Source organism: Nocardia sp. NPDC055321 (genome assembly GCF_053645575.1).
On sequence record NZ_JBSHMS010000010.1, the window covers coordinates 1 to 57,671 of the forward strand.

At 69.5% G+C, this 57,671-nt stretch carries 47 protein-coding genes and 1 tRNA gene (1 of these 48 running past the window's edge); 21 read left to right on the forward strand and 27 right to left on the reverse strand.

Features of this window, described 5'->3' with window-relative positions:
* The first annotated feature begins 251 nt into the window (after window positions 1-251).
* Window positions 252-1,721, forward strand: a complete 1,470-nt coding sequence (locus ACWIGI_RS17395; protein WP_454203416.1) for an AIM24 family protein — start codon at window positions 252-254, stop codon at window positions 1,719-1,721.
* Window positions 1,722-1,762: 41 nt separating this feature from the next.
* On the opposite strand, the gene ACWIGI_RS17400 is transcribed toward ACWIGI_RS17395, so the two are convergent.
* The gene (locus ACWIGI_RS17400; protein WP_454203417.1) at window positions 1,763-2,575 is read right to left on the reverse strand and encodes an SDR family oxidoreductase; all 813 of its coding nucleotides are present in this window, start codon (window positions 2,573-2,575) and stop codon (window positions 1,763-1,765) included.
* Window positions 2,576-3,161: 586 nt separating this feature from the next.
* On the opposite strand from ACWIGI_RS17400, the gene ACWIGI_RS17405 reads away from it, so the two are divergent.
* The 6 genes from ACWIGI_RS17405 (at window position 3,162) to ACWIGI_RS17430 (ending at window position 10,158) form a co-directional block, all read left to right on the forward strand.
* The gene (locus ACWIGI_RS17405) at window positions 3,162-4,808 is read left to right on the forward strand and encodes an acyl-CoA synthetase (RefSeq protein WP_454203418.1); all 1,647 of its coding nucleotides are present in this window, start codon (window positions 3,162-3,164) and stop codon (window positions 4,806-4,808) included.
* A 186-nt stretch (window positions 4,809-4,994) separates the two neighbouring features.
* Window positions 4,995-6,653: an acyl-CoA synthetase gene (locus ACWIGI_RS17410; RefSeq protein ID WP_454203419.1), complete on the forward strand. Its 1,659-nt coding sequence runs from the start codon at window positions 4,995-4,997 to the stop codon at window positions 6,651-6,653.
* Between the two features lie 64 nt (window positions 6,654-6,717).
* A complete protein-coding gene (locus ACWIGI_RS17415; RefSeq protein WP_454203420.1) occupies window positions 6,718-7,296 on the forward strand; it encodes a hypothetical protein in 579 nt (192 codons plus the stop codon).
* 136 nt (window positions 7,297-7,432) lie between these two features.
* Window positions 7,433-8,923: a PepSY-associated TM helix domain-containing protein gene (locus tag ACWIGI_RS17420; RefSeq protein ID WP_454203421.1), complete on the forward strand. Its 1,491-nt coding sequence runs from the start codon at window positions 7,433-7,435 to the stop codon at window positions 8,921-8,923.
* A 180-nt stretch (window positions 8,924-9,103) separates the two neighbouring features.
* On the forward strand, window positions 9,104-9,808 hold the full coding sequence (locus tag ACWIGI_RS17425) for a hypothetical protein (RefSeq protein ID WP_454203422.1): 705 nt from the start codon (window positions 9,104-9,106) through the stop codon (window positions 9,806-9,808).
* Between the two features lie 131 nt (window positions 9,809-9,939).
* Window positions 9,940-10,158: a type II toxin-antitoxin system VapB family antitoxin gene (locus tag ACWIGI_RS17430; RefSeq protein WP_454203423.1), complete on the forward strand. Its 219-nt coding sequence runs from the start codon at window positions 9,940-9,942 to the stop codon at window positions 10,156-10,158.
* Between the two features lie 278 nt (window positions 10,159-10,436).
* Here the strand turns inward: ACWIGI_RS17430 and ACWIGI_RS17435 are convergent, their stop codons facing one another.
* The 4 genes from ACWIGI_RS17435 to galK all read right to left on the reverse strand — a co-directional run bounded on the left by ACWIGI_RS17435 (window position 10,437) and on the right by galK (window position 14,585).
* Window positions 10,437-10,871, reverse strand: a complete 435-nt coding sequence (locus tag ACWIGI_RS17435) for a hypothetical protein (RefSeq protein ID WP_454203424.1) — start codon at window positions 10,869-10,871, stop codon at window positions 10,437-10,439.
* A 247-nt stretch (window positions 10,872-11,118) separates the two neighbouring features.
* On the reverse strand, window positions 11,119-11,364 hold the full coding sequence (locus tag ACWIGI_RS17440; protein WP_454203425.1) for a hypothetical protein: 246 nt from the start codon (window positions 11,362-11,364) through the stop codon (window positions 11,119-11,121).
* Window positions 11,365-11,377: 13 nt separating this feature from the next.
* A complete protein-coding gene (locus ACWIGI_RS17445) occupies window positions 11,378-13,123 on the reverse strand; it encodes a sodium:solute symporter family protein (RefSeq protein WP_454203426.1) in 1,746 nt (581 codons plus the stop codon).
* A 349-nt stretch (window positions 13,124-13,472) separates the two neighbouring features.
* On the reverse strand, window positions 13,473-14,585 hold the full coding sequence (gene galK / locus ACWIGI_RS17450; protein WP_454203427.1) for a galactokinase: 1,113 nt from the start codon (window positions 14,583-14,585) through the stop codon (window positions 13,473-13,475).
* A gap of 400 nt (window positions 14,586-14,985) precedes the next feature.
* On the opposite strand from galK, the gene ACWIGI_RS17455 reads away from it, so the two are divergent.
* Complete coding sequence (locus ACWIGI_RS17455; RefSeq protein ID WP_454203428.1) at window positions 14,986-16,506, forward strand: diguanylate cyclase domain-containing protein; 1,521 nt, start codon at window positions 14,986-14,988, stop codon at window positions 16,504-16,506.
* Window positions 16,507-16,546: 40 nt separating this feature from the next.
* Window positions 16,547-17,065 carry an excalibur calcium-binding domain-containing protein gene (locus ACWIGI_RS17460; protein ID WP_454203429.1) on the forward strand — a complete coding sequence of 173 codons (519 nt, stop codon included), beginning with the start codon at window positions 16,547-16,549 and terminating at the stop codon, window positions 17,063-17,065.
* A 120-nt stretch (window positions 17,066-17,185) separates the two neighbouring features.
* Here ACWIGI_RS17460 and ACWIGI_RS17465 read toward each other — a convergent pair whose 3' ends face one another.
* Window positions 17,186-17,944 carry a DUF6319 family protein gene (locus tag ACWIGI_RS17465; protein ID WP_454203430.1) on the reverse strand — a complete coding sequence of 253 codons (759 nt, stop codon included), beginning with the start codon at window positions 17,942-17,944 and terminating at the stop codon, window positions 17,186-17,188.
* A gap of 291 nt (window positions 17,945-18,235) precedes the next feature.
* Window positions 18,236-18,505: a hypothetical protein gene (locus ACWIGI_RS17470; RefSeq protein ID WP_454203431.1), complete on the reverse strand. Its 270-nt coding sequence runs from the start codon at window positions 18,503-18,505 to the stop codon at window positions 18,236-18,238.
* A gap of 491 nt (window positions 18,506-18,996) precedes the next feature.
* Here ACWIGI_RS17470 and ACWIGI_RS17475 point away from each other — a divergent pair, with 491 nt between their 5' ends.
* Complete coding sequence (locus tag ACWIGI_RS17475; protein ID WP_454203655.1) at window positions 18,997-20,397, forward strand: amidase; 1,401 nt, start codon at window positions 18,997-18,999, stop codon at window positions 20,395-20,397.
* A gap of 3 nt (window positions 20,398-20,400) precedes the next feature.
* On the opposite strand, the gene ACWIGI_RS17480 is transcribed toward ACWIGI_RS17475, so the two are convergent.
* From ACWIGI_RS17480 to ACWIGI_RS17490, 3 genes are all read right to left on the reverse strand, one after another.
* Complete coding sequence (locus ACWIGI_RS17480) at window positions 20,401-21,288, reverse strand: SGNH/GDSL hydrolase family protein (protein WP_454203432.1); 888 nt, start codon at window positions 21,286-21,288, stop codon at window positions 20,401-20,403.
* A gap of 144 nt (window positions 21,289-21,432) precedes the next feature.
* Complete coding sequence (locus ACWIGI_RS17485) at window positions 21,433-23,865, reverse strand: MFS transporter (protein WP_454203433.1); 2,433 nt, start codon at window positions 23,863-23,865, stop codon at window positions 21,433-21,435.
* Between the two features lie 166 nt (window positions 23,866-24,031).
* A complete protein-coding gene (locus ACWIGI_RS17490; RefSeq protein WP_454203434.1) occupies window positions 24,032-24,691 on the reverse strand; it encodes a PhoU domain-containing protein in 660 nt (219 codons plus the stop codon).
* 173 nt (window positions 24,692-24,864) lie between these two features.
* On the opposite strand from ACWIGI_RS17490, the gene ACWIGI_RS17495 reads away from it, so the two are divergent.
* Window positions 24,865-26,070 carry an AI-2E family transporter gene (locus ACWIGI_RS17495; RefSeq protein ID WP_454203435.1) on the forward strand — a complete coding sequence of 402 codons (1,206 nt, stop codon included), beginning with the start codon at window positions 24,865-24,867 and terminating at the stop codon, window positions 26,068-26,070.
* On the opposite strand, the gene ACWIGI_RS17500 is transcribed toward ACWIGI_RS17495, so the two are convergent.
* Window positions 26,071-26,430, reverse strand: a complete 360-nt coding sequence (locus ACWIGI_RS17500; RefSeq protein ID WP_454203436.1) for an immunity 51 family protein — start codon at window positions 26,428-26,430, stop codon at window positions 26,071-26,073. It lies immediately after the preceding gene.
* 95 nt (window positions 26,431-26,525) lie between these two features.
* On the opposite strand from ACWIGI_RS17500, the gene ACWIGI_RS17505 reads away from it, so the two are divergent.
* Together ACWIGI_RS17505 and ACWIGI_RS17510 are read left to right on the forward strand one after the other, a co-directional pair.
* On the forward strand, window positions 26,526-27,896 hold the full coding sequence (locus tag ACWIGI_RS17505) for a DUF2252 domain-containing protein (RefSeq protein WP_454203437.1): 1,371 nt from the start codon (window positions 26,526-26,528) through the stop codon (window positions 27,894-27,896).
* A 127-nt stretch (window positions 27,897-28,023) separates the two neighbouring features.
* Window positions 28,024-30,288 (forward strand): bifunctional serine/threonine-protein kinase/ABC transporter substrate-binding protein, encoded by a 2,265-nt coding sequence (locus ACWIGI_RS17510; RefSeq protein ID WP_454203438.1) that lies wholly within the window; start codon window positions 28,024-28,026, stop codon window positions 30,286-30,288.
* Between the two features lie 30 nt (window positions 30,289-30,318).
* Here ACWIGI_RS17510 and ACWIGI_RS17515 read toward each other — a convergent pair whose 3' ends face one another.
* The 6 genes from ACWIGI_RS17515 to ACWIGI_RS17540 form a co-directional block, all read right to left on the reverse strand.
* Window positions 30,319-31,083 (reverse strand): PP2C family protein-serine/threonine phosphatase, encoded by a 765-nt coding sequence (locus ACWIGI_RS17515; protein ID WP_454203439.1) that lies wholly within the window; start codon window positions 31,081-31,083, stop codon window positions 30,319-30,321.
* A gap of 138 nt (window positions 31,084-31,221) precedes the next feature.
* The gene (locus ACWIGI_RS17520) at window positions 31,222-32,001 is read right to left on the reverse strand and encodes a trans-aconitate 2-methyltransferase (RefSeq protein WP_454203440.1); all 780 of its coding nucleotides are present in this window, start codon (window positions 31,999-32,001) and stop codon (window positions 31,222-31,224) included.
* A 247-nt stretch (window positions 32,002-32,248) separates the two neighbouring features.
* A complete protein-coding gene (locus ACWIGI_RS17525) occupies window positions 32,249-32,533 on the reverse strand; it encodes a hypothetical protein (protein ID WP_454203441.1) in 285 nt (94 codons plus the stop codon).
* A gap of 359 nt (window positions 32,534-32,892) precedes the next feature.
* Window positions 32,893-32,966, reverse strand: a tRNA-Met gene (locus ACWIGI_RS17530).
* A 101-nt stretch (window positions 32,967-33,067) separates the two neighbouring features.
* Window positions 33,068-34,057 carry an ion transporter gene (locus tag ACWIGI_RS17535; RefSeq protein WP_454203442.1) on the reverse strand — a complete coding sequence of 330 codons (990 nt, stop codon included), beginning with the start codon at window positions 34,055-34,057 and terminating at the stop codon, window positions 33,068-33,070.
* 149 nt (window positions 34,058-34,206) lie between these two features.
* Window positions 34,207-34,761 (reverse strand): TetR family transcriptional regulator, encoded by a 555-nt coding sequence (locus ACWIGI_RS17540; RefSeq protein ID WP_454203443.1) that lies wholly within the window; start codon window positions 34,759-34,761, stop codon window positions 34,207-34,209.
* A 79-nt stretch (window positions 34,762-34,840) separates the two neighbouring features.
* Here ACWIGI_RS17540 and ACWIGI_RS17545 point away from each other — a divergent pair, with 79 nt between their 5' ends.
* Together ACWIGI_RS17545 and ACWIGI_RS17550 are read left to right on the forward strand one after the other, a co-directional pair.
* The gene (locus tag ACWIGI_RS17545) at window positions 34,841-35,308 is read left to right on the forward strand and encodes a DUF4334 domain-containing protein (RefSeq protein ID WP_454203444.1); all 468 of its coding nucleotides are present in this window, start codon (window positions 34,841-34,843) and stop codon (window positions 35,306-35,308) included.
* Between the two features lie 2 nt (window positions 35,309-35,310).
* Entirely contained in the window at window positions 35,311-36,405 is a 1,095-nt protein-coding gene (locus ACWIGI_RS17550) for an NAD(P)-dependent alcohol dehydrogenase (protein ID WP_454203445.1), read from the forward strand.
* Window position 36,406: 1 nt separating this feature from the next.
* On the opposite strand, the gene ACWIGI_RS17555 is transcribed toward ACWIGI_RS17550, so the two are convergent.
* Entirely contained in the window at window positions 36,407-37,198 is a 792-nt protein-coding gene (locus ACWIGI_RS17555) for an SAM-dependent methyltransferase (protein ID WP_454203446.1), read from the reverse strand.
* 185 nt (window positions 37,199-37,383) lie between these two features.
* On the opposite strand from ACWIGI_RS17555, the gene ACWIGI_RS17560 reads away from it, so the two are divergent.
* A complete protein-coding gene (locus ACWIGI_RS17560; RefSeq protein ID WP_454203447.1) occupies window positions 37,384-37,788 on the forward strand; it encodes a hypothetical protein in 405 nt (134 codons plus the stop codon).
* Between the two features lie 58 nt (window positions 37,789-37,846).
* Window positions 37,847-38,281: a type II toxin-antitoxin system Rv0910 family toxin gene (locus ACWIGI_RS17565; protein ID WP_379001917.1), complete on the forward strand. Its 435-nt coding sequence runs from the start codon at window positions 37,847-37,849 to the stop codon at window positions 38,279-38,281.
* 57 nt (window positions 38,282-38,338) lie between these two features.
* Here ACWIGI_RS17565 and ACWIGI_RS17570 read toward each other — a convergent pair whose 3' ends face one another.
* The 6 genes from ACWIGI_RS17570 to ACWIGI_RS17595 all read right to left on the reverse strand — a co-directional run bounded on the left by ACWIGI_RS17570 (window position 38,339) and on the right by ACWIGI_RS17595 (window position 45,568).
* Complete coding sequence (locus ACWIGI_RS17570) at window positions 38,339-38,800, reverse strand: LapA family protein (protein ID WP_454203448.1); 462 nt, start codon at window positions 38,798-38,800, stop codon at window positions 38,339-38,341.
* A 244-nt stretch (window positions 38,801-39,044) separates the two neighbouring features.
* Window positions 39,045-41,498, reverse strand: coding sequence for a hypothetical protein (locus ACWIGI_RS17575; protein ID WP_454203449.1), 2,454 nt, complete (start codon window positions 41,496-41,498; stop codon window positions 39,045-39,047).
* 28 nt (window positions 41,499-41,526) lie between these two features.
* The gene (locus ACWIGI_RS17580) at window positions 41,527-42,912 is read right to left on the reverse strand and encodes an SWIM zinc finger family protein (RefSeq protein WP_454203450.1); all 1,386 of its coding nucleotides are present in this window, start codon (window positions 42,910-42,912) and stop codon (window positions 41,527-41,529) included.
* Window positions 42,913-42,955: 43 nt separating this feature from the next.
* Complete coding sequence (locus ACWIGI_RS17585; protein WP_454203451.1) at window positions 42,956-43,849, reverse strand: metal ABC transporter permease; 894 nt, start codon at window positions 43,847-43,849, stop codon at window positions 42,956-42,958.
* 1 nt (window position 43,850) lies between these two features.
* Window positions 43,851-44,630: a metal ABC transporter ATP-binding protein gene (locus tag ACWIGI_RS17590; RefSeq protein WP_454203452.1), complete on the reverse strand. Its 780-nt coding sequence runs from the start codon at window positions 44,628-44,630 to the stop codon at window positions 43,851-43,853.
* Window positions 44,627-45,568 (reverse strand): metal ABC transporter substrate-binding protein, encoded by a 942-nt coding sequence (locus ACWIGI_RS17595; RefSeq protein ID WP_454203453.1) that lies wholly within the window; start codon window positions 45,566-45,568, stop codon window positions 44,627-44,629. The genes ACWIGI_RS17590 and ACWIGI_RS17595 overlap by 4 nt, the downstream gene beginning before the upstream one ends.
* A 491-nt stretch (window positions 45,569-46,059) precedes the next feature.
* On the opposite strand from ACWIGI_RS17595, the gene ACWIGI_RS17600 reads away from it, so the two are divergent.
* The 4 genes from ACWIGI_RS17600 (at window position 46,060) to ACWIGI_RS17615 (ending at window position 55,060) form a co-directional block, all read left to right on the forward strand.
* A complete protein-coding gene (locus ACWIGI_RS17600; RefSeq protein ID WP_454203454.1) occupies window positions 46,060-51,477 on the forward strand; it encodes a glutamate synthase-related protein in 5,418 nt (1,805 codons plus the stop codon).
* 11 nt (window positions 51,478-51,488) lie between these two features.
* Window positions 51,489-53,225 (forward strand): diflavin oxidoreductase, encoded by a 1,737-nt coding sequence (locus ACWIGI_RS17605; protein WP_454203455.1) that lies wholly within the window; start codon window positions 51,489-51,491, stop codon window positions 53,223-53,225.
* Complete coding sequence (locus tag ACWIGI_RS17610; RefSeq protein WP_454203456.1) at window positions 53,215-54,054, forward strand: hypothetical protein; 840 nt, start codon at window positions 53,215-53,217, stop codon at window positions 54,052-54,054. The genes ACWIGI_RS17605 and ACWIGI_RS17610 overlap by 11 nt, the downstream gene beginning before the upstream one ends.
* A 172-nt stretch (window positions 54,055-54,226) precedes the next feature.
* Complete coding sequence (locus tag ACWIGI_RS17615) at window positions 54,227-55,060, forward strand: class I SAM-dependent methyltransferase (protein ID WP_454203457.1); 834 nt, start codon at window positions 54,227-54,229, stop codon at window positions 55,058-55,060.
* A gap of 102 nt (window positions 55,061-55,162) precedes the next feature.
* Here ACWIGI_RS17615 and ACWIGI_RS17620 read toward each other — a convergent pair whose 3' ends face one another.
* From ACWIGI_RS17620 to ACWIGI_RS17630, 3 genes are all read right to left on the reverse strand, one after another.
* Window positions 55,163-56,320, reverse strand: coding sequence for a lipase family protein (locus tag ACWIGI_RS17620; protein WP_454203656.1), 1,158 nt, complete (start codon window positions 56,318-56,320; stop codon window positions 55,163-55,165).
* A gap of 201 nt (window positions 56,321-56,521) precedes the next feature.
* On the reverse strand, window positions 56,522-57,385 hold the full coding sequence (gene eutC / locus ACWIGI_RS17625; protein ID WP_454203458.1) for an ethanolamine ammonia-lyase subunit EutC: 864 nt from the start codon (window positions 57,383-57,385) through the stop codon (window positions 56,522-56,524).
* A protein-coding gene (locus ACWIGI_RS17630; protein ID WP_454203459.1) for an ethanolamine ammonia-lyase subunit EutB crosses the window boundary here: on the reverse strand, window positions 57,382-57,671 show its 3' end. 1,123 nt of this gene lie beyond the right edge of the window; the window shows 290 of its 1,413 coding nt (coding positions 1,124-1,413); its start codon lies off the right edge, out of view — the gene reads right to left on this strand; its stop codon occupies window positions 57,382-57,384. The genes eutC and ACWIGI_RS17630 overlap by 4 nt, the downstream gene beginning before the upstream one ends.

The window sequence follows — 57,671 nt, forward strand, 5'->3', positions numbered from 1 at the left end:
GCCCGTCCCCCCCCGGGGGGGGGGCCCACGCGGCCGTCGCCCGGGTCGCCGTCCGGCCGCTTACGGACGGGCGACCTGCCGTGCCGGGCACGGCAATCCGGCATGACCGGCGAGACCGTCCGCCGACTCGGTCGGCGGGCATTTCGGCACGCCCTCGGAGTGGATACTTTGCGGGCCGCCGGAGGGCGGGGCACACTCGGGACTGTGACACCGAATTCGTTGGGGCGGGTTTCTGAACTGGGCGGTTGGTCATGAGTGTGCTGGCGCGCGGTGAGAACCGGCCCGCGCCCGGGGAGCGCATGACGATCACCGTCACCAGCGCCGCCGGGGTGGATGTCTCCGCACTGCTGCTGGGCGGCAACGGAAAGGTCCGCTCGGACGCGGACTTCGTCTTCTTCAATCAACCGGCGGGCCCGGGGGTGACGTACCGCCACGGGCGCGGCGCGGGCGACATGGTCGACGTGCAGACCGGCGCGTTGCCCCCGGACGTCGAGCGCGTGGTGATCACCGCCAGCCTGGACGGCAGCGGTCCGCCCACCTTCGCCGCGGCCGGGCCGCTCACCGCGACCATCGGATCCGATTCCGGCACTTTGAGTTTCCCCACCACCGGACTGACCACCGAGTCGGCCGTGGTGTGCGTCGAGATCTACCGGCGGGCCGGTGCGTGGAAGGTGCGCGCGGTCGGGCAGGGCTACGACGACGGGCTCGCGGGCATCGCCTCGGCGTTCGGGGTGAACATCGACGACGAGCCCGAACCCGTCGCGCCGCCCGCACCACCCGCGCTGCCCGGCACCTACCTGCCGCCGAGCGGCTACCAGCCGCCGAATGCTCCCGCACAGCAACAGCATTCGCCGCCGGCGGCCCCGCAGCCACCGCCGTATTCCCAGCCCCCGGCGTACGCACCGCCGCAGCCCCCGGCGTATCCCGCACCCGCCCCGGCCCGTCCGGCGCCCGCATCCGCATATCAGCAAGGAGCCAACGCCATGCAGAGCGATCTCTTCGATCCCCGTCATGCCGAGGTCGGGGGTGCGGGCATTCAGAAGCAGGGCGGCAAGATGATTCGGGTCGCGGTCAACGGCGAAGTCATGGCGCGCGCCGGTTCGATGGTGGCCTACCAGGGTGATCTGCAGTTCAAGGCGCTCGGCTCGGGCGGCATCGGGCGCGCGATCCAGCAGCGCCTGACCGGCGAGGGCGTCCCGCTCATGAAGGTCACCGGGCGCGGGGATCTGTTCCTGGCCGACTCCGCCTCCGACGTGCACACAGTGGACCTGGACGGCTCGGACGGGCTCACCATCAACGGCTCCAACGTGCTGGCCTTCGAACCGTCGCTGAGCTACAACATCCGGCGGGTGGAGGGCGCGGCCGGATACGCCAGCAACGCCGGGCTTTTCAACTGCGTCTTCACCGGCCGCGGGCGGATCGCCATCACCACGCACGGGTCGCCGGTGGTGTTGCAGGTCGATCAGCCGACGTACGCGGATCCGCAGGCGGCGGTGGCCTGGTCGTCGAGCCTGCACACCGGCATCAAGCGCAACGACTCGTTCGGGTTCAGCAGGCTCATGGGCCGCAGCACCGGGGAGGGCATCACGCTGTCGTTCTCCGGGCGCGGATTCGTCATCGTGCAGCCCTCGGAGCTGCCGCCGGGCGGGCTGCTCGGCGGTACCGGCGGCGGGCAGCAGTCCGGCCAGAGCGGCGGCATGCTCGGCGGCATCCTGGGATAGCGCGCGGCATCGGCTCGTTCACGATCGCGCGGCCGGGCCGGTCACGGCGTGTCCGTGAACATCTTGCGCACGCCCGCGAACAGCTGGGACGCGCCGCCGAGCGACCAGCCGCCGTCCACCGGGATCACCGCGCCGGTGATGTAGGTGGCCATGGGCGAACCGAGCCACAGGCAGCTGTCGGCGATCTCGGACGCGTTGCCGAAACGGCCGAGCGGAACCGAATCGGTGACGACCTGTTCGAGTTCGGGCGTCGGCGCCAGCCGCGCCATCCCCTCGGTGCCGGTAATCGGGCCGGGGGCAACGGCGTTCACCCGCACCCCGGCCGCTCCCCACTCCAGCGCGCACACCCTGGTCACCATGTCCACGCCCGCTTTGGCCGCACAGGCGTGCGCCTGCCACTCCATCGCGATACTCGATTGCGGCGCGGAGATGTTGATGACGGCCGCGCCGGGTTTGCGCAGATGCTCGTAGGCGGCGCGCAGCACGTTGTAGGTGCCTTTGAGGTCGATATCCACCACGGCCGCGAAGGCCCGCGCGGACATGTCCGCGGCGGCGGCGGGAAAGTTCCCGGCCGCACCGGAGACCAGGACGTCGATATAGCCGAATTGCTCGCGCGCGGCGGTCAGGGCGGCGGCCACCGCCTCGTAGTCGCGCACGTCCGCGGCGAAACCCATGGCCCAGCCGCCGTATTCGGCCAACTCCTCCACCGCGGCGTCGACCCTGTCGCGGTTGCGGGACAGCACCGCCACGCTCGCTCCGGCGCGGGCGAAGGCCCGTGCCACCTCCAGATTGATGCCGCTGGTGCCACCGGCCACGAAAACAGTGCGGCCCGAGTAGTCGAATAGCTCTGTCATCCAGCCATTTTCCGGCCGGCAAGCACACCTCGCGGCGATTCACCCCGAACAGCTCGAACGAAACGCCCGGACGGGCCCGCCACCCGGCCGCACCGCAAGCCACCGGGAGAACCCGCGACTACGCACGCCAGCACCGCGCGAGACCTCCGCACGGCCCATCGCCGCACCGCGCGGAGATCTTCGCGCAGTCCGGCGACGGGCCGTCGTCCGCGCGACGAACGGGTGACGGATACGACGATGGCCCGCGGAGAGGTCTCCCGCGGGCCATCGTCGATCACCGCTACAGGGACGCGCTGCCGCTCGCCGCGCTGAGCAGGGTCGTAACGATGTTGGCGAGAACCGCGAGCAACTCCATGGAAAAACCTCATCAAGTGGTAGCCGTGTCGTCCCGAAAGTGGGACACCGCACTCTTACCGGCGCGAGTGTCCGGCAGGTGTCGCGGAGATGAAGACGGGCGGTCGATGTGCGCATCATCGGCAAATGTCCGAAGTGACCGAATTTGTGTAATGCAGGTCACACCGCACTGCTACCGTGGCGATAACCCGCCGCCGGGCGCGCGGCGGAACATCTTCCGGAGGTGGTCCCCATGGCCTCGGTCCTGCACTCCGCACGCGAGCGCGTCACCCATGCCGCCGAGGCGGTGCGCGGACTCGGACGGCTCCGAGAACTGGGGCTGAGCAATCCGCGCGATCCGGCGGAGATGCTCCGAACCATCAGGGAGTCAAAGGTTTTCGGCCCGCCCGCGACGGCGGTGCGGCGCGCGGGCCGGCTCTTCCCCGAGCGTCCGGCGGTCGCCGACGAACGCGGGGAGCTCACCTACGGCGAACTCGACCGGCAGTCCGATGCCCTGGCCCGCGGCCTGCAGCGCATGGACGTCAAACCCGGCACCGTGGTCGGCGTCCTGGCCCGCGATCATCGCGGACTACTGCTGACCATGGCCGCGCTCGGCAAACTGGGCGCACGGCTGGCCCTGATGAACACCGGATTCGCCAAGCCGCAGTTCGCGGCGGTGTGCGAACGCGAGAACGTCAAGGTCGTCCTGCACGACTCCGAGTTCCTCGGCCTGCTCGACGCGCTGCCGCCGGAGCTGCCGCGGGTGCTGACCTGGGTCGACGAGGGTGACGAAATCCCCTCGGGGGCAACCACTCTCGACGCGATGATCGGCGCCAACGCGCAGACGCCGCTGCCCGCGCCCAAGAAGCCCGGCGGCTTCATCATCCTCACCAGCGGCACCACCGGCCTGCCCAAGGGCGCCCCCCGCGATCGCACCGGGCCGCTGTCCACCGTGCAGATGGTCGACCGGATCGACTTCCCGCAGGGCGGGACCATGATCATCGTTTCGCCGATCTTCCACTCCACCGGCTTCGGGACCTGGCTGGTCGGGGTGGCCTTCGGGAACAAGGTGGTCACCAGCCGCCGCTTCGACGCCGAGCGCACGCTGCGCCTGATCGCCGAACATCGGGCCGACTTCATGGTCGCGGTGCCGACCATGCTCCATCGCATGGTGGAACTCGATCCCGCGATTCGCGCGAAGTACGACACCTCCTCGCTGAAGGGCATCGTCATCGCGGGGTCCGCGCTGTCCCCGGAGCTGAGCGTGCGCACCGCCGAGGTGTTCGGCCCGGTGCTCTACAACCTGTACGGGTCCACCGAATGCGCGGTCGCGACCGTCGCGCGCCCGGAGGAATTGGCCGTGGCGCCCGGCACCGCGGGGCGCTCCCCCACCACCTGCGAAGTGGTGCTCTTCGACGACGCGGGCAAGCGCGTGCTGGCCAAGAATGTCAAGGGCCGCATATTCATTCGCTCCGGATCGCCGTTCAAGGGTTATACCGACGGGCGGCACAAGGAGATCATCGACGGCTATATGTCCAGCGGGGACGTCGGGCATTTCGACGACAACGGTCTGCTGTTCGTGGACGGGCGCGACGACGACATGATCGTGTCCGGCGGCGAGAACGTCTTCCCCCAGGAAGTGGAGAATCTGCTGCTGGAGCGCGCCGATGTCTTCGACGCGGCGGTGGTCGGGGTCGACGACGTGGAATTCGGCAAGCGGCTGCGCGCGTTCATCGTTCCGGAGCCGGGCGAGAAACCCGACGCCGACGAGATCAAGCTCCATGTCAAGAACACCCTGGCTCGCTACAAGGTGCCCAGGGACGTGGTTTTTCTCGATGAACTGCCGCGCAATGCCACCGGCAAACTGCTGCGCAAGACATTGATCGAGTACCGGATCTGAATCCGGCGATCACGCTCGCGGCGTAATCCCGGCCACGGTCCCGGGAAGAATATTCGATACCTTAAGTAACAGAGACCTCGGACACATCGAGACGCTCACTGCTTGCTAGGGTTAGCACGTACTGGATATCGAGGTTGCGCTCCGACTGCCGACTCGTCCGGCAGGGGATCGCGGAAGGTTGTACCCATGTCATCAGCCCTATCGGCAGGCACGGTTTTCCGGAAGGCGGGGGACGCGGCGCTGAGCATCAACGCCATGGTCCGCGGCGGATTGGTCAATCCTTTGCGCCTGGATCACGCGGTGAAGTCGGCCCTCAATATCGCCAAGTTCGGACCCTTCGCCGGTGCGCTGATCCACGGCGCGACGACCAACCCGAAGTCCGCGGCGATCGTCGACGAGCGCGGGGAGATGACCTTCGAGCAGCTGGACAAGCAGTCCAGCGCGATCGCCCGCGGCCTGGCCGCGCGCGGCATCGAGCCCGGCGACGTCATCGGCGTGCTGGCTCGTGATCACCGCGGCATGGTGCTGACCCTGGTCGCCGCCGGCAAGCTGGGCGTGCGCACGGTGCTCATGAACACCGGTTTCGCCAAGCCGCAGTTCGCCGACGTGACCGCGCGCGAGAAGGTCAAGGCGGTGCTGCACGACAGCGAGTTCTTCGACCTCATGAGCGCGATTCCGGAGGAGATCCCGCGCGTCCTGACCTGGGTCGACGAGAAGGACAACGCCGATCCCGCCATTCCGACCCTGGAGTCGCTGGCGCAGGGGCAGTCCACCGCGCCGCTGACCCCGCCCGAGAAGCCGGGCGGCATGGTCATTCTGACCTCCGGCACCACCGGCACCCCCAAGGGCGCGCCGCGCGACAAGGTGAGCCCGTTCATCACCGCGCAGTTCCTGGACCGGATTCCGCTGCCGCGCAACAGCACCGTCGTCATGGCCGCGCCGATCTTCCACGCCACCGGCCTGTCGCAGTTCACCATCTCCATCGCCCTGGGCAACCGAGTGGTGTTCCAGCAGCGGCGTTTCGACCCCGAGGCCACGCTGGCCAACATCCAGAAGTACCGCGCCCAGGGTCTGACCGTGGTGCCGACCATGATCCAGCGCATCCTGGACCTGCCGCCGGAGACCCTCGCCAAGTACAAGCCGTCCGAGACCCTGCGCGTGCTGTTCGCCGCCGGCTCGTCCATCCCGCCGGACGTGGTGACCCGCGCGCTGGACTACTTCGGCGACTCGCTCTACAACCTGTACGGCTCCACCGAGTGCGCGGTCATCACCGTGGCCACCCCGAAGGAGTTGCGCAAGAATCCGACCACCGCGGGCCGTTCCCCGGTCGGCATTCGCCTCGCGCTCTACGACGAGAACCGCAAGCGGATCACCGCGCCGAACGTGACCGGCACGATCTTCATCGAGAACAGCCACTCGTTCAAGCAGTACACCGACGGCCGCACCAAGGAGAGCGTCGACGGGCTCATCTCCAGCGGCGACGTCGGGCATTTCGACGACGAGGGCCTGCTGTTCATCGACGGCCGCGACGACGACATGATCGTCTCCGGCGGCGAGAACGTCTTCCCCCAGGAGGTGGAGAACCTGATCTCCAACCGCCCGGACGTGTTCGAGGCCGCGGTGGTCGGCGTCGACGACCGCGAGTTCGGCAAGCGGTTGCGGGCGATCGTGGTGCCGGGTCCGGATTCCACCCGCGACGCCCAGGAGATCAAGGAGTACGTGAAGGCGAACCTGGCGCGCTACAAGGTGCCGCGCGAGGTGATCTTCCTCGATGAGCTGCCGCGCAACGCGACCGGAAAGTTGCTGCGCAAGCCCCTTATCGAAATGTCCGTCCCTTCAGAATGATTCCGAATGGAATCGGAATGAAAGGCCGGGAAATCGGCCTGGCGGTCTCGGTTATCATCAGCACGTGAGTTTCGTGTCCGGCCGGTCCTCGGCGCATATCCGCAGTGATGCGGCGATGTTGCGCGGTGGGTCGGCCGGTTCGATTTCCGGGGCGCTCGCGGTCGCCGCGCACGGCTGGATCTCGGGGGCCGCGCCCCTGGAATCGGGTGCGCTGAGCTTGCTGGTCGCCGCCTCCGCCGCGGTGGGTGCGCTGGTCGCCGGGATCGGCGTGCTGCGCACCACGCGGCTCGGGCTCGTCGTGGCGCTGCTGGGCGGGCAACTGCTCGGGCACTTCGCCATGCTGTGGGGTTCGCCGGGTAGCGGCGGGCACCACTCCCATCACCAGGCATCGGTCTGGAGTCCGGCCATGCTGGCCGCGCACCTGAGCGCCGCCTGCGTCGCGGCGGTGGTGATTCTGGGCGCGGAGGCCGCGTACCGGATCGTCAGCACCGTATTGCACTGGGCGCTGCCGGTTCCGATCGCGCTGCCGGTGCTGTCCGGGCCCGCCGCGCTGCCCATCGCGCATCGCGACCGGGTCGTGCTGCGGGTGCTCGCGGCCGATGCCTTCCGCACGCGCGGACCACCCGCCTTCGTTCGAGGCTGATTCCTTTTCCGGGGCTCACCGAGTCCCCGTTCCCCCGTACGCACGGTTCTGTATTCCGTGCGGCGTCGCCGTATTCGGCGACGGCCGGCGCCGTATTCGGCGACCCCGGGGGCTTTCCTCGAACGAAAGACCGCTCGTGACAATCACAGAAAGCGGTGTCGATTCCTCGGCATCGCCACCCTCCCCTGCTCGAAAGCCGGGGGCGGCGGAATCAACGCCGTCGACCGGCTCCACCAAACGCGGCGCGGGCAACGCCTTTCAGGCGCTCATGCTGCGACTGCATTTCTATGCCGGCGTCTTCGTGGCGCCGTTCATTCTGATCGCGGTGATCACCGGTGCGCTGTACGCGATCGCGCCGCAGATCGAGAATTTCGTCGATCGCGGGCTGCTGCACACCGATTCGACCGGTACGCCCAAGCCGCTCGCCGAGCAGATCGCGGCGGCCACCGCCCAGGTTCCGGACCTGTCGCTGGCGGCGGTCGCGCCCGCGCAGAACGTCGGCGACACCACGCGGGTGATCTTCACCGATCCCTCGCTCGGCGAGTCCGAGCGGCGCGCGGTGTTCGTGGACCCGGTGACCGCGCAGCCGCAGGGCGTGAGCGTGGTCTACGGCAGTTCGGGTCAGTTGCCCACGCGCACCTGGATCGACACCCTGCACCGCAATCTGCACCTGGGTGATGTCGGGCGCTACTACAGCGAGATCGCCGCGTCGTGGTTGTGGCTCATCGCGCTGGCCGGCCTGGTGCTCTGGTACCGCCGGGTGCGGGCGCGTCGCGAACGCCGGTCCGCGGGCTGGCTGCTGCGGGTCGACCGCTCCAAGCCGCGGGCGCGCACGCTGAATTGGCACGCGGTCGTGGGGCTCTGGGTCCTGCCGGTGGTGCTGCTGCTCTCGGCGACGGGTATGACCTGGTCCAAGTACGCCGGTGAGAACGTGGGCGATCTCCGCAAGGAACTGAGCTGGATGACTCCGGCGATCGACCAGAAGTTGCCCGGGACAACGGGTCCGGTCGCGGCCGCCGGTGGCGATCACGCCGATCACGGCGGTAAGCCGGCCGCGCCCAAGCCGGCGGCGAACAAGGCCGCGCAGGCCGACACCGCCTACGCGGTGGCGCGGGCCAACGGGCTCGAGGGGCCGTTGGAGATCAGCATTCCGGCGGCGGACAACACCGCCTTCGTGGCCAAGGAACTGCGGCGGCCCTTCGTCTACACGCAGGATTCGGTCGCGGTGAACGGCGAGACCGGCGTGGTCACCGACGTGCTGCGGTTCTCGGACTGGCCACTCATGGCGCAGGCCACGAACCTCGGCATCGGGCTGCACATGGGCGTCACGTTCGGGCTGATCAATCAGCTGGTCCTGCTGGTGGCCATGCTCGCGCTGCTGACCGTGGTCGTGCGGGGCTACCTCATGTGGTGGCGGCGCCGGCCGACCAAGGAGACGAAGCTCGGCGCCGGCAAGGCACCGCGGCGCGGGGCCATGCGGCAGACGCCGCTGGTCGTGCTGGTTCCGTTCGTGGCCGCGGCCGCGGTCGTGGGCTGGTTCGCGCCGCTGCTCGGCATTCCACTGCTGGGGTTCCTGGCGCTCGACGTGCTGGTCGGCCTGGCAGCCCGCCGGCGCGCTGCCGCCTGATCCCGTTCCTCTGATCCGCTGCCCGGCAGCGGTTTTCACACACTCACAACCGAATCCGTCCCAGCGACACCGCCTTCCGGCCGTGCCGCCGGATTCGGACGCCCTGTCACGATCCGGCGCGCTGGATCGTCACCACTGCACTGCGGAACCCGACCGCACACGACGCGAGGAATAACCCTGATGAAGATCAAGATGTTCGCCCTGTCCGCCGCCGCCGTCTCGAGCGTGCTGGCCGTCAGCGCGGGTGCCGCCCACGCGGCCCCCGCCGCCGAGGCGAACACGGACGGCGCGATCAACTACGCCGTCACCACCACCGAGACGCACACCGTCATCAACACCGACGCCGGTTCGCTGGTCGTCGAGGACGGTGTGTTCAAGGTCAAGGCCGCCAACGGCGACACCGTCGCGGGCACCGAGTTGAGCGTTCAGGTGGACGATTTCGCCTTCCCGATCGCCGCCGAGATCACCGGCCGCACCGCGACCCTGACCCCCAAGCTCGACATGGCCCACGCGGTCTACAAGCCGGTAGCCCTCCCGTTCGAGAACTCCGCACCCTGGAAGTCCGAGTACGACCGCGAGGTGGCCGCCTGGTCCCGCATGACCAGCACCATCTCCCTCGGCGCCAGCATCGCCACCCTGGTGGGCGGCATCGGCGGCGCGGCCCTGGGCTGCGTGGCCGGCGGTATCGCCGGCGCGGCCCTGACCGGCCCCCTGGCCACGATGTTCGGCGCGGGCCCCCTCGCCGGCTGCCTGATCGGCGCCGCCGCGACCGGCTTCATCGGCACCGTGGCCGGCCAGATCTTCATCACCGCCCCGGTAGCGATCCTGGCCGCGGCCCAGTACTTCACCACGATCAACCAGCCCTTCACGGCCCCGGCGAAGTAACGGACACAAGGTCCGGCTGCCTGATGCGCGGCGGTGGAACACCTGGACCACCGCCGCGCTCTACACCCCCCGACCTGGGAGTGTTGGTGATGTATGACTTTGTACATAGCCAACATCAGTGGAGGCTCGAAATGACGGTTACCCGGATCGACCTCGACGACGACGCGCTGGAACGGGCGATGATCCTATCCAAGGCCGAGACCACGAATGAAGTGGTCAACCTGGCGCTGCGCTTTTACGCGGACAAGCAGGAACCGGCCGCACACATCACGCGGCATTTCGAGCGGGCGCGCGGCTGGGGTGCAGTGGGCGATGCGGCGCGCAGGCATGACGCGGAGAAGACCGAGTGATGTATCTGCTGGGAACCTCCGGATTGGTCCGCCTGCACAATATTCACGACATCGGCTGACCTGCGCGGCAATTCGATGCGTCGAATGGTTCACACCGGCGGCAAGATTCTGTCCGCAATTCATCTGAGCAAGGGGATGATCGCGGCAACCAGCCCTTCACGGCCCCGGCGAAGTAGTCTCCGCACGAAACCCGTAGCGAGGCCGTAGGTCCCGTGTGGCCACGGCCTCGCTTCATGCACACCCACCACGGCGTCGGCAGGCGACCGGTCCGGCACCTGTCACATCCCACAGTTGAACAGGTGCACCACAATCAGAACCAGATCTCCCGACCGCACAAGCGCCAGTTGCTCGTCGGTGAGCTGTGTGCTCGATCGCTCGTCCGGCGAGGGGAATCCGGTGGCGAACCAGATCGACGCCGCGCATGCACCCGGTCCCCTGCCCCGGGCGACGATGGTCTCCCACTGATTCACGATCGGGGGCGTCAGCGGGTACAACTCCATGCCCGGAATCACCACCGCCGTGAACGGATCCGGCCGCGGGGCGGGGCCGATGAACCACGCGCTCGCGAAGGTCACTTCGTCGTAGTTGTGCTGATCGGCGACCGCGGTCCGGGTGAATCCGGCCACCGTGACGGCCTCGGCGATTCGGCGGGCCTCCGTGGGCCGGTGCTCCGCGAATGCCGGCGAACATGCCTGGAAGACCAAGAGCCCCACTAGAATCACGCCCGCAGCAGCGAACGCGGTACAGACCCCGAGCACGATGCGGCCCACACGCGCCCGAGCACTCGACCGAATCCGTACTTCGATCCCCTGGGCCGACCCGAAACGCCGCAAATCCTCGATCATCACCCTGTCCCGACCCCAGATCCCCGGCGTCCACCAGAGGAACCCAGTATTCTGCCCGGCGACGATCCGCTACGCACGCCTCTGCGACGAAATAGACGTGCCTCCGCACGCCGAGCTAGTCGGTCGTTTCCTCGTCGGCGGGGACCGGGGAGCCGGTCAAGGGCTGGACGGGGCGGAGGCGGACCCAGGCGAAGAACAGGACCGCGGCGGCGGTCATTCCTATTCCTGCCCAGAGGTTGATGTCTATGCCGCCGGTCTTCGCTCGCTGGTACTGGGTGTCGTAGCTGAGGGCGACGACTATCAGGATCACGCCGTAGCAGGCGAGCAGCCCGCCGACGATGGTGCGGATATCGAACAGCATTGACGCGCCTTTCCTATCCGATGAAAACGTTGAGGGCGATGACGATTACGAAGGCGATCCCGGCCAGCACGGCCGGGCGCTGGTACCACGGCAGGGTGTCCGCGTCCGGATCGGTGCGGGCCGAGGCGGGGGTCTCGGAGTAGACCAGGCCCACCAGTTCGGCGGCGGGCTTGGGGCGGGTCACCTGGGTGACCGCGACGCTGACGACTATGTCGACGGCGAAGGCCACCCCGGCGGCCACGAAACTCGCGCCCTGGCCGGACAATTCGAAGACGCCCGCCTTGTTCGCGAGGAAGACCGCGATCGCCGCGCCGGTACCGCTCACCAGGCCGATCCAGCCCGCCGCGGGGGTCATCCGCTTCCAGAACATGCCCAGGATGAAGGTGGCGAACAGCGGTGCGTTGAAGAAGCTGAACAGCGTTTGCAGGTAGTCCATCATGTTGGAGAAATTGCCCGCGATGAACGCGGTCCCGATCGCGGCCACGGTCGCGCCGACCGTGGCCAGGCGGCCGACCTTCAGGTAGTAGCCGTCCTCGCGATCCTTGACCGCGTACCGCTGCCACAGGTCGTAGCTGAAGACGGTGTTGAACGCCGAGATGTTCGCCGCCATACCGGCCATGAACGCCGCGAGCAGCCCGGCCAGCCCCACCCCGAGCAACCCGTTCGGCAGGACGTCCTTCATGAGATAGAGCAGGGCCTGGTTGTAGGTGACATCGCCCTCGTAGTCGGGATTCGCCGCCACCTGGGCCTTGAACTCCGCGATCTGCGGCACCAGCACCGCGCTGATCATGCCGGGGATGACCACGATGAAGGGAATGAACATCTTCGGGTACGCGCCGATGATCGGCGTGCGCCGTGCGGCGGAGATGGAATGCGTGGCCAGCGCCCGCTGCACCTCCACGAAATTGGTTGTCCAGTAACCGAAGGAGAGCACGAACCCGAGCCCGAACACGATCCCGATGACCGAGGCGATGTTGCTGGTGAACCCGGTGAGCTCGTTGCCCGGCCACGCCTGCAACTGCTCGGCCCCGCCCGGACCCTCGATCACCTTGCCGCGCAGCCCATCCCAGCCGCCCACCTTGTGCAGGCCGACCAGCGTGAGCGGCAGCAGCGCCGCCACGATGACGAAGAACTGCAGCACCTCGTTGTAGATGGCCGCCGAGAGCCCGCCCAGGGTGATGTAGGACAGCACGATCACCGCGGCCACCACCACCGACACCCACAGCGGCCAGCCCAGCAGCACGTTCACGATGGAACCGAGCAGATACAGGTTCACCCCGGCGATGAGCACCTGCGCGACCGCGAAACTCAGCGCGTTCACCAGGTGTGCGCCGGGCCCGAACCGCCGCAGCATGAACTCCGGCACGCTGCGCACCTTGGAGCCGTAGTAGAACGGCATCATCACGATGCCCAGGAACAGCATCGCCGGCACCGCGCCGATCCAGAAGTAGTGCATGGTCGGCATGCCGTATTCCGCGCCGTTGGCGGACATACCCATGATCTCGACCGCGCCCAGGTTGGCGGAGATGAACGCCAGGCCCGTCACCCACGCGGGCAGCGAGCGCCCGGACAGGAAGAAGTCCAGGCTCGAGGACACCTGCCGGCGCGCCAGCCAGCCGATGGCCAGCACGAAACCGAAATACAGTGCGATCAGCGCGTAATCGATCGGATCGGCGTCCAGGCGCAGTCCGCTGCCCGCCGCGGCGACGGCATCGGCGTACGCGAGTACGTCGACGGGCACACTGGCGTCGAACGGCATACGTTCTCCTGTCGAAACACTGCTCGAAATGACGCGGGCACGACTGTGGTCTGACGCGAGCACGACTGTTGCTCGAAGGTTCCCCGGCCGACGATCCGGACCGTGACGGGCAATACTAGCGGCGAGTTCGCTATTGCCGGGGAGGATCGCCGACGCCACGTAGGGCTATCGGAAAGCGCCTGGTAAACAAGGTAGCCAGGCGTCAAAGATGTAGTTGCTCGCCAGTTTCCGTTGTGAAATGGGTGCGCCGCACGGCGCCGAACTACGGACAGTCCATGGCTCGCTCGTTCCTGGATCGCGAGTGGATGGTTCCCGTTTCAGGTTAAGCCCTCGCCGCCGCGCACGCGGCCTATTCGAGCCGGTGCGCACCCGGGGCCGGGGTGACCTCGAACGTACGCGGTGCGTCGAATCCCATGCGCGCGAACGCGTCTCGCACCGCCTCGGTGACCGCCGCGGACCGCTCCCGATCGACCAGGGCGATCACGCTGCCGCCGAAGCCGCCGCCGACCATGCGCGCACCGTGCGCCCCGCTCCGCAGCGCGGCGTCCACCGCGGTGTCCAATTCGGGCGTGGAGACCTCGAAATCGTCACGCAGCGAGACGTGCCCGGCCGTCAGGATCGGGCCCGTGACGCGCGGATCGGCGCCGCCGCGCAATTTTTCGGCTACCAGCAGCACCCGTGCGTTCTCGCTGACCACGTGCCGCGCGCGCCGGCGCAGGAGCGGATCCGCCAGGCGCTCGACCACCGCGAGATCGGTGACGTCCCGCAAAAACCGAACGTCCAGTTCCTCAGCGGCGGCGGCACATTCGGCCCGCCGCGCGGCGTACTCGCCGTCCACCAGCCGGTGCGGGCTCCCGGTATCGAACACCAGCAGTTCCAGCCCGAACCGCTCGAGCTCGAACGGAATCTGTTCGTACCCCTGGGTGCGCACGTCCAGGAACAGCAGGTGCCCTGCGGTGCACAGCATCGAAGCGGACTGATCGAGCACGCCAGTCGGCACCCCGGCGTAGACGTTCTCGGCGGTGCGCGCGATATCGATGATCTCCGCGGCGGGCACATCGGGCGCGAACAGATCACGCAGAGTGATGGCCACCGCGCAGGACAGCGCCGCGGAGGAGGACAGCCCCGCGCCCATCGGCACGGTCCCGTCGAGATCGATCTCGATCCCGCGCACCTCGTGCCCGCGCCGCTCGAACTCGCGGACGACGCCGAGCGGATAGTGTGCCCAGGTGGGCAATTCGGACCAGCCCCCGGTCCCGAGATCCCCCAACGTCACATCGATGTCGTCGCACGGCGCCTGGCGCGAGCGCAACCGCACCACCCGTCCCGGCAGCAGCGTGGCGGTACAGGTCACCCCGAGCGGCAGCGCCATCGGCAGGACGTAGCCGTCGTTGTAATCGGTGTGCTCGCCGATGAGATTGACCCGCCCGGGCGCGTGCCACCGCCCCGCCGCTGTCCCCACAGTGCCCTCCGCTCCGCTTCGGGTTGGTCCGGCGGCCCGCAGAGCCGTCCACGGAGTCGTGCAGGCCGTTCGGTTCGATTGGCAGGCAGCATAGCGAGTCTCGCGAACCGCGATCCTGCGGGTTCGGCGGACTCGCCTACAGAGCGCGGGTTTTCGTGTAATGATCGACGCGGTTGCCCAGATCTCGATGGCAGCGCTCCCTCCCCCGTGGACACGGCCGCCGTCGGCTGGCACCTATGCTCGTACAGCACCACTCGGTTATCGGTCGCCGAGGCCCCTCGAGCACCGCTCGGTACGTCCGCGAGCACGCTCGATGAGTTCGACGGTCGTTGCCCTGGTGTGCAAGATGCTGATCTACAGGTGGCACGTTGCTGGGGACGGAGCGGAACGAGGGGGGCTGGTGACACCAGAAGGAGAACCGGCCGGTCAGTCCGGACTGCGGCACCGGATCTGCTGGCGCACGATGGGACTCGGCTGCGGACTGTTGATCCTGCTCCTGCCACTGGTCAGCGACTCCCGGCCCCTGGCGCTCGGCACGCTGTTCGCCTCGGTCACCCTCAGTCTCATCATGATCGGCGCGGGCGTGCACAGATTCAGACCCCGCCACCCGCTGCCCTGGTATCTCCTGTCCGCCTCGGCCGTGCAATTCACCGTCGGCACCGCGCTGCGCACCCTCACCGACTGGCAGCGGCACCCCTTCGACGATCTGTTCCTGCTCAGCGGCTACTGCCTGATCGGCGCCGCCGCGGTGCTGTGGCTGCGCCCCCGCCAGAACAGCACCGATCACGATCTGCTGCTGGACTCCGGCCTGATCGGCCTGGGCGCGCTGCTGCTGTCGTGGACCTTCCTCATCTCCCCCATCCTGCACGCCGCGGGCGGGCTCACCCTGACCTCGCTCACCGCCTGCGTCTATCCGGTGGTCGACGCGCTGCTGCTCACCGTGGTGGCGCACTCGGTGGCGACCTCCGCGCGCTCGGAAACCTCACTGCGCCTTGTGTATCTGGCCCTGCTCGCCATTCTCGCCGGCGATCTCGGCTACAACCTGGAAGCGGCCGGTTCGGCCGATCCCAGCCGCCAGATGCTGCTCATGCCACTGCAATTGGCCTACACGCTCATCGGCGCGGCGGCGCTGCACCCGAGCATGGTCGTACTGGGCGGCCCGCGCGACATCCACGCGCACCGCTCCCGCCAGCGCGCCAGCATCATCGCCATCACCATGATCGTGGCGGCGCTCGTGCCGGTGGTCGGGTCCAGCCTGGACATGATGGACCGCGTCGTCGTCTCGTCGCTGTTCGCCCTGCTGCTGTCCGGTGTGCTGCTACGCAGTGAACGCGCCATCGAACGCAGCGCCCGGAGCGAACGGCGCGCGCAATACCAGGCCGATCACGACATGCTGACCGGGCTCCTGAACCGCGCCGCCCTGCTCCGGGCGTTGCATCGTAATCGGGACAGATGGGGTGACCAGCCGCTGGCGCTGCTGTTCATCGATCTGGACGGCTTCAAACGCGTCAACGACAACTGGGGCCACGCGGTCGGCGACGAGCTCATTGCCAACGCCGCCGCGCGCATCCGGCGCATCATTCGCCGCGACGACGCCGCCGCCCGGTACGGCGGTGACGAGTTCGTCGTGCTGGCCCCGCTGGGACGCCAGCAGGCGCTGCTGCTGGCCGAACGGCTGCTGGCCGCACTGGGCGAACCGTTCGAGCTCAGCGCGGCCGAGGTCCGCATCGCCGCCAGCATCGGCATCGCCTGCAGCGGCCCGCGCGGCGCCGATACCACCGTGTACGAGCTTCTGCGCGAAGCGGATTCGGCGATGTACCACGCGAAGGAATACTCGCTGGGGTACGTTTTCCATGCCGATCTCAGGCACGGTCATCCGGAGTCCGGCCCGCGCACCTGGCGCCGGGAGTCCGCGGTCTGACGTCGCGATCGCTGTCACCGCACGGATATTCGGGTCAACCATGCACTTTCGCTCATCCACCGCGCGCTCCGCGCGAACCGGACTCTCGAGGCTCACCGCCGCCCTGGCCTGCGCGACCGCCCTGGCTTGCGCGGGCGCGGGCGGCACGGCGGCCGCGCCGCTGGAGCTCGAAACCCCCACGCTCCCCGCGCAAGTCGCGACCGGCGCCGGGGATATCGCCGTCGGCACCGGCTCGGCGTCGCTCTCGGCCGATCCGGGGTCCGCGAGCGGGTCGAGCAGAAGCGGTTCGGGCGCAGGCGGTTTCGGCGGGCTACCGCCGGGCACCTGGCCTGGGTCCGGCCCCGGGCCCTACGGCACCGGATCGGGCGGGCGACTCGGCCAGCTGGGGCCGAACATCGCCGAGGGCATCGATTCGTTCATGCGCGGCCTGGGATTCCGGCCCGGCAACTACCCGAGCTGCGCCGAGATCGAACGGGCCGGACTGGCCCCGCTGCTGCGCGGCGCACCGGGATTCAGCGACCTGCTCGATCCCGACGGCAACGGCGTCGCCTGTGATTGACAGGCGTCGAGTGTGATCGATCCGGGCGCGTTCGAGGCCCGGAAACACGAAATCCCCACCGCGCGCGGCTCGGTCCCGAGCCCCGATCGCGCGATGGGGAATGCGTGCGGCGGAACTCGCTCAGCCGGCTAAATCGTCGAGCAGGCGACGGGCGTTCTCCAGCTCGGCCTGCAGGGCTTCGACCTTGGCGCGCTGGGCCAGCCGGACCGCCTCCAGGATCCCGTCGACCACCTCGGCGACCTCGGGGTGCAGCAGTTTGGCGGCCTGCGAGACCGACGAACTCGGGACCGAGAGGCCCTTGATCGTGCGCTTCTTGCCGTTGACCACGTCGAGGGTCCACTCACCGTCGGCGGTGCCGCTCAGGGTGACCGTCACCTCCGGCGCCTTGGGCTTGCGGGCGGCGGCCGCGCTGCCCGCTGTGTTGCGCGCCGGCTTGGGCGCCGCCGGCTTCTTGGCCTCGGCGCCGGAGCCCGCCGCGGCGGTATCCGCGCCGTCCTGCGGCAGATCGGGTTTCGCGGCGGGCGGCGTGCTCGGAACGCTCTGGACACTCGGAACGCTCGGCGGGGTGGCGGTCGCGCTCACCGTCGACGGCATCGTCACTGTGGGGTCCTTCCTGGTTGCCGTTTTCTGTTTCACACCGGCGGCGGCTTGGGGCCGGGCCGGTTTGGTCAGGGTCACCTCGGTGGGGCCGAAGGACAGCACGTCCTTCGAGCCGGTCGGCTTCACTTGCAGGAAATCTCCCTCGGACGGATCACCGAGCGAGATCACCTTTCCGGAACGGCCTTCCGGTACGCCGACAGCCACCGCCGTGAACCACACCATCGGCGGACGGCCGGCATCGATCTGCTCGCCGATCTGCCGAATCTCGGTCTCCGACAAGGGCTGTGGTTTCGTGCTACGGGACGACATGGGGCTCTCCGGGCGGACGATTGGACATCTGCGTGCACAGAGCATGCCCCATGGCACCGACAAATCCACATCCGGAGAATCCGCACCGCTACCAACGCACCGGTTGGTGAACGTTCAGCAATTGCGATTCGGTCGGCCCACCGAGCATGGCCGGCGGGTCCGATCGTAGGCGCTGTGCGCTGCCCGCGCGCAACTTTCCGCGACGGCGACCCCGGGCGATCGATGGCGCCGCCCCGGTTGTCGCGACCGGTCGTGCGCTGGTCAGAGCTGTTCGACACCGCGCAGGACGCAGCGTAGCGACTGCGGCCTGGTGACCGGATCGAGCCGGGTCTCGGTGATGAGTTCGTGAGTCGCGCCCGCCGGTACGGTGACCTCGGTGCTGGTGCGATCCAATACCGTCGACTCCGGTGTCATGAAACTGATCACCACGAGATATCGGTGCTCGACCTCGTCCCGGTTGCTCACCACCGCGGTCGCCTGCCAGCCCGCCGACGTGCCACCGCACCCGGTGACGAACGCGCTGCGCTGCATTTCGGATTTATCTCTGTGAGACTCGGGCATATCGGCCACTTCGGCCTCAACCCTCCCCACATCGGTGTGACCGGACCGGGCACAACCCGCCAGGACAGCAGCCAGTCCACACACCACACCGACGAGCCTCAGGCAGGGGGCGATCATGAATCTCCCTTTCCACCGCGCACTTCCGCCCCCCGCACCGCTGTTGCCGCTAATTAGCCGCGCGCAGAGACTACCCCACCGACACAGCGTGTCGTGGAATACAGATCCAGGCGTGTCGTACAGGAAGATTCGTTGTTCACTCTTCCGGCGCGCGCTGTTCAGCGGTATCGCCTCCACCTTTCCACTCACCGTCGGCAGTCCGCCGTCTCCTGTTTCGCAGCACCGAAATCATCCTCCTGTATGCAATCACGACAACGCCCGGCATGCGTGCGCGTCGTCACAAATCACGGCGGCGGCGGGAGATTCACGTACCCCGGCCGTGGTGGACAATGGCCGGGGTGACCATGGCCCCGCTGAATCGCCACAACGCGGAGTTCGCGGACGCGACCTCGATTGCCGCCGGGGTGCGGAACGGCGCCGGCACCGCGGTGGCCGCGGTGACGAACGCGCGCGAGTTCGCCGAACTCTCGGGCAACGCCTTCCTCTCCTGCGATTGGGACCGGGCCGTCGCGACGGCGACCGCCATCGATGCCCGCCGAGCGCGCGGCGAACGGCTCGGCGCGCTCGCGGGCGTGCCGCTCGCCGTCGTGGATCTGATCGCGGTGGCGGGACTGCCCGCCACCCTGGGGTCGCGGGCGTGGGCCGGTGATCGTGACCGGCCCGGCAACATCCCCACCGTCACCGCGCCCGCGGTGCGGCGGCTGCTGGACGCGGACGCGGTGCCGGTGGGCAAGACCAACTGCCCGGAGTTCGGTTTCGGCGGCATCTGCGCCGGACCCGTCATCGGGGCGACGGAGAACCCCCGATATCCGGCGGCGACGCCGGGCGACTCGGCCGGCGGCATCGCGGCCGCACTGGCTGCGGGCAGCGCGGCGCTCGGCCTCGGGGTCGATCTCGGTGGCGAGCTGCGCTGGTCCGCGCAGTGCACGGGCCTGACGGCGCTGCGGACGACGCCGGGGATCGTGCCCGCAGCGGGTCAATTGCCCGGCGCCGCAGGCGATCTGGGTCACACGCCGGGTGCGCGCCCGACCGGGATGCGCGCGCTGCTGCAGACCATCGGGCCCATGGCGCGCTCGGCCCGCGATCTGCGGCTCGCGTTCGATCTGCTGTCCGGGACCATCGACGACGAGCGCTGCCGGATTCGGGTGCTGCGCTACGCCTGGAGCGACGGCAGCCATCTCGGTCCGGTGTGCTCGGCGACGAAGCTGCTCATGGTCGAGATCGCCACGCGACTTCTCCGATGCGGCGGCCAGGTCACGAATACGCCGGGCATCTTCGACCACCTCCCCGACTACGAACGCCTGCGGGCCGCAGACCCGCTGGTCGACCACCTGGCCGCCACGGCGGGGGTCGAAGACCTGGTCGAGCCCGGGAGCCTGCGCGTCATCCGGGAGTCGCTGCGGACGAGCCCGGCCGCGGTGGCGGCCGCGTTGGGTGCGGCGGAATACGCACGCGCACGGGCACTCCGAGTGTTCGAGGAGTTCGACGTCGTCCTGCTCCCGGTCGCCGCGGGCCCCGCCGCCGACCCGGACGGCCTGCTGCTGGTGGGCGACCGGCTGCTGGACGCGGACGACCTGCCGAACCACTGCCGCGCGGTCACCATGACCGGCTGCCCGGTCGTGTCCATCCCCGTCGGGCTGTCCGATGACGCACTGCCGCTGTCGATTCAGGTGATCGCCGCACCGGGCAACGAGCGCCTGGCGCTGATGGCGGCCACCGAGGTCGAGGCGGTGCTGCAGCGGTAGGGGTCAGCCTGCGGCCAGCGCCTCGAGGACGCGGCGGGCCTGGTAGTCGGCGCCGAGCTGATTGGGATGGAACGGGACCGCGAGGCCGAAGGGGCTGCCGGAGAAGGGCACCAGACCCTCCACCCAGCGGGTGCCGACGGGTTGGCAGGCGTCGTGGCCGGAGCTGCCCTCGTAGGTGTTCACGAACTGCACATCGGTGGCGGCGGCGACGCGGGCGAGCATCGCGTCGATCTCCAGGAGCTTGGTACCGAGCCAGATCGCGTCCGCGTCCGAGATGGGTATCTCCGGGAAGCAGCCGCCCTCGAGGCCGATGCCTTCGAAGTAGTCGAGCAGCAGGATGCGGGCGTGCGGGGCGCGTTCACGAATCCCGTGGATGGTGGCCGTGACCCGCGGTTCGGCGGCGGCGATATTGATCGACATCTGGTCGACGCCGTTGACCACCAGGGTGTTCAGGCACGGCGAGACGGCCGGATTCAGTGTGACGCAATCGGTCACGGTCTCGGCCAGCCCGGCGTCGTTGCCGCCGATGCCGATGGTGACCAGGTCGGTGGTGGGGGTCAGCCGGTCGAACTGCGGTGGATTGCCCGACTGCGGGGCGGTCATGTTGTGGGTGGTCGCGCCGCCGCAGGTGGCGTCGCGAAAGACCGGGACGGCCAGCGCGGCGGCGACCTGTTTGGCGTAGTTGCGGGCGCTCTGGACGCAGTTCAACGGCGTGAACACCGTGGTGATCTGACTCAGGGTGGCATCGGCCGCCCAGGAATCACCCAGTGCCACATACTCGTTGAAGGCCGGACCGGTCTCGCCCGGCGCGGCGGCGGCTCCCCCCGACGAGAACGGAACCGCCGCGGTGAGCAGAACCGCGAGCAGCGGCACGACGCGTGAGAATTTCATCGGCTGTCTCCCCTGACTGCCCGGCACGAAACAAACTGGACTTGCGTCCAGCGCCGAACCTAACAGCGGGCCCGCACCCGTGCCCCGCAAAACGCGAAAACAACCGGGGTGGTGCGGCGTTCATCCGCACGCACCACCCCACCGCTACACGTGATCCACGACCTCGCGGCGCTCGTAGCCGAGCTGCACGTCGTGCGCGACCGCGCCGTCCACCACCGTCACCCGGCTGAAGACCGGCGGATACCCGCGCGCCATGATCGTGTAGCGGCCATCGGCCAGGTCGGGCACCACGTAGTGCCCGGTGTCGTCGGTGCGCGTCACGGCGATGAGATCGCCCGCCTCGTCCAGCACGGTGATCTGCGCGTCGGAGATCGACTGCCCGCTCTCGGTGCTGGCCGAGCCCGCCAGCACCGCCCGCGGCAGCAATTCCACGTCGTGGTGCAGCATTCCGCTCTCGGGCACGCTCAGCGTCGCCGCGCACGGGCGCATGTGCTCAGCCACCGCCACCAGCGTGTACGTCCCGGCGAGCACGCCGCGGCAGCCGTACGCGCCGTCGGCCTCGGTGACGTCCGAGCCGACCACGTCGCCGTGGACGTCGGTGAGGGTCACCGTCGCGCCCGCGACCGGGCCGCCGCGAATGGCCGAGCGCACGATCCCGCCCACCTCACCGGAACCGGACAGCGCGATGTCGAGCATGTGCGGGCGGCGCCCGACCGTGATGCTCACCGCCGCGGGCTGATATCCGTTCGCGGAGACGATGAGCACGTAGTCCCCCGCGCGCGGCACCCCGATGGCGTAGATGCCGTCCGATTCCCCGATGGCGCGCGAAACCTGATGTCCGCGTTGATTGATCAGCGTCAGTACCGCGTCGGGCACCGCCGGCCCGTCCTCGCGGTGCACACACCCCGAGACCGACAGGAAGCCGGCGGTGCCGATGTGCACCTCGTCCCGCGGTTCGGGTTCGGGCTCGGGCATCGGCAGCGGCTCCGGTTCGGGTTCGGGCTCCGGTTCGGCGACCGGCGCTTCGGCGATTGTCTTCGGCATGTCCTGCAGCGGAACTTCTTTCATGAACATGAGCACCGCGGCCGCCACCACCGCAGCGGCGGCGGCCACGTAGAACACCCCGCCCATGGCGTCGGTGAAACCGATCAGGATGGGGTCGCGCAGGTGCTCGGGCAGCTCCGCGATTCCAGTGGTGTTGCTCTGGATCTGCCCGAGTTGCCCGGCGCCGAACTCCGGCGGCAGCGAACCGCCGAACGCGGCGATGATGCGGTCCGGCAGCAGATTGAACAGGATCGTCAGGAAGATGGCGACGCCGAGCGTGCCGCCCATCTGCCGGAAGAAGGTGGCGGCGGCGGTGGACACACCCATATCCGCACGCGGAGAAGCGTTCTGGGCCGCGATGATCAGCGTCTGCATGCAGCAGCCGAGCCCGAACCCGATGACGCCGCAGAACACCAGCGGCTGCCACAGCGGGCTGTCGTAGTGCACGAGCGCGAACAGCACCGAGCCCGCGGCGATGATCAGCGAACCCACGACCGGCAGGAACTTGTAGCGGCCGGTGAATTTGGTGATGAGCCCGGCCAACTGCGCGCCGATCATGATGCCGACCACCAGCGGCAGCATCATGAGCCCGGCCTTGGTCGGCGAATACCCGCGCACCACTTGGAAATACAGCGGCACGAGCACGATGGCGCCGAACATGGCGATGCCGACGATGAAGCCGCCGACGATGGCGATGCTGAAGGTGGCGCTGGAGAACAGGCGCATGGGGATCAGCGCGGCGTCGCGCATGAGCAGTTCCACGATGACGAACAGCAGCAGACCGACGACGGCGATGCCGTAGCAGAGCAGTGCGCGATCCGAGCCCCAGCCCCATTCGCGGCCCTGTTCGGCGATGAGCAGCAGCGGCACCGTACCCATGGTCAGGGTGATCGCACCCAGCCAGTCGGTGCGCTGCCGCTGTCTGTGAAAGGGGACCTCGAGTACCTTGGCGACCACGACCAGGGCGAGCAGCCCGACGGGCACGTTCACCAGGAAGACCCAGCGCCAGCCCTCCAGTCCCAGTAGCCGATCGGCGTTGGAGAACCAGCCGCCCAGCACCGGGCCCAGCACCGTGGCGATGCCGAAGACCATCATGAAATAGCCCTGGTAGCGCACTCTTTCCCGGACCGGGACGATGTCGCCGATGATGGTGAAGGCCAGCGACATCAGCCCGCCGGCGCCCAGCCCCTGCACCGCGCGGAAACCCGCGAGCTGGTACATGGTGGTGGCGAAGGTGCAGGCGACCGAGCCGAGGACGAAGATCCCGATGGCGATGAGATAGCAGGGTTTTCGGCCGTAGATGTCGGCCAGTTTGCCGTAGAGCGGTGTGCTGATGGTGGCGGTGATGAGATACGCCGTGGTGGCCCAGGCTTGTTCATCGAAGCCGTGCAGACTATTCGCGATGCGAACGATGGCAACGCTCACAATATTCTGATCCAGGGCAGCCAGGAATACGCCCAATAGCAGACCGGACATAATGGTCAGAATCTGCCTGTGCGACAGCTGCGTTCCCGTATCGGCATCCAAAGACATTGGAGCCGACGAAGACTCGATAGCGGTATTCGTCACTTTTGGGGCCCTTGTCGGATTTCGGGTGCGTAATGTGCCGTGCTACTCGAAAAGACCTCGCCATGAAGCAATTCGGGCAGCTTACCCCGGACCGACCGGACCTATCGCGACTAACCCCGCGATGAGGTGGTTACGCCTCCGCTTGTGCGTAGAGCGGAATTCCGGTGTGGAAGAAACGGATGAGCTGGCCGATGCGAACCGAGTGGTCCATGCAGCGGCCGTAGTGGTGCACCACCATCGCGGCGTCGATGGCCATGGCCGAACCGTGCGCCCAGTCCGGGTCGGCCACCGCCTCGGCGATCTCCGCGCGCAGGCGATCGACGGTCTCGTCCCGCGTCACCAGCACCCGATCGCGCGGCGGATGCTGGGCCGCGATGACACCGACGACCGCGTCGGCGACCACCACCGCACCCCCGGCGACCTCGGTGATCATCGCGATGATCTCCTGCGTGGCAATGGGATTCGGGTACCGCCGCACCGCGACATCGGCGACCCGACTGAGCGCGTTGCCGACGGCGAGCAGATCGTCGGCGATCTGGATCGCGGTGACGACGTGCCGCAGATCCCGGGCCACCGGAGCCTCGAGCGCCAGCAGGATGACCGAACGGTCCTCACACTTGGCGTGTTCGAGCTGTAGCTTCTCCTCGAGCGCGAACACCTCGTAGGCGGCGGTGAGATCGCTACCCGCCAGCGCCGCCGCGGCGCGTTCGGCCGCCTCCCGGGTCAATCGCGCCATATGCGCCAGCTCATCGGTCAACGCCATGAGCTCGATGGAGAATTTCGTCCGCACCCGCATAGTCTGTCCGCCCACAAGCACCCCTGCACACTATCGCGGCAAAACCCGTCCGGCCGAATGCCTCTCGGCCTGTCGCCGACGCGAAAAACCAACCGCCCAGCCTGTTATTCCGGAATTCCGGTGCGTCGCATCGGGCAAACGGGCGTCCCCGCGGTGACACTGAGCCGGTGTCCAACCGACCTCCAGCTTCCGAGCCGAGCGATGCATCCGGGGACCCCGCCGACGAGACCACCGACACCGGGCCGGCGCCGGTGCTCGCGCCGCCGGAGAGCCGCATGCCCGGCTGGCTCCCCCGCGCGATGGTGCTGGCACTGCTGCTGTTCGGGCTGTTCCAGCTCGGGGATTGGGCGGCGCACCGGCTGATCGGCATCGGCATCATGCTGGCGGTGGCCTTCTTCGTCTCCCTGGCCATGGAGCCCGCGGTGGACTCCCTCGCGGGACGCGGGATCAATCGCGGCATCGCGACCGCCGTGGTGTTCGTGCTCGCCCTCGCGTGCACCGTCGGATTCGTGGCGACGGTGGGCATTCTGCTGGTCAAAACCGTGGGCGACGTGGTCCAGGAATTGCCGCGGGTGCTCGAGGAAACGGTGAACTGGGTCAACCGCACTTTTCATCAGGAATTCACCGTCACCGAACTCCGCGACCGGCTCTTCGCGGACTCCGACGTGATCAGCCAGTACGCCGAGCGCGCGGCCGGAAACGCCTGGGGCGTATCCAATACCGTGCTCGGCGGGTTCGCCAAGGTCGTCACGATCGCCCTGTTCAGCGTCTACATGACCGCCGACGGCCCCAAGCTACGGCGTTCGGTGTGCTCGCTGCTGCCCCCGGCGCGCCAGGGCGCGGTCCTGCACGCCTGGGACCTGGCCATCGAGAAGACCGGGGGCTACCTGTACTCCCGCGCCGTGCTCGCGGTGATCTCCGGCGTGGTGCACGGGCTGTTCCTGTGGCTGCTCGGGCTGCCCAACGCCTTCGCGCTGGGCATCTGGTTCGGCGTGGTGGCCTCGTTCGTGCCGACCATCGGCACCTATCTGGCCGGCATCCTGCCGGTACTGGTGGCGCTCACCGTCGATCCCCTCGACGCGGTCTGGCTGATCATCTTCGTGGTGGTCTACCAGTGGATCCAGGACTACGTGCTGCAGCCGCGGATCACCGCGCGCACGGTGGACGTGAATCCGGCGGTGGCGCTGCTCGCGGTCATGGTGGGCGCGGCCCTGCTCGGCGCGGTGGGCGCGCTGCTCGCGATACCGGCGACCGCGACGGTGCAGGCGTTCCTGAGCGAGTACGTCAAACGCTATGCGGTGAACGAGGATCCGCGCATCGAGCGCACCGGCGGCCGTCGCGCCGTGCCGCGCGCGGCGCCCGGCGGCGGCTAGTCAGTCGAACCACTCCGGATCGCCCTCGGCGATCAGCTCGGTCAGCACGGCGGGATCGTGGAACGCGCCGTGCAGCACCGTCCCCAGGCGGCGCAGCGCCGCCACGTCCTGCCCGTAGCCGACGAACATCCCCGCCTCGGGATCGAACTTCACGTGCTCGGCGATCTCGGGCAGCCGATTGCGCACCGCGGACTCGGCCACGCCGGTCCAGCCGTACCCGTTGCCCTCGTACCCCGCCGCCGCGAAGGTCTCCTCCCGCTCCACCATGAAACGGTCCGAGAGCATGAGGCAGTAGTTGCCGGGCCGGTGTTCGTACTCGAACAGGATCAGCGGCGCGTAGGTTTCCCGATCTTCGATCACGCGGCGAACCATATACGCGCCATCCGACAGCCGGCGGACACGCCGGAATCACGAGTGACTCGGGACGCGTGCGGGGAGAACTAGAGTCCGGGAACATGCCGATACCGGACGTCGAACCCGCCGAACCGCAGCCGACCGCGGCGGAAGCCGGGCGCGCCGCGCGCAAGCGGGTGCCGCGATCCGGGCTGGCCGCCTGGGAGCCGGGCCCGGATCGGGCCGACCCGATCGAGATCCTCGAGCGCCAGGCCGCCACCCGGGTGCCCGAACTGGTGCGAATCCGCTACGCGCGCATGGCGGCCGGGCAGTTCCCGTACTACCGGGGCGCGCCCGCCATCATGGCCGCGGACCTGGCTCGGGGGCCGAACACGGGACTGACCGTGCAACTCTGCGGCGATGCCCACCTGTCCAATTTCGGGCTGTTCGCCTCGCCCGAGCGCACACTCGTGTTCGACCTCAACGATTTCGACGAGACCCTGCCCGGCCCGTTCGAATGGGATGTCAAGCGGCTGGCCGCCAGCGTGGTGGTGGCCGCGCGCGCCAACGGCTCCACCGACGCCGAGGCCGCGGCCGGTGCCGACGCGGCCGCCCGGGCGTACCGCGAGGCGATGACCCGGCTGGCCGGAATCGGCGAGACCGAGGTCTGGTACGAGAAGGTCGACGCCGACCGGGTGGCCGCACTGGTCGGGCGCGACGCCCGCAAGGCCACCACCAAGGTCATCGACAAGGCCCGCTCGCGCACCAGCCTGCAGGCCCTGGAGAAGCTGACCGAACCCGGCCCGGACGGCGCACCGTGCATCCGCCACGATCCGCCCCTGATCATGCCGATCTCGACGATCGAAGCCGCGCACGTGGATTCGGTGCTGGGCGACTACCGCGCGAGCCTGCCCGAGGAGCGCCGGGTGCTGCTGGACCGCTACTCGCTCCGTGAGGTCGCCATGAAGGTGGTCGGGGTCGGGAGCGTCGGCACGCGCTGTTTCATCGCGCTGTTCATCGGGCGGACGACCGGGGACCCGCTCTTCCTCCAGGTCAAGCAGGCCGAGGAATCGGTGCTGACACCGCACACGCGCTCCAGCGTCTTCCGGCATCAGGGCCACCGGGTGGTGCACGGCCAGCGCCTGACCCAGACCGCCGGGGACATCTTCCTGGGCTGGGCCACCGGTCCCGACGGCCGCCACTACTACTGGCGGCAGCTGCGCGACATGAAGGGCTCGGCGAGCATCGAGAATATGACCGCACCGGGTCTGCAGCAGTACGCGGCGCTGTGCGGGCACACCCTGGCCCGCGGGCACGCCCGCTCCGGCGACCGGGTCGCGATCGCGTCCTACCTGGGTTCGGGCACCGGATTCGACCGCGCCATCACCGATTTCGCCCTCGCCTACGCCGACCAGACCGCCACCGACTACGCCACCCTGCTGGCCGCCATCGACTCCGGGCGCTTGGACGCGGCCGCGCCCGAACCCGCCTAGCGCACCCGCCGCCCCGGCGGATGCCACCGGTGCGCCGGGGCGGTCCGAATACGCCAAAACCGCTGTCCGCCAACGGCGGCGCGCATCCGCTCACCGCGAAGCGGTAGGGTGCGAGAGGTTTTGCGGTGTGAGGGGTCTGATGGTGCGCGTTGGCGAGGAATTCGCCGGATACCGGATCGAGCGCAAGCTCGGCGGCGGCGGTATGGGGGTGGTGTATCTCGCCCGGCATCCACGGCTGCCCCGATTGGTCGCGATCAAGGTGCTGGCCCGGGAACTGGCCTCGGACAACCAGACCCGGGCCCGCTTCGAGCGGGAGGCCGAACTGGTGGCCCGGCTCGATCATCCCAACATCGTCACCGTGCACGACCGCGGCGTGGCGGACGGGCGGCTGTGGATCGCCATGCAGTACGTCGACGGCGGGGACGCCGCAGCCCTGGACTCGGCCGCGCTCACGCCCCGGGACGCGGTCCGGGTGATCACCGAAACCGCCAAGGCCCTGGACTACGCGCATTCCATGGGTGTCATCCACCGCGACGTGAAACCGGCGAACATTCTGCTCACCCGCGCCACGCCGGAGTGGGAGCAGCGAATCTTGCTGACCGACTTCGGCATCGGGCGGCTGCGTGACGATTCCGCACAGCTGACCCGGACCGGCACGCTGGCCGCGACCATCACCTACGCCTCGCCGGAGCAGCTGTCCGGCGAACCGCTGGACGAGCGCTCGGACCAGTATTCGCTGGCGTGCACGTTCTTCCGGCTGCTGACCGGTGCGACGCCGTTCCAGGCCGAGACCGCCGCCGCGGTGATCGCGGGCCACCTGCACCATCCGCCGCCGCTGGTCACCGATCGCCGCCCCGAACTCCCGGCCGCCCTCGACGAGGTGATCGTGCGCGGTCTGGCCAAGCGGCCCGAGCAGCGGTACGAATCGTGCCGTGAGTTCGCCGAAGCCGCGGCGCAGGCGCTGTCGATGTTCTCCGATTCCGCCGCGCCGCCCATCGTTTTCGGCGACGCCGCGCTGGCGGCGTTCGGGCGGGCGAGCGCCGACACCGTGCTCACGACCGACACCGACACCGCGGACCACGCCACCATGGTGCTCCCGGTGCTGCACGACCTGCCGCCGATCACCCCGGACGAACCGCCCGCCGCCGCACCCCCGCGCCGCGGGCGACGAGTCGCGGCCGGGGTCGGCGGTCTGGTCGCCGCTCTCGCGGCCGGTGCGGGAATTCTCTGGGGTGCACAGGATTCCGAGGCCACGGGTGAGCAGGATCCACCCCCGGCCTCGATCCGCACACCCGCGCCCGTGTATCCAGGCTTCGTCCCGCTCACCCGGATCGACGCACAGGGCCGGCCGGTGGCCGCGCCGGTCTCGGTCCAGGATCCGGCGAACGACGGCAGGCTGCCGTGCGAACCGGTCTCGATCGCGGCGGCGCTGCCGCTCTCGGGCGAGAACGCCGCGCTGGGCCGCACCATCCTGGGCTCGGTGCGACTGGCGGTGGCCGAACTGGTGCGCGGCGGGAACAACACGTGCGCGGTCACCGTGCGCGAGTTCGACACCGCGGGCCAGCAGCGCACGGCCGCGCAGGTGGCGGCGAGCATCGCCCAGGACGAGTCGATCGTGGCGGTGATCGGCCCCGCGCTCTCCGGCGAGGTCATCGCGACCGGCCGGATCTTCGAGGCGGCCGGACTGGCGTTCCTGACCCCGTCCGCGTCCAATCCGGTACTGGCGCAGTCCGGTTGGACCGGCTTCTTCCGCGGCCTGGCCAACGACAACGCCCAGGGCCCGGCGGTGGGCCGGTACCTGGCTGGCACCGCGGGCTACTCCCGGGTGTGTGTGGTTCGGGACAGCGGCGGCGGGTTCGGCGACGAACTCGCCGACATGGTGACCGAGGGCCTGGGCGCGGCCGCGACCTGCGAGGTCGGTCTCACCGAGAAGGCCGAGGACCGGGCGGTGACCGCCATCGCCGCCGCGCGCCCGGACGCGGTCTACTACTCCGGGCACGCGACGGCCGCGGCCGATCTGCTGACCCGCCTCCGGAGAGCCGGTGTCACAGTGCCTTTCATCGTCGGCGACGGCGGCTACGATCCGACGCTGCGCACCTCCGGCGGCACGCCCGCCACCGGGACCCTGGTGGCCTGCCAGTGCGGTCCGGCGACCGAGCGCTTCCGCACCGACTATCGCGCGGCCACCGGAACGGATCCGGCGGCGCACACCGTCGAGGCCTACGACCTCACCGCGATCGTGTTGCGCGGCATCGTGTCCGGCCACACCGCCCGGACCGATCTGCGCCGCTTCCTGCACGACTACACCGGCGACGGCATCGCGCAGACCTACGGCTGGTCCGCCGCGGGCGAACTCATCGAGCCGCGGATCTGGCTGTACCGGATCGATTGACCGGCGGCGCTGTTCGACCTGCGGGTCGTATCAGGCCGGGGCGGCGCCGATGTCGAGCACCATCGCCGTGGTGTTGTCGGTGCCCCCGGCCGCCAGCGCGGCGGACACCAGCGCCTCGGCGGCCTCGGCGGGTGTATTCGGTTCGGCCAGCAGCGCTTTGATGTCGGCCAGTTCGAGACGCTTGGACACCCCGTCGGTGCACAGCAGCAGCCGGCCCAGGCTGGTGCCGGTGGCCGCGGACCCGATGTCCTCCGCGTGCGCGGTGCGCGCGGAGGTGGTCACCAGATGTCCCATCCCGGGCAGCGGCTGATGCCCGCGTGCCCGGAAGTACTCGGCGACAGTGTGATCGGTGGTGATCTGATGCAGGATGCGGCCGTTCCAGCGGTAGGCACGGCAGTCGCCGACCCACGCGATGTCGATGGGGCCGTCGAGGTGTCCCTCGGCGGGCAGCACCGCGACGACGAGCACGCTGTCGGCGGCGGCCTCGGGTAGCTCGCGCAGCAGTTCCTCCTGCGCCGCAAGGATTCCGGCGTGTGCACCGTCGGAGAGAGCGATCCTGGCCGCTGTCCGGGCGACCAGGCGGGCGGCCCGGGCGGCGGCGAGATGGTCGCCGACGCCGTCCGCGACCGCGAACGCGGTGCGGCCCAGCGCGCTGTCCGTCACGGTCGCGAAGGAGTCGGCGTTGAGCTTGCGACCCCCGACCCGGCTCACCGCCGAGCCGCTCACCCGGCCGAGCCGGGCGCCCTCACCCGGTTCGCTGAGCACGACACCGATCTCGACAGCTGCGTTCTGCATGCCCCGACCTCCTGAGCCTTTCCGGTGCCGCATCCATCAGCACTCCCCCATTCAACGGGCCGAAACCGTGCGATGCTCCCGAAAATACCTGTGCGATTGCTGTGGAAAACATATCGTGACCTGCACGTGACCTGAAATTCAGCATGCCGTCCGGGCCACGGTGAAAATCCGGCGGAACGGCAGCCAGGTGGTGCCGTCGGGGTGGCGCGGATAGGCCTCGCTCAGCAGCGGCGCGAGCTGCCGCCGGAACTCGGGCCAGTCCCCGTCGTCGTCGCCGTCGTCCAGCACGGTGCGGACCGGGGTGAGCGCGGTGCCGCTCACCCATTCGAGCACCGGATCCTCGCCCTCGAGTCGCTGCAGATACGTTGTCTCCCAGGCATCGACCGTGCAGCCGGCGGTGGTCAGCAGGGCGGCGTAGCCCTCGGGGTCCAGCACCGCGCGGGGTTCGAGCAGACCGGCCGGGGCCAGCAGTTCCCGCCACTGCTCCCGGCCCGCGAGGTCGCGGATGGCGCGGTGCGAGGGGGCGTCGAAATTGCCCGGCACCTGGAACGCGATCCAGGCTCCCGCCGGTAGCTCCCGCGCCCAGCCCACCAGCAGCTCGCGATGCTCGGGCACCCACTGCAGGACCGCGTTGGACACCACCACGTCGGTGTCCGCGCTCGGCCGCCAGTCCGCCACGTCCCCGATCTTGGCGTCGATCCCGCGCTCGCGGGCCGCGGCGACCATCTCGGGCGAGGAGTCCAGCGCCTCGAGCGTGGCCTCGGGCCAGCGCTGGGCCAGCGTCGCGGTCAGGTTGCCCGGGCCGCAGCCCACATCGACCACCCGGCGCGGGTTTTCGGCCCGCACCCGGGCGAGGAGATCGAAGAACGGCCGTGCGCGATGATCGTCGAAAGCCAGATACTGCTGTGGATCCCACATGGCTGCTCCATCTCTGGTCACCCACCGTGCAAAGAAATCAGGCCGGAGAATCATCGATTCTCCGGCCTGAGCTACGTGGTAGCGGGGACAGGATTTGCACCTGGCCTCTTGGTTGTGAGCCTACGGGAAACTGCCCCGATCGCGTAATCATGTGCCGCCGTGTCCAATCTATGCAGGTCAGAGGCGAGCAGGTCATCTGAATGACCGACAAGGAGGCCACGGCGGCCTCCTTGTGAAGAGCCGAAGATCAGCAGAGGTTGCTGTTGCCGGAGGAACCTGCGATATAGCGAGCAAGCTCGGCCCACGGGGTGTTGGGCGTGGCGCCGTTCGAGGGCCTCCAGCATTGGACTCCGGAGGCGGACTGGAGCATTTGGCTGCCGGTGCTCGAGCCGGCGTCGGCCGTGGCGTTCGCGACCGTGCTCGGTTGCGCCGGTTCGAGGGGGATCTCGGCGGATGCGGGAGCGGCGGTGAAGGCGGCGGCACAGGCGAGGGCGGCGAGTCCGGTTCGAATTGTGCGGTTTTCGATCTGCATGACCGCAGAGAGTATTTCAAACATATTCACTTCAGAATTAGATTCGGGCCCCTACTTTCAGGGGCAAATGTCCTGGCGACGGGACGTGCCCGGCGGCTTGATAGCGGGACCTGTTCGGCCACAATGGATCCCGAGCACACAGCCGGCGCGGCGACGACAATCTAGAGACTGATCGCCCACGCGCCCGGCTCACAACGCGCCGCTTGCGCTCGCAGAACGGGCTCGTTCACACATGCCTGACGGCAACCGAACTCCGCTTGCCTTCACTACCAATCGAACCGAATCGTGGAGGAAGGGTGCTACCGAGCCAACGCGAACGGCTCCGAAACCAGTGGTTTCGGAGCCGTTCTCTCGCGTAGTAGCGGGGACAGGATTTGAACCTGCGACCTCTGGGTTATGAGCCCAGCGAGCTACCGAGCTGCTCCACCCCGCGTCGGTGAATACAACCCTACACAGGGCGAGGCGAAGCAGCCTAATCGTGTGGTCGGAGCGGGTTTTTCGGGCAGTGGGCCGCCCCGGGGAGCCGGTTCGGGCTCAGCCGCGGCGGATGCCGCGGCGGGCCAGGCCCGAGCGGACCGCCGCGAGGCTGGCGTTGAGCTGTTCGGCTATCCGGGCCGTCGACTCGCCGTCCCGATAGAGGGCCACGGCCCGGCTGATCTCGCCGTCGCTGAGCTGACGTCCCGGGTTGGGCCGGCTGTTCGGGGTGTAGATGACCGTCGTGGCGCTCTGCGCGCTCGGCCGCAACGCGGCCACCTCGGTGCGTAGCGCCGCCAGCTCGTTGAGAATCGTTGCCAGGGTGGCGTCTTCGTCCGCGTTCTCCTGCTCGTGCCGTTCGCGGTTCTCGTCCTCGCGCACGTCGTCCGCCGCGCTGACCATGACGGCGAGGAAGAGGTTCAGGACCACGAAGGTGGACAGCAGGATGTAGCAGAGGAAGAAGATCCAGGCGAACGGCTTCTCCGCCATGACTTCCCGGGCGATGTCCGGCCACGCCTCACCGGTCATGATCTGGAACAGCGTCCACATGGAAGTGCCGAGACTGCCGAAGTAGTCGGGGGTCACCCCGCCGAACAGCTTGGTGGCCATGACCGCGGCGACGTAGAGCACCAGCGCCAGCAGGCCGAGGATCGAGCCCATCCCCGGCAGCGCGGCCAGCAGATTCGTCACCACCTTGCGCATGCTCGGCGTGGCCGAGACCAGGCGCAGCGCGCGCAGGATGCGGAAGGCCCGCAGCACCGACAATCCGCCGGAGGAGGGCAGCAGCGCCACACCCACGACGACGAAATCGAAACAGTTCCACGGATCGCGGAAGTAGCCGAACCGGTAGACGTACAACTTCAACAGCATTTCCACGACGAAAATGACCAGCGCCGCGGTGTCGACGAACGAAATGAACCCGCCCGCAAGGGACATCAGCGTCTCGGAGGTCTCCGCCCCGAGCGAGACGGCGTTGACGAGAATTACCGCGACGACGAACTTCTGAAATCGCGGGGAATCAACCAGCTTTCGTGCACGTTCGCGTAGCAAAACAGACCGCCTCCTGTTTCAGCACTATGCAATTGGGTAACACCGGAATTCGAGCGGATCAGCATTGTTTCGGCCGGAATTCTACGATGCCCGGGCGGTCGGCCCCGGCGGATTCGGCGCAATGAGCGGGGCGATACGGACGGGCCGTACTACGGCGCGATGAGGCGCGCGGCCGCGCGCACGGTGGACGCACGGCGATCCGCGACCTCGGGGGCCGCGGCGTCGAGGGCGTGCAGGGCCGAGGTGCGCGCGAGATCGGTGAGCAGGGTGAGCAGCGTCAGCGGGTGGAAGGCGTCGGTGATCAGGCCGGCGCGCTGACCGCGCCGGAGCTCGGCGAGCTTGGGGGCCACGGCGCGCGCGATCGCCGCGTCGGCCTCCGGGATGGCGGTGCGCTCGAGCTCGGCCCAGGTCTGCAGGCGGGCGTTGTCGGGGTGGGCCAGGTAGTGATCGAAGAGCCGCCCGGCGTAGGCGGGCAGATCGCCGGCGTCCAGCGCGGTGACCCGGGAGGTCTCGGTGACCCACTGGTCGGTGACCGCGGCGTACAGCTCGTTCTTGCCCGTGAAGTAGGCGTAGAGGCGGTCCTTGCTGGCCTGGGCGGCCGAAGCGATGCGATTGATCCGGGCGCCGGCGATGCCGTACTCGGCGAATTCGGCCTTGGCGGCGGCGAGAATCCGCTCCCTCGTGGCGTGTCCGGCTGCGCGCATGCCGGAATCCTATCTTGCCGAACCAAACGGTTCGGGTGTAGGGTTCCCGAACTGGATGGTTCGGGAAACTGGAGGCGTCATGGCGGACACGATCGAACGGTGGCGGGAGCTGGCGGCACTGTCCGAGGGGGTGTCGCCCGCCGAGCTGGACGAGCTCTGGGCCGGGCTGGAAACCGTTCGCGCACAGGACATCCTGGGCGAGTGGAAGGGCGCGGCCTTCCGCACCGGCCACCCGCTGTGCCGGGCGCTGGACCGCAGCCGCTGGTACGGCAAGAACTTCCGCTCGCTGGCCGACGCCGAACCGCTCATCTGCCGGGCCGAGGACGGTTCCCTGTTCTCGAACGTGGAGCTCGGCGGCGGCCTGGCCGGGCTGTGGAACGTCGAGTTCCGCGGCGAGGTCACCGCGACCATGGTCTACGACGGGCGCCCGGTGTTCGACCACTTCAAGCGGCTCGACGACCGCACCCTGATGGGCATCATGAACGGCCGCGCCGAACAGGTGCTGGCCGACGGCGAGCACTTCTACTTCCTGCTCGAGCGGGTCTGACCGTGCCCGCCACCACCGCCGCCCTCTCCCGGGACCCGCGCGCCGGATTCCACATCGAACCCGTCCTGGTGGACGAACCGCGGGCGGACGAGATCCTCGTGCGCGTCGAGGCCGCCGGCATATGCCACACCGACCTGGTCTCCCGTGCCGCCGGCAGCGACGAGCGACCGGTGCTGCTCGGGCACGAGGGCGCCGGAACCGTTGCGGCGGTGGGCGCCGGGGTGACGGGGGTGCGACCCGGCGACCGGGTCGTGCTGACCTTCCGGCACTGCGGCGCCTGCCGCAACTGCCGGATCGGCCGCCCGGCCTATTGCGCGCAATCGGTGCGACTCAACCAGTTCGGCGCGCGCCCGGACCGCACACCCCGGGTGACGGCGGCGGGAAAACCGGTGCGGGACGGCTTCTTCGGCCAATCCAGTCTCGCCGGGTACGCGCTGAGCACACCGGACAACACCGTCGTAGTGCCGCCCGCGACCGACCTCACCGTCGCCGCGCCACTGGGCTGCGGATTCCAGACCGGCGCCGGCGCGGTACTCAACGTGCTTCGCCCGGAACCCGATTCGGCGCTGGTGATCTTCGGCGCGGGCGCCGTGGGCCTGGCCGGACTGCTGGCGGCGCGGACCCTGCCGGACACCCGCGTCATCGTCGTCGAGACCACCGCCGAGCGCCGGGCCACGGCCCTCGAACTCGGCGCCGTCGCCGCCCTCGATCCGGCGACGGACGAAGTAGCGGAAGCGATTCGCGACCTCACCGGGGGCGGGGCGACACATGCCCTCGACACCACCGGCAGGCCCGATGTCCTGGCCACCGCGGTGAGCGCGCTCGGGGTCGGCGGGGCGGTGGCCGCGGTCGGGCTCGGCGCGGGCGTTCCGCCGATCGACGTCCGCGATCTGGTCCTGACGGGCAAGTCCGTGCACGGCTGCCTGGAGGGGGATTCGGTTCCCGCCCGGTTCATTCCGGAACTGCTCGCACTGCACGCCGCCGGCAGGCTGCCGCTGGAGCGGCTGGTGCGGCCCTACCCGCACACCGACATCGACCGCGCCCTGGCCGACCAGCGCGCCGGTCACGTCGTCAAACCGGTGCTCACCTGGGAGTAGGTCAGGGCTTGCGGCCGACGGCGCAGTAGCACGACACCTTGCGGTCGAAGGTCGGGGAGATGTCCATGGTCTGCGCCAGCCCCCAGCGATGCGGGGGCACCACGCCCGGTTCGACGAGTTCCAGGTCGGCGAACCAGGATTCGAGCTCGGCGTGGGTGCGGACCTGGGCGGGCAGTTTGCGGATCCGGTAGACCTCCTGCGCGGCCTCGACCTGTTCGGGCGCGAAATCCGCGGTGATGGTGCAGATGACCAGGAACGAACCGGGCGCCAGCGCGTCCATGAAGGTTCGGACTATGCGGTGGATGTCGTCCTCGACGAAATGCAGCAGCGCGATCATGCTGACGCCGACCGGCTCGGACATATCGAACATCTCGACGAGTTCCGGTGCGCGCAGTATGGATTCGGGATCGGTCACGTCGCCGTGGATGTACGTGGTCGCGCCGGATTCACCGTCCGCCATCAGTGCGCGGGCGTGCGCCAGCACCAGGCGGTCGTTGTCGACGTAGACCACCCGGGCGTCCGGGGTCGTCTCCTGGGCGATCTGGTGCAGATTGGGTTCGGTGGGGATGCCGGTCCCGATATCGAGGAACTGCCGGATGCCGGCCTCGGCCAGGAATCGCGTACTGCGGTGCATGAACTGGCGGTTCACCCGGGCCGCGATGCGGATGTCCGGCCACACCTTCAGGATTTCCTGGGCGGCACGCCGGTCGGCTTCGTAGTTGTCCTTGCCGCCGAGAAAGTAGTCGTAGACGCGCGAGGTGTGCGGCACCTCCAGCGAGAACTCCCCATTCATTTCCCAGCACCGTTCAATCGACCGATCGAGCGCAAACCCTTGGCACAGGCTAGTCGGCGCAGCGGTCCAACCGTGAGGTTTCGTGCCCGGGACTTTGCTCGCAATATTCGCCGGGTAACGGGGTATGACGTCACCGTACCGAGCCGCACCCGCCGGCAGTATTCGACAGTTCCGGAAGAGGACCCATGCGACGCCACCTGATCGCCGCCTGCGTGTGCGCGGCGGCCCTGACGATTCCGGCCTGCGATTACGTCGGCGGCGACAACGGCGCGACACCGTCCGCGCTGTCGACGAGTCCGGGCGAGGCCGCCCTGACCACCTCGAAAAACCTTTTGCCGCCGGAGAATACGCGATCGGTCTCGGTGCCCTCGGGTATCGCGCCCGCCGTGCTGCGCCGCGAGACCTGCGAGAAGTTCGCCGAACGGTTCGAGACGATTCGCCGCGACTCCGGTCAGGCGGGCGTCGATCGGGCCGTCGCGCAGGCGCTGGACGAGTTTCCCGGAACCCCCGACTGGCAGGTCTTCACCGAGGAGCAGCGCCAGGCCGCCCTCGATGGCGTGCGGGACGCCGGGGCCGACACATGCGAGTGACGCGCGTAACCGCCCGCCCAGTTAATAGCTACGACATGTAACAGATACCATCTGGTTCGTGGCCAAATTGAAGGTTTCCGTAGATGTCCCGATCCCGCCCGATCAGGCCTGGGCGCACGCCTCCGACCTGGCCGAACTGGACAAGTGGCTGACCCTGCACGAGGGTTGGCGCGGACCGGTGCCCGAGGGGCTGACCCCCGGAACCAAGCTCGTCGGCGTCGCGACCGTCAAGGGTTTCCGCAATCGCGTCACCTGGACGGTGAAGACCGCCGAACCGCCGAACCGGCTGGTCCTGACCGGTGCGGGCATCGGCGGCACCAAATTCGGGATCGAGCTGAGCGTCAAGCCCTCTCGTACCGGGTCGGACGTGACCGCCAATTTCGAACTCGGTGGCGCGCCGCTGTTCGGGCCGATCGGCTCGGCCGTGGCGCGGGCCCTGCGCGGGGACGTGGAACGGTCCCTGGACAAGTTCGTCGAGCTCTACGGGCGCTAGGAATCCCGGGTGCGTCCGCCCCGCGGCGAGCGTATCGCCGCGGGGCGGACTCACCTCTCAGCCCTGCCGCTGCCGGGCCGCGGATCGGTTCAGCTTCGCGAACGCCTGCCGCAGCTGGATGATTCGGATGCTGCCCGCCACCGCCATCACCAGCAGACCCGCCACCGCCGCCACCAGGATCGCCACGCCGATCGGCAGGGTGAAGTGCCAGCCGAGGAAGCCCAGGCGCACGCTCTCGGTGTTCTGCACGACGAAGATCAGCAGGGCGACACCGAACAGGCCGCCGGCGGTCAGGCCCACCCAGACGCTGCCCGCGCGCGTGCGGCGCATGCGGGGTTGCGGGGGTTCGGGTTTCGGCTCGACGGCCGCCGGCGGCGCGGGCGGCTGCGTAGGCGGCGCCTGAGGTGGCTGCGCCGCCTGCGGCTCGTGCGGTGGCTGCTGCGGCGCGCCCGGCCTCGACACCACGGGGATGTCCCGTGTCGGCCGGTCGGGCGGAACGCTCTGTTCTCCGGGTTTCACAATGACCTCCTCCGGTCTCTCGCGACCGGCGGGTTCGCATGCGTCCCAGCGCCGGTCCGACATTGAGGAAATGCCCGAATATCGGCCGGTGAATCGGCCCGCGTGCAGCGTGGGTCGCCGGTGCCCGGCACGCGAGTCGGCTGAACGGCTACTTCGCCGCCGCACGAAACCGCCGGGCCGCCGGCGGTTCCCGGCGGGAGCACATCGTGAGACTCGCCTCCCGAGCAGCGTGTGCCACCGCGGTTTAGGCGACACCCACCGGCGTCGCCTCGTTGCGTGAGACATCCTTCGGAGCCGCGGAGTTCAGGACCTCGCGCAGCGTGCGGGCCTCGGCGGCGAGGCGGGTGGTCCCGCGACGGTCGGCCAGGGGGTGCAGGGCCGGGTAGTCGGCGGTGGCGCCGCAGCGGCGGGCGCAGTCGGCGGCGACCGCGAGCACGTCGGCGAGGCCGTTGGTGCCGCCCTCCCCGAGCAGGACGGGCAGGAAGGCGTCGATGATCGGCCAGGCGCGGTGCGGGCCCAGCGCCGACACCGCTTCGCGCAGTGAACCCGCCAGGCGCTTGTTGGGCGTCTCGGGCCGCAGGCACTTGACCAGCAGGTGTGGTTGCAGCTCGCCGGCGGCGACCAGGCTGACCAGGGCGTCGACGCCCGCGGTCCGGTACCGCGCGTCGTCGCCACCGAGCGCGCGCATGACCTGATCGTGCACGGCCTTACCCTTCTGCCCGGGCAGCTCCGCCAGCAGCAGCACGACGTAGGGCACGCTCGAATCCCAGAAGTCCCAGCGGGCGAGCACTTCCGGGTCGGGGTACTCGATGGCGGCGATGGCCAGGAAATCCCACCTGCGCTTGGGACCGCGGCGCGCGGCGCGCAGCGGCTCCGGGAGGTCGGCGGGCGGCTGCCCGCCCAGGACCGACGCCAGCTCGAGGGCCTCGGGCGTGCCGAGCGCCGTGGCCGCGGCGTGGGTCGCCGCGTCGGCGCCGGGCGCGACGCGCACCAGGGCCTGTGCGAATTCGATGGGGCCGGGCCGGATTCCGGCGGCGTGGAACAGGCGCAGGCGCTCGAGCAACTCGGCGGCGTCGAGTTGCCCGTTGTCGTAGGTCGGGGTGGCGAGCGCGCACGGCGGCAGCGGCGCTTTCGACAGCACGATCTCGGCCCATTCGGCCATGCGCGCGCCCAGCACGGTGGCTCGCCGATCCAGCGACGGCCGGTAGGTGATGATGCCCAGCGCGACGGCCGCCGCGGTGAGTGGCCCCCACGGTTGCTGACCCCACCAGTTGCGCTGTCGCGGTGCGGATTCGATCGATCGCACGGTGCTCAGATCGGGGTCCAGCGCCGGGCGCAGGGCGGCGTCCAGGCCCGCGGGGTCGGCGTGCGCGAAGCGGACCAGGCCGTCGAAGAATCGTTCCCCGCCCCGGGCGTCGTCGCGCGAACGGGCGGAGAGCCAGCGGTAGACATCGGCCAGTTCGTCCGGGGTGGTGGGGATGTCGGCCAGCGGTGCGGGCGCGGGCGGGGGCGGCAGTTCGAAGGACTCCTCGATCTCCGGCTCCGGCGCGATGGCGAGGTCCATCCGGGTCTCGTTATCCGCCTTCGGCAGATAGCGGGTCACCAGTTTCTCGGCTCGGGTGCGGAGCGTGGCATCGTCGATGGTGGCGGCCAGCTCGGCCCACAGCCGCACGGCCGCGGAGATGTGCTCGGGTTCGGCGCGCACGATACGCTCGAGCCAGCTCAGTTGCGCGCGAACGAGTTTCTTCTCGGGCCTGGACAGCACTTCGCCGGAGAGCGCGACGGCGTCGGCGGAGGAGTACAGCCCCGCGCCGTGCAGGGCGATCAGCACGCCCTGGGCGTGCCCAGCCACGGTCGAATGGCTCTCCACCAGCAGCCGCGAATAGGTCTCGGCGCGGCTCGCGCATTCGGCGGGCTCGGCGGCCAGCCCGGCGAGCACGCTCAACCGGCTCGCGGTGTCGGTGGTGCGGCCGTCGGCGCGCAGCAGGGCGTTGAGGGCACAGGTGTGCAACTCCTCGCGATCGACGATGCCTTCGCGGGAGAACGTGTTCAGCACGTGCGGCCAGGATTCCGCGGGCCGATCCGGGTCGCTCATCAGATACAGGTCGTTGACCTCCACCAGCCGGCGCGCCAGCACGGGCAGGAACGGATCCGAGCGCAACCGGTCGATCAGTCTCGGCTCCGCCGACAGCTGATGCTCGCGCCAGCGCGGGGGCACCTGTTCGCGGTCCGAGCGCGCGACCCAGGCGGAGACGAAGGCGTCCGTGGTGGGCACCGGTGCGCCCGAGGTCCGCACCAGGTGCACGATGAGCGGGAAGTAGGGCAGGCCGCGCCAGCCGTCCTCGCGCCCGGCGGCGAGCCGCGCGGCCAGGTCGGCGCGCCAGTCGTTGTCGCGTCCACCGGCCTCGAGGCAGGCCAGCAGCAATTCGGGCCGGGTGCCGACATGCCGGGTCACGCCGGTGGACAACCACTGTGCCACGGCGGTGGGCGTCGACAGCGCGCCCAGACCCCACAGTTGCACCGCCGCATGGGATTCCGACTCCGCCTCCCACCAGCTCCGCCGGGGCAGCTTCGACCGTGCGCTCTTCAGCTCCGGGGACAGCGCTCGGCGTTCGGCCTCGGACATGGCCGCCAGCAGCACGGGAATGTGGGCGGGACGCGTGCGCGACAGGCGCTCGGCGTCGAAGATCTCGGTCATCAATACCCTTGGGAAGTAAGCGATTCGGCTATCGGAGCGCGGCGAGCGCGGAGTTGCGGGTGATGCGAACGGCCAGCGCGTGCCGGCACGGGCCGCGCCCGCCGCCGGTTTCGGCCCACCAGTCGCAGGTGCACCGGAAGGTGCCGTCGGCGGCCAGCCGGACCCGGTGGACGAAGCCGCCGGAGAGGACATCGGCCATCTCGCCGGCTTCGAGCCGCACCGCCCCGGCGGCGACCAGTTCGCGCGCCGCCTTCAATCGCGGGTTGTGGCGTTCGACTCGTCCTGCGGCATAGGGCAATTCGCGGTGGTAGTGCGCGGCCTCGGCGAGATCGTAGCCGATGCGGCCGTCGACGCCGAGCCGGGTGAGAGCGGCCCGGACCCGATCCACGGACAGGCCCGATTGCGCGGCGAGCGCGGCCGTCTCGATCCGGGGATCCCAGGCCAGCAGGACCGACAGCAGTTCGGCGTCCGCCTCGGTCTCGGGATCGGCGAGAGCGCTCAATACCGTTCCCTCACCGGAGAATCCGCGCCCGGTCTCGGGTGAGAGCGTGAGCGTCAGGCGCATGCCCGGCAGCGCGATCTCCCACGCCGACGCCGCCAGCCCGCCGTCCGAGGCCGCGTCCGGGCCGTACAGTCGCAGCGAATCGGCATGGCGCAGTACCCGATGCAGGGTGGACAGCCGTTGCGGGCCGGGCAGGCAGACCGCGCCCGGCACCGGGCGCGAGGTCAGGCGCAGCCGCCCGCCGGCGGCCACCACCCACTGCCCGCCGCGCGCGGCGGTGCCGCCCGAGCGCGGCAGCGTCCGCAGAAAGCGTGTCGCCTCGGTGGCCGAGATCTCGGCGCGCAGCGTGAATCCAGCGGCGATGACCTGGGTTTCGGCGAATCCGCGCAGCCAGCGATCGGGCAGCGGGACCTTCTTCTCCACCACGCGATCACCGAGCGTGGCCACCGCCAGCTCCTGCGGACCGACGGTGAGATGCAGCGGATCGCCCGCGGTGACGCCGTTGAGCGCGTCTCGCAGCGGGGTGTTCACGTCCACATTCGTTGTCCCGTGGCCGATGTCGCCGTCGAGTCCGGCGTCGAGCACGTCGAGGCGGGCGTGCACCCCGCAGCAGGCCGAGAACGATTCGAACCGCAGCCGATCGCCGTTACCGGTCACCACCGGGTCCAGCAGCGACGATCCGGTCCGGCGCGGATCGTAGTACCGCGCCGCGGCCACGTCGGCGACAGCGAGCAGGCCCGCCGCCGCGAGCTCGGGGCGGGCCAGGAACCCTTGGAAGAACGTGGGATTCGCGACCTCGCCGGCGGGCGTGCGACCCCCGCTGGTCTGCAGGCCGAGCAGATCCTGCCCACCCGAACGATCGAGGCCCGACGGGCGGAGGTAGGTGAGCGAATGCGTCGCTGTCGAACTCATGCGACGCACGGTAGAGCGGGGTACCGACAGCGAATCGCGCGCGTCAGGCCACGGGGGCGGCGGCCACTCCCCGCGTGGCGGTCGTCCGGCGGCGGGCGGCGGCGAGCCGCTTGCCGATCACGCCCTGTCGCGGCGCGAACAGGTAGACGAGCGTGAAGACCGCGCCCTGCACGACAACGATCATCGCGCCGGAGGCGGTGTCCAGGTGATAGCTCAGGTACAGGCCGGTCACCGCGCAGAGGGCCGAGACCGTGGGCGCGATCAGCAGCATGCGGCCGAAGCGATCGGTGAGCAGGTACGCCGTGGCCCCGGGAATGATGAGCATCGCGACCACCAGAATCACCCCGACCGCCTGCAGCGCCAATACCGCCGTGAGAGCGAGCAATCCGAGCAGCGCGGTACCGATCAGCTTGGGGTGCAGGCCGATCGCGTGCGCGTGGGTGGGATCGAAGGCGTAGAGGGTGAAGTCGCGGCGCTTCAGGTACAGCGCGGCCGCCACGATGACCGCGAGCACCGCAACCTGGATCAGTTCCGCCCGGCTCACGCCCAGCAGATTGCCGAAGATGATGTGGTTCAGGTCGGTTTGGCTCGGCGTCACCGAGATCAGCACCAGGCCCGAGGCGAACAGGGTGGAGAACACGATGCCGATGGCGGCGTCCTCCTTGACCCGGCTGGTGCTGCGCACCACGCCGATCAGGGCGACAGCCAGGAAGCCGAAGATGATCGCGCCGACGGCGAAGGGCGCGCCGACGATGTAGGCCAGCACCACGCCGGGCAGCACCGCGTGCGAGACCGCGTCACCCATGAGCGACCAGCCGATCAGCACCAGCCAGCAGGACAGCATGCCGCACACCACGGCGGTGATCACGCTGGTGAGCAGGGCGCGGGTCATGAACTCGTAACCCAGTGGGTCCAGCAAGATTTCGGACAGGCTCATCTCAGCCCGCCTTCGGCAGCACGTCGCGGGCGGGCAGATCGCGCTCGGGCACGTCGCGGTCGAGCACGTCCATGCCGAAGGCCAGCGCCAGGTTCTCCGGGCGCAGCACCTCGCGCGGATCACCGTGCGCCAGCACCCGCCGGTTGAGCAGGATCGCCTCGTCGGCGAGACCGGGCAGCGCGTGCAGATCGTGGGTGGAGATGAGCACGGTGACCCCGTCCGCGGCGAGTTCGCGCAGCAGGGTCGTGATGGTCGCCTCGGACCGCTTGTCGACCCCGGCGAAGGGCTCGTCCAGCAGCAGCACCGTCGCACCCTGGGCGATTCCGCGCGCGACGAAGGCGCGCTTGCGCTGTCCGCCGGACAGCTGGCCGATCTGCCTGCCCGCCAGGTCCGTCAGTTCGACCCGTTCCAGCGCGTGCGCGACGGCCTCCCGATCCGCGCGCCGGGGTCTGCGGGTGAAGCCCATGTGGCCGTAGCGGCCGGTCATCACCACGTCACCGACCGAGAGCGGGAAGCTCCAGTCCACGTCCTCGCTCTGCGGAACATAGCCCAGGACACCGGATTTGCGCGCGGCCGCCGGGGCGCCGCCGTTGATCAGCACGGTGCCGCGATCGGGGCGGACGAGTCCCATGATGGATTTGAAGAGCGTCGACTTGCCCGAGCCGTTCATGCCGACGAGTCCGCAGATCCGGCCGCTGCCCACGGTGACGGTGACGCCGTCCAGGGCGAGCAGGTCGCCGTAGTGCACGCTGACGTCCGCGACGTCGATCGCCGCGTTCATGACGCGCGCCCGGTCAGTGCGGTGCTGATGGTGGCCGCGTCGTGGCGGATGAGATCGAGGTAGGTGGGCACGGGACCATCACTCTCCGAGAGGGAATCGACGTAGAGGGTGCCGCCGAACTTGGCGCCGGTCGCCTCCACCACCCGCTGCATGGGCGCGTCGGAGACGGTCGATTCGCAGAACACCGCGGGCACCCTGTTGGCGCGTACGAAGTCGATGGCCGAGGTGATTTGCTGCGGGGTCGCCTGCTGCTCGGCGTTGACCGCCCAGATGTACTTCTCGGTCAGCCCGGCGTCGCGGGCGAGATAGGAGAAGGCGCCTTCACAGGTGACCAGCGCCCGTTCGTTGGCGGGCAGCCCGGACAGGGTGCCGACCAGATCGGTGTGCACCTGCTGCAGCTTCGCCTTGTAGGCGTCGGCGTTGGCGCGGAAATCGGCGGCGTGCGCCGGCGCGAGCTTCTCGAACGCGCGAACCATGTTGTCCACGTAGATCTGCACGTTCAGCGGCGACATCCACGCGTGCGGGTTCGGCTTGCCCCGGTAGGCGTCCTCCCCGATCGCGATGGGCGTCACCCCGTCGGTGACCACCACGTGGTCGACCTTCACATCGGTGACGAACTGCCCGAACCACGCCTCGAGGTTCAGCCCGTTGTCGATGATCAGATCAGCCTTGGACGCCTTGCGGATATCCCCCGGCGTCGGCTCGTACCCGTGGATCTCGGCCCCGACCTTGGTGATCGACTCCACCGCCAGGTGCTCCCCCGCGACATTGCGCGCGATATCGGCCAGCACGGTGAACGTGGTGAGCACGGTGGGCTTGCCGTCCCGATCCGCACCGCCGCCGCACGCGGTGAGCGCGAGCGCGACCGCGCACACACCGCCGATCGATATCAGCGCGCGCAACGGCGAGCGCCCCGAGCGCAAGAGCCAGACCTTCATCACCTGAATATAAAGTTCGGTTCCCCTAACTTTCAAGACCGGGCGTTCGAATAACAGCTGGATCACAGTCCGAACATGCGCGTCGACCGGGCTTTCACCGGTCCGATCCACCCCTTTGTCGCCCATCCTCGTATGCGTTGCTGGATATTCGCCAGAACTCCCGAGGGCCGGTTCGAATATCGAGAAGCGCCCCGAAATCGGGCAGGTTGCGCGGGTCGGTACCGACCCGGGAACACGGCGCGGATCGCATCCCGCACGGTCGGCAAACACCGCGCGACCGGGCGGTGGCCGAGATGTGACGTATGCCGCAGGAGCTATCCGCGGGCGATTTCTGAGGTTAGCCTATCCTCGCTTGAGGCTGGCTCGGTTGTCCTGTCGGTTCCGGCGCGGATGCCGGGCAGGCCAGGGCGAGCGTGCGCGGAGCCGGTGGGACGAGTGAACCATGCCGTTCGTTGGCGCGCCGTTCGCGGCGCCGGCTGAGGAGAACGCGTGTGATTGGACTGTACGACCCGGAGCAGGAGAAGAGCAGTTGTGGCGTCGGGTTCCTGACCCGCAAGGACGGCGTCCAGACACACGAGATCATCCACAAGCTGCACGAGGCGCTGTGCGCGGTGCCCCATCGCGGGGGCATGTCCTCCGAGGGCGTCGGTGACGGCGCGGGCGTGAATCTCGATCTGTCCCTGCGGTTCTTCGCCGAGCTCACGGGACGGGCAGACCTGCGGCTCGGGGAGTTCGGGGTGGGGAACTTCTTCCTGCCCGCCGACCCCGAGCGCGCCGCCGCGGCCGAGGCCGTCATCGAGAACGCGCTGCGCGCACAGGGATTCGAGATCCTGCTGACCCGCGACGTGCCCACCGACGACAGCGCGGTTCGCCCGGCCGCGGTGCGCTATCAGCTCCCGGTGCGGCAGTGGGTCTTTCGGGCGGACTCCGACCGGCGCATCCACGACGCGCTCATGGCGATCGAGGCGGTCGCCTACACCCGGCCCGAACTGCGGGGGCTGTACCCCCTCTCGCTCAGCGCCCGCACCCAGGTGCTCAAGGGCAGGCTGAACTCGCACGAGGTGGTGCCCTACTTCCGGGACCTGAACGATCCCCGGATGCAGGTGCACTCGCTGTTCTTCCACACCCGGTTCTCCACCAACACCGCGCCCGATTCCACGATGGCGCAACCGTTCCGGTTCATGGCGCACAACGGCGAGCTCAACACCGACAAGAAGAACCGGCTCTCGGAGAACGCGCTCGCCCGCGCCCGCAGCCGCGCCATCGTGCGCCCGGCCGGCCAGTCCGACAGCTGCCGCCTGGACCAGACCCTGCAGAACCGGGTCATCGAGGACGATCTGGATCTGGTGACCGCGGTGGTCGCCATGATGCCGCCCGCCTGGGAGAACGACACGACGCTCTCGCCGCGGGTCACCGCCATGCTCGAGTACTTCAGCCTCTACGAGGAGAAGAACGACGGCCCGGCGGCGTTGGTCTTCGGCGACGGCGTGATCATCGGCGCCCGGCTGGACCGGCTCGGCCTGCGCCCGCTGCGCACCGTCGAGACCACCGAGTACCTGGGGGTCATGTCCGAAGCGGGGCAGGTGTACTTCCCGCCCGAACAGGTGCTGGTGCGCGGGCGTATCGAGGCCGGCGGCATGCTGTTCTTCGATCACGCGGCCGGGCGCGCGTACGGCACGACGGCGGCCCTGGAAATGCTCGCGGCCCGCCACGACTACCCGGCCCTGCTGAGCGCAGCCCGGGTGAACATCGCCGATCTGCCGCCCGTCCCGCCCGAGAACCAGAGCGCCCCGGCGCGATACGACGGCGATCTCACCCGGCCGCAGCGCTACGTCGCCTACTCGCTCAATCAGGAGAGCTTCAAGTTCCTGATGGATCCCATGCTGGCCACCGGTCAGGAGAAGATCTCGGCGATGGGCTACGGCGCGGCCATCAACGCGCTCTCGGACCAGGAAGGCGGTGTGGCCAAGTACTTCTCGCAGCGCTTCGCGCAGGTCACCAACCCGCCGCTGGACAGCATCCGTGAGGCCGACGGCATGACCCTGCGGGTCGCGCTGGGCGCCAAGCCCAACAGCGGCGCGCAGGCGGCGCCGCAGATCGTGGTCCGCTCCCCCATCCTCAACCACCGGGACATGCTCAAGATCCGTGAGCAGGGCGATACGCCGGTGCGGCGCTTCGGTATGCGCTATCGCGCCGACCTGGCCGATCCGGCCGCCAACGCCGCGGCGCTGGTGCGCGCGGTGGACGAACTCTGCGACCAGGTACAGGAATTCGCCCGCGAGACCGGCGGCATCGCGATCATCACCGACCGGCACGTCTCGGCCGAGCGCGCCGCGCTGCCGCTCATCCTCGTCGTCTCGGCCATCAATCAGCGGCTCATCGAAGAGGGTCTGCGCCTGCGGGTTTCGGTGATCGCCGAGAGCGGCCAGCTGTGCTCCTCGCATCACGTGGCCGCGGTGCTGGGCTTCGGCGCCTCGGCGGTGTACGCGCTGTCGGTGCAGATGCGTGCCGAGGAGAAGTACGGCGACGACGCCGACAGCGCCTTCGCGCGGTTCGCCAAGGCGGCGGAGAAGTCGCTCATGAAGACCATGGGCCGCGTCGGGTTGTGCACGGCCGAAAGCTATATCGGCGGCGAGTTCTTCGAGCCCAACTACCTCGACACCGCGGATCCGGTGCTGCGCAGGTACTTCCCGAACGTGGTCTCGCCGGTGGCGGGGGTCGGATTCGCCACGCTCGCCGCGGCGGTGGCGGATTGGCACGCGCGCGCCCGCACGGTGCGCGGTGAGCAGGACATCCCGCTGCTGGGCCTGTTCAAGGAGCGCGCGGAAGGGGCCGGGCACTCCTACGGCACCACCGCGGTGCGCGGGTTCGTCGACATGACCGAGGAGGCCATCTCCTTCGACGACACCGCGCGCCCGCACAATCCGGCGATGGCCGACGCCACGCACCTGCGGCTGCTGCCCCTGAATCAGCTCGAGGGCGCGTTCGGGCTCGACGACAACGCCTACCGCAACACCAGTTTCGACGAACTGACCCCGCGCGCCATCGACAGCTTCGACATCACCGCGGGCTACCGCAATTTCGTGCGGGCCATGAACGCCGAGCGCACGCGGCGGCCCGCCGCGCTGCGCGACGTGCTCGCCCTGCCCGCCGACGTGAACTTCGTACACACGGCCGACGAATTCCGCGGCGAGATGGGGCAGTTCGCGCGCTCGGGCAACAACTCCTTCCTGGTTCGCGGGCTGACGTGCGAGCGGGAAGGCGACGTGTTCACCCTGCGGCTGGCCCACACCCCGCACCGGCTCGCGGCGCTGGCGCAATCGTTGCGTGCCCGATTCGGCGCGGATATCGCCGAGGCCGAGGTCGGCGCCGAGGACCTGCGCGTCCGCGCCACCGGTGCGGCCGCGGACTACCTCGCGGCGGTGGACACCGCGCCGGCCTCGATTCCGCTGGGAAAGGTCCAGCCCGCCAGCGAGATCACCGCGACCCTGGCCTCGGGCGCCATGAGCCACGGCGCGCTGGTCGCCCCCGCGCACGAGGCGGTGGCGCACGGCACCAATATGGTGGGCGGACTGTCGAATTGCGGTGAGGGCGGGGAACACATCACCCGCTACGGCACCATTCGCGGGTCCCGCATCAAGCAGTTCGCGTCGGGCCGGTTCGGGGTGTGGGCGGGCTACCTGGCCGATCCCATGCTGCGCGAACTGGAGATCAAGATCGGCCAGGGCGCCAAGCCCGGCGAGGGCGGGCAGCTGCCCGCGCCGAAGGTGACCGTCGAGATCGCCGCGGCGCGCGGCGGCACCCCGGGCGTCGAACTGGTTTCCCCGCCACCGCATCACGACACCTACTCGATCGAGGACCTGGCCCAGCTCATCCACGACTGCAAGGCCGCCCGGGTACGGGTCATCGTGAAACTGGTGTCCTCCGAGGGCATCGGCACCATCGCGGTCGGCGTCGCCAAGGCCGGCGCCGACGTCATCAACGTCGCGGGCAACACCGGCGGCACCGGCGCGGCAGCGGTCACCAGCCTGAAGTACGCGGGCCGCTCCGCGGAGATCGGCGTCGCCGAGGTGCACCAGGCGCTGTGCGCCAACGGTATTCGGCAGAAGGTCGTGCTGCGATGTTCGGGCGCGCATCAGACCGCCAGCGACGTGGTCAAGTCCGCGCTGCTCGGCGCGGACAGTTTCGAGTTCGGCACCACCGCGCTGATGATGCTGCGCTGCGTCATGGCGAAGAACTGCAACATCAAGTGCCCCGCCGGTCTCACCACCAATCCCGAAGTCTTCGAGGGTGATCCGCGCGCGCTGGCGCAGTATCTGCTCAATATCGCGCACGAGGTCCGGGAGATCCTGGCCACGCTCGGCGTGCCGTCGCTGCGGGCGGCGCGCGGGCGCAGCGACCTGCTGCACCTGCTCGACCACCCCTCCTCCATCGGCCGCCTGGATCTGCGCCGAATGCTGGCCGTGGCACCGGAATTCGTCGTCGATAACCCGATCTACATGGAGAAGGACTACGCGATCGACGACTCCTTCCTCGCGGCGCTGACGCTGAACGGCGCGGTCCTGCCGACGGTGGCGCTGACCAACCGGAACAAGGGCGTCGGCGGCCAGCTCGCCATCGACATCGAGCGCATGCTCAATCACGATGCGGCGGACGGTGACGCGGTCGTCACCGACGATCGCGGCCGCAGGCACCTGCAGCCCGGCAGCGTGCGGATCACCACCACCGGGTCCGCGGGCCAGAGCTACGGATTGTTCTGCAACGACGGAATCAGCCTGACCCACATCGGAACCTGCAACGACGGCGTCGGCAAGAGCGCCTGCGGCGGCGAGATCATCGTGCGATCCCCGGGCGGCGGTTCCACCGAGCCCGGGGGCAGCGTGCTCATCGGCAACTTCGCGCTGTTCGGGGCCTCGGGTGGGCGGCTGTTCGTCGACGGCGAGGCCGGGGACCGGTTCGCGGTACGCAACTCCGGCGCCTCGGCGGTCGTGGAGGGCGTCGGGGAATTCCTGTGCGAGTACATGACCAACGGCGCGGTGCTCAACATCGGCGGGTTCGGCAAGGGCGTCGGCAACGGCATGAGCGGCGGCTTCCTCTACCAGTACGATCCGGACGGCGCGCTGGGCGCGAAGGTCAGCGCGGATTCGGTACTGGTACTTCCGGTCACGGACGCGCCGTTCCACGAACAGGCCGCACGCACGCTGCTGGAGTGGCACGTCGAGGCGACCGGGTCGGCCCGGGGCACGGCGCTGCTCGCGGACTGGGAGACCACCCGCGCGCACCTGGTCTACGCCATGCCGCGCGCGCTGCTGCAGTACCAGGACGCGGACGCGATCCTGGCCGCCAAGACGCGCAAGGAACTGCTCGACGAACTCGCCACCGCGCTGTCCGGGCATCAGGTGCGCAAGTTCAAGCTGTCCTATCGCGACGCGCGCACGGTGCTTGGCGGCGCGGTGCCCGGGTACGGCGACACCGATACCGAGGAGATGTACGCGCTGCTCAACACCTACACGGTGCTGAACATGGCGCAGCAGCTCGCGATGTCGCGGATGCCGGAGGTCACCGCGGTGCAGGATCCGCGCATCGGGGCCGCGGTGCGCAATCTGGTGCTCACCGAGGATTTCTTCCTCATCCAGAAACTGCAGAAGTATGCCCGCGAGGCCATCGACGGATTCGGTGACGAGGATCTGGCGGTCATGGTCGCGGACAAACGACTCACCGACTACAAGCGGGCGCTGAGCGAGCGCAACGTGCGCTCGATGGACAGTCCCGGCACCTACGGCTGGATTCTCTACCAGAGCGCCAAGAACATCGACCGCATCGGCCGCCTGCCCTCCTTCGAGGAACTGTTCGCGCACAAGGCGATTCCGGTCGTCGCGCTGTCCGGTCCCTCCCTGCAGACCACCTGAAGAGCGAGTACATGAAGATCGCCTACATTCCCGAGGACGCTCCGTTCAACGAGGACCAGCGTGCCTGGCTCGCCGGATTCCTGGCCGGATTGCATTCCCGGCTCGCCATGGCCCCGGCCGCGGCTCCGGCGAACGCCGACACCGGCGCTCCGCGACCGTCCCTGCGCATCCTGTACGGCAGCCAGACCGGCAACGCCGAGGGCCTGGCGGCCGACACCGCCGCCGCGGCCACCGCGCAGGGGTTCGACGCGCGGGTGAGCGGACTCGACGAGATCAAGCTCGACGAGCTGGTCGGGTTCAAGTACGTGCTGGTCATCACCTCCACCTACGGGGAGGGCGAGATGCCGGACAACGCCGAATTGTTCTGGGAGGCATTGTCTTCGGAGACGGCGCCGCGGCTCGAGGGGCTCGCGTACGGCGTGCTCGCGCTCGGCGACACCGGGTACGACGGCTACTGCCAGGCGGGCAAGCTCATCGACACCCGGCTGGAGCAGCTCGGTGCGCACCGCGTGGTGGGGCGTACCGACTGCGACATCGACTACGAGACGCCCGCGGCCGAATGGGTGCGCGGCGCGGTCGCCACGCTGGTGACCCTCGCGGGGGCGGGCGGTACGCCCGGCACCCCGCCGCCGAGCACCGTCGCGCGGTCCGGCTGGACCCGCAAGAATCCCTATCCGGCCCAGCTGCCGGTGAACCGGCTGCTGTCGGGGCCCAAGTCGGGCAAGGAGATTCGGCACATCGAGTTCGCGCTGGCGGACAGCGGCATCGCGTACGAGGCGGGCGACGCGCTGGCGGTGTTCCCGGAGAACAATCCCGCGCTGGTGGCCGCCATCGCGGACCACTTCCGGGTGTCGCCGGACACCGTCGTGGACGGTGAGCCACTGAGCGCGGTGCTGGGCCATCGGTACGAAATCAGCACGCCCACCAAGGATCTGCTGAGCGAGGTGGAGAGCCGCGCGGAGAACGAGGAGCTCTCGCACGTGCTGCGCGGTGGCGTCAAGGACGTGCTCGACCGGTGGCTGTACGGCAAGGACATCCTCGACATCCTGCGCATCGGCGGCGACGTGCTCGCGCTGGAGGAGTTCATCGGGCTGCTCAAACCGCTACAGCACCGGGCGTATTCGATCTCCTCGAGCTCGCTGGCGCATCCCGATCGCATTCACCTCACCGTGGCCGGGGTGCGGTATCAGCACGCGGGGCGCGATCGCGGCGGCGTGTGCTCGACCTACCTGGCCGATCGGTGCGGTGACGCGCGAATCTTCCTGCAGCCCAACAAGTCCTTCCGGGTGCCGGGATCGGACGACGCGCCGATGATCATGGTGGGGCCGGGGACCGGGATCGCGCCCTTCCGGGCGTTCCTGCAGGAGCGGGAGCAGCGCGGGGCGGGCGGGCGCAACTGGTTGTTCTTCGGTGATCAGCATCGCGAGCACGACTACATCTACGCCGAGGAGCTGACCGGCTGGCACGAGTCGGGGCTGCTGAACCGGCTGGACCTGGCGTTCTCCCGGGATCAGGCGGACAAGGTCTACGTGCAGACCCGGATGCGCGAGCACGGCGCGGAGCTGTACGCCTGGCTGCAGGAGGGCGGGCACTTCTACGTGTGCGGTGACGCCACCCGCATGGCCAAGGACGTCGACCGGGCGCTGCACGAGATCGTCGGCGAGCACGGCGGATTCGACGCCGACGCCGCCGCCGACTACGTCAACACCCTCAAGCGCGAGAAGCGGTACGTCCGCGATGTGTACTGACGGCCGCCGCTGCGAACACTGCCCCGCCCGCCGCGTCGCCGGCGGGGCCCGGGTGGTCGCCCAGGCGCTACCCGCGCTGGGCCTGACGGTCACCGCGACCGCGAACGCCGCGGCCCTGCTGAGTCACACCGGCGAGTACCTGCCGCCCGCGTTCCCGGGCGAGGCGCTGACCTGCGGCCCCGAGGGCATCGCGCTGCGGCTGCATCCCGGCCGCATCACCGATATCCACCTCACCCCCCGCGCGCTGACCCTGGCCGACGCGTCGGGCACCCATCGCGCCTACTTCACCCCGCAGTCCGATCCGATGCTGATCGAGGCGATCGCGCTGGCGCCTGCCGCGCCGCCGGAGCCCGAGACGCCGCTGCGCTGGTCCGAGCTGGATTGGCGGGACACCGACCAGATCACCCACCTCGACGCCCTGACGACCGAGCGCTACCACGTCCTGCCGTTCACCGGCGCGCGCCGCGTGGAGCCCCGCGTCCTCCCGCACCTGCTGTCCCACCTGGCCGACCTGTCCCTGCCCTTCACCGTCGCCGTCCCCGGCGGCGGCTGCCTGCAACTCCATCGCGACCGGGCCGCCCTGGTCGAACACGAACCCGACCACGTGTCGGTGGTCTTCGGCGCCGCCCGCTACGCAATGAGCCCCCTGCACATCCGCGAGTGCTGGCTGACCCACTCACACGGCCCGACCGGCGTAACCTCCGCCCTGGAGCTCTACGACCACGACAACCGCTGCGTAACGGTCCTGACCCAGACCGGCTCGATCTGCCCCCACCTGCACCAGGCCTGGGAGACGATCACGGCCTCCCTCCCCGAACCCGGTGTGTGAGGGTGCGGGCGTCCGCTCACACAGGAGCAGCGCTTGACCAACGCGACACGGGCCGCGTTCGAGCTGAAATAGACAGGCGGACATCGGTCGTGGAGGTCGGCGATCGGGGTATGGGGTGGGGCGGGCGCGGATATCGTGGGGGCTGACGGAACTCGGTGTGCGAGGGGGCGGCGTGGAGCAGGGGCGGGCCAGTCGGACGGCGTTGTCGATCGCGTTGATCCGGGCCGCGCATCGGCTGGATTCGGGACCCCGGCTGTTCGATGACCCGTTGGCTGCCCGGCTGTGTGGGGTGTCGGACGAGGAAGTCGTCGGCGCGCAGGAGAATTGGATTCCGGAGGTGTTGCACCCGTGGATCCTGGTCCGGTTCCGGGTCGCGGAGGACGCCATCGGGGCGGCCGTCGGGGCGGGGGTTCGGCAGCTGGTGATCCTGGGGGCGGGGCTGGACACCTTCGGGTACCGGAACCCGTATCCGGGGCTGCGGGTGTTCGAGGTGGACCATCCCGACACGCAGGAGTGGAAGCGAGAACGGTTGCGGGACGCGGGGATCGGCGTGCCCGAGTCGGTGGCGTTCGTGGCCGCGGACTTCGAGGGGGACGAGCTGGGCTACGCGCTCGGGGCGGCGGGGTTCGACCGTGCGGCGCCGGCGATCTTCGTCTGCCTCGGGGTGGTGATGTATCTCAGTCGGGCGGCCACGCTGCGGCTGTTCGCCTTCGCGGCGGGGCTCGACGCGCACGCCGAGCTCGTCGTCGACTACAACGATCCGGCCGCCACCCGATCCGCCGAACAGCGCGCGATGGGAGCGGACGTGCTGACCAGGGTCGCCGATCAGGGTGAGCCGTGGCAGACGTTCTTCGCACCCGCCGAGCTGGCCCGCGAACTCGAAGGTCTGGGCTTCGACCGCATCGCCGACACCTCGGTGCCGGAAACCCTGTCGCGCTACGGATTCGACCCGGACCCGAAGTACGACGTGTTCGCCGGGCGCATCGCGCACGCCGTCCGCGAGTAGCTCCATCGCGAACGCGAAAACCCCGGGCTCGAAGGGTTTCGAGCCCGGGGTTTCCATCGGGGTTGTTCCGGCGCGTCGCGAGCGATCACCGGACCGAGCCGATCAGCAGCTGGTCGGCACCGGATCGTTGCGGAAGCGCGCTTCCACGTAATTCCACGCGTCCACGAAACCCGCTACGGCCGTGGTCATGTGCTCGGCGATGTCGTACGGCCGGAAGTCGACCGGGGCGCCGGCCTTGCAGTAGCGATCGGCCACCTCGGCCACCGGACCGAAGGAGGTCAGGGTGTCGAAACGGCCCTGCCACAGGTAGGTGGGCGCGGTGGGGATGCCCGGGTAGTGGCGCAAGCTGTTCTCGCGCAACACCGCTCGCGCCTCCTGGCTGTCCATCAGGGACTTCGACGCCGCCAGCTGCTCGGCGTTGCGGAAGGCGCCGTGGAACAGCAGGAAGCGACGGCACGCGTCCTGGGTGAACTCCCGGAACCACAGGCCCTCGGGGTTCAGCTGGTCCGAGACCGGAAGCCGGTCCGGGTACTCGCGTTCCAGGCCCATGGCCGCGGCGAAGGCCAGGCCGAAGCCCGGGTGCGGCGCGAAGCCGAGCGAGAGGGCCATCTCCTCGAGATCGGCGGGGACGCCGCCCGCGACGACCGCCGCGATCTTCAGCTCGGGAGCGTAGGTGGGCGCCAGCGCGGCCGCCCACGCGGAAGCCATTCCGCCGCCGGAGTATCCGGCGATCGCCACCGGCGACTGGCCGAGGCCGAGTTCGGTGGCCTTCTGCACGGCCCGGACGCTGTCCAGCGTCATCATGCCGCTCAGCTTGGCCGCGCCGTAGGCGGAGGTGGGACCGAGGTAGTCGGGCAGCGAGACCGCCCAGCCCCGGCCGATCGGCAGCATGGCGCCGGGCGCGTCCTGCAGTTCGCCGTTGAACAGCGACCGCGACGGATTGCACTGGGTGCCCAGGGAATTGATCAGCGCCTGGTACGACACCAGCGGCGGGTTCTGCACACCGATGGGCAGCAGCACGGTCGTGACGCCCATGACCGGGTTGCCGAGGGAGTTGGTGGAACGGAAGGCGACCTGCCAGCCGTCGGTACCGACGTAGGGACCGGAGTCGATCTTGCGGGTCCGGACGACGTCGCCCGGCTTCAAGTTCGCGAGGTCGGCGGGCTGTGCGTAGAAGGCATCGGGATCGGGGGTCGGATACAGCGGGCTGGCGTGCGCGGGTGCGCTCACCAGTCCGAGCGACGCGACCGCACTCAACATCAGGACCGTGGCCCTGAAGGCAACTCTGAACAAGACTTTCCTCGTATGGTCAGCCGCCATCGAACGCTGACTCCTCGGCCCCGACACCTCGAACTCAGTGCGTCGGACGGACCGGCACTTCTCAACTGTGGCTCACACCGACTATTGCGTGCCCTGCGTCTACAGCACGAATCGAAAATGTGAATCTGTCAGTTTCACAATCTAGCCCAAGATCGTTTGGTCGGCTGCACAACCACTCTCGGGGCTTGCGTCCGCGTCCAGGATCGTCACGTCACCGGCCGGGAGTTCGGCGTCGGCGGACGTGTCCTTCAACCCGACGCCCGAGCGCCCGAGCCGCCGCGCGCCTTCGATCAGACCGAGCGCCACCCGCGCCGCGCGCGCGTAGCCCAGACCCTCCGGCGGATGGATGTTCGAGATGCAGTTGCGTTCGGAATCCGCCCGGCCCGGCCGCGGATCGTGGGTCAGGTAGATGCCGAGACTGTCGGCCACCGAGAGCCCGGGGCGTTCGCCGATGAGAACCAACAGCGTTCGCACGCCGAGAGCCTGCCCGATGTGGTCGCCGAGCGCCACCCTGGCCTGGGTGGCGATCACCGGCGGCGCGAGGGTGTGGCGATCGCCCAGCGCCGCCGCGATCGCCGCCAGCACGGGCACACCGTGGACGGTGAGCGCACGGGGCGACAGCCCGTCGGCCAGGACGACCCCCACATCCGCACCCGTGTGCGCGATGGCGGTGATCCCCTCTCCGGCAGCGCTTTCCGCCGGCAGGCGGCCCAGATCCGGCCGGCGCAGATACTGCGACCGGTCACCGGCCCGGCTGGCCACGTGCGACGGCTCCCCGAGTCCGAGTGCCCGCACCCGCACGGCCAGTTCGGAGACCTCGAGCGGGCTGTGCACGGCGTCGCGGGCCGCCGCATGCGCAGCGCGGAATTCCAGGACGTCCGCGGTCGGCAACGCGTCCCCGGTCCGTCCGAGGCCGATGCGGGCCTGGGTGCTGCGCCGCAGTTCGTCCCAGAATGCCTGTGCGGTCCTCGATTCCGCGCCCCGCGCGGGGACTGCGCCGCTCATCCCGCGATCGCCAGCGTGTGCAGGGGCGAGGACAGCGGCTCGATCGGCACCACGCGGCCGTGCGCGTCCAGCATGCCGAGCCGTTCCATCCAGGCGGCGAATTCCGGAGCGGGCCCGAGCCCCAGCACCTTTCGCGCGTAGAGCGCGTCGTGGTACGCCAGGCTCTGATAGCCGAGCATGACGTCGTCCGCGCCGGGCACCGCGATGACGAACGCGCAGCCCGCCGCGCCCAGCAGCGTGAGCAGGGTGTCCATGTCGTCCTGGTCCGCCTCGGCGTGATTGGTGT

Excerpts from the sequence above, each read along its gene's own strand:
- ACWIGI_RS17395 (WP_454203416.1), top strand. The coding sequence starts at position 252 with ATGAGTGTGCTGGCGCGCGGTGAGAACCGGCCCGCGCCCGGGGAGCGC.
- ACWIGI_RS17400 (WP_454203417.1), bottom strand. The coding sequence starts at position 2,575 with ATGACAGAGCTATTCGACTACTCGGGCCGCACTGTTTTCGTGGCCGGT.
- ACWIGI_RS17405 (WP_454203418.1), top strand. The coding sequence starts at position 3,162 with ATGGCCTCGGTCCTGCACTCCGCACGCGAGCGCGTCACCCATGCCGCC.
- ACWIGI_RS17410 (WP_454203419.1), top strand. The coding sequence starts at position 4,995 with ATGTCATCAGCCCTATCGGCAGGCACGGTTTTCCGGAAGGCGGGGGAC.
- ACWIGI_RS17425 (WP_454203422.1), top strand. The coding sequence starts at position 9,104 with ATGAAGATCAAGATGTTCGCCCTGTCCGCCGCCGCCGTCTCGAGCGTG.
- ACWIGI_RS17430 (WP_454203423.1), top strand. The coding sequence starts at position 9,940 with ATGACGGTTACCCGGATCGACCTCGACGACGACGCGCTGGAACGGGCG.
- ACWIGI_RS17440 (WP_454203425.1), bottom strand. The coding sequence starts at position 11,364 with ATGCTGTTCGATATCCGCACCATCGTCGGCGGGCTGCTCGCCTGCTAC.
- ACWIGI_RS17445 (WP_454203426.1), bottom strand. The coding sequence starts at position 13,123 with ATGCCGTTCGACGCCAGTGTGCCCGTCGACGTACTCGCGTACGCCGAT.
- ACWIGI_RS17460 (WP_454203429.1), top strand. The coding sequence starts at position 16,547 with ATGCACTTTCGCTCATCCACCGCGCGCTCCGCGCGAACCGGACTCTCG.
- ACWIGI_RS17470 (WP_454203431.1), bottom strand. The coding sequence starts at position 18,505 with ATGCAGCGCAGCGCGTTCGTCACCGGGTGCGGTGGCACGTCGGCGGGC.
- ACWIGI_RS17475 (WP_454203655.1), top strand. The coding sequence starts at position 18,997 with ATGGCCCCGCTGAATCGCCACAACGCGGAGTTCGCGGACGCGACCTCG.
- ACWIGI_RS17480 (WP_454203432.1), bottom strand. The coding sequence starts at position 21,288 with ATGAAATTCTCACGCGTCGTGCCGCTGCTCGCGGTTCTGCTCACCGCG.
- ACWIGI_RS17485 (WP_454203433.1), bottom strand. The coding sequence starts at position 23,865 with ATGTCTTTGGATGCCGATACGGGAACGCAGCTGTCGCACAGGCAGATT.
- ACWIGI_RS17505 (WP_454203437.1), top strand. The coding sequence starts at position 26,526 with ATGCCGATACCGGACGTCGAACCCGCCGAACCGCAGCCGACCGCGGCG.
- ACWIGI_RS17515 (WP_454203439.1), bottom strand. The coding sequence starts at position 31,083 with ATGCAGAACGCAGCTGTCGAGATCGGTGTCGTGCTCAGCGAACCGGGT.
- ACWIGI_RS17520 (WP_454203440.1), bottom strand. The coding sequence starts at position 32,001 with ATGTGGGATCCACAGCAGTATCTGGCTTTCGACGATCATCGCGCACGG.
- ACWIGI_RS17525 (WP_454203441.1), bottom strand. The coding sequence starts at position 32,533 with ATGCAGATCGAAAACCGCACAATTCGAACCGGACTCGCCGCCCTCGCC.
- ACWIGI_RS17540 (WP_454203443.1), bottom strand. The coding sequence starts at position 34,761 with ATGCGCGCAGCCGGACACGCCACGAGGGAGCGGATTCTCGCCGCCGCC.
- ACWIGI_RS17545 (WP_454203444.1), top strand. The coding sequence starts at position 34,841 with ATGGCGGACACGATCGAACGGTGGCGGGAGCTGGCGGCACTGTCCGAG.
- ACWIGI_RS17555 (WP_454203446.1), bottom strand. The coding sequence starts at position 37,198 with ATGAATGGGGAGTTCTCGCTGGAGGTGCCGCACACCTCGCGCGTCTAC.
- ACWIGI_RS17560 (WP_454203447.1), top strand. The coding sequence starts at position 37,384 with ATGCGACGCCACCTGATCGCCGCCTGCGTGTGCGCGGCGGCCCTGACG.
- ACWIGI_RS17575 (WP_454203449.1), bottom strand. The coding sequence starts at position 41,498 with ATGACCGAGATCTTCGACGCCGAGCGCCTGTCGCGCACGCGTCCCGCC.
- ACWIGI_RS17580 (WP_454203450.1), bottom strand. The coding sequence starts at position 42,912 with ATGAGTTCGACAGCGACGCATTCGCTCACCTACCTCCGCCCGTCGGGC.
- ACWIGI_RS17585 (WP_454203451.1), bottom strand. The coding sequence starts at position 43,849 with ATGAGCCTGTCCGAAATCTTGCTGGACCCACTGGGTTACGAGTTCATG.
- ACWIGI_RS17590 (WP_454203452.1), bottom strand. The coding sequence starts at position 44,630 with ATGAACGCGGCGATCGACGTCGCGGACGTCAGCGTGCACTACGGCGAC.
- ACWIGI_RS17595 (WP_454203453.1), bottom strand. The coding sequence starts at position 45,568 with ATGAAGGTCTGGCTCTTGCGCTCGGGGCGCTCGCCGTTGCGCGCGCTG.
- ACWIGI_RS17605 (WP_454203455.1), top strand. The coding sequence starts at position 51,489 with ATGAAGATCGCCTACATTCCCGAGGACGCTCCGTTCAACGAGGACCAG.
- ACWIGI_RS17610 (WP_454203456.1), top strand. The coding sequence starts at position 53,215 with ATGTGTACTGACGGCCGCCGCTGCGAACACTGCCCCGCCCGCCGCGTC.
- ACWIGI_RS17620 (WP_454203656.1), bottom strand. The coding sequence starts at position 56,320 with ATGTTGAGTGCGGTCGCGTCGCTCGGACTGGTGAGCGCACCCGCGCAC.
- eutC (WP_454203458.1), bottom strand. The coding sequence starts at position 57,385 with ATGAGCGGCGCAGTCCCCGCGCGGGGCGCGGAATCGAGGACCGCACAG.